General features: G+C 69.3%; 53 protein-coding genes and 1 tRNA gene (1 of these 54 running past the window's edge). 18 read left to right on the top strand and 36 right to left on the bottom strand.

Translation table 11 applies throughout. The features are described from left to right. A protein-coding gene (gene leuS, locus HNV26_RS08300; protein ID WP_171440908.1) for a leucine--tRNA ligase crosses the window boundary here: on the bottom strand, positions 1–1356 show its 5' portion. 1146 nt of this gene lie to the left of the window's left edge; only the first 1356 of its 2502 coding nucleotides appear in the window; its start codon is at positions 1354–1356; its stop codon lies beyond the left edge, outside the window. 509 nt (positions 1357–1865) lie between these two features. Here leuS and HNV26_RS08295 point away from each other — a divergent pair. Further along, a complete protein-coding gene (locus HNV26_RS08295; RefSeq protein WP_171440909.1) occupies positions 1866–4736 on the top strand; it encodes a SusC/RagA family TonB-linked outer membrane protein in 2871 nt (956 codons plus the stop codon). Positions 4737–4739: 3 nt separating this feature from the next. After that, positions 4740–6086: a RagB/SusD family nutrient uptake outer membrane protein gene (locus tag HNV26_RS08290; RefSeq protein WP_171440868.1), complete on the top strand. Its 1347-nt coding sequence runs from the start codon at positions 4740–4742 to the stop codon at positions 6084–6086. 66 nt (positions 6087–6152) lie between these two features. Here the strand turns inward: HNV26_RS08290 and HNV26_RS08285 are convergent, their stop codons facing one another. The 25 genes from HNV26_RS08285 to plsX all read right to left on the bottom strand — a co-directional run bounded on the left by HNV26_RS08285 (position 6153) and on the right by plsX (position 28727). Next, the gene (locus HNV26_RS08285) at positions 6153–7043 is read right to left on the bottom strand and encodes an NAD(P)-dependent oxidoreductase (RefSeq protein WP_171440869.1); all 891 of its coding nucleotides are present in this window, start codon (positions 7041–7043) and stop codon (positions 6153–6155) included. Between the two features lie 95 nt (positions 7044–7138). Beyond that, positions 7139–8869 carry a putative ABC exporter domain-containing protein gene (locus HNV26_RS08280; protein ID WP_171440870.1) on the bottom strand — a complete coding sequence of 577 codons (1731 nt, stop codon included), beginning with the start codon at positions 8867–8869 and terminating at the stop codon, positions 7139–7141. Continuing rightward, positions 8866–9615, bottom strand: coding sequence for an ABC transporter ATP-binding protein (locus HNV26_RS08275; RefSeq protein ID WP_090495508.1), 750 nt, complete (start codon positions 9613–9615; stop codon positions 8866–8868). Before HNV26_RS08275 ends, HNV26_RS08280 begins: the two co-directional genes overlap by 4 nt. 16 nt (positions 9616–9631) lie before the next feature. Beyond that, positions 9632–10012, bottom strand: a complete 381-nt coding sequence (locus HNV26_RS08270) for a response regulator (protein WP_171440871.1) — start codon at positions 10010–10012, stop codon at positions 9632–9634. Between the two features lie 41 nt (positions 10013–10053). Continuing rightward, positions 10054–11091: a protein-glutamate methylesterase/protein-glutamine glutaminase gene (locus tag HNV26_RS08265; protein WP_171440872.1), complete on the bottom strand. Its 1038-nt coding sequence runs from the start codon at positions 11089–11091 to the stop codon at positions 10054–10056. Then, positions 11088–11960 carry a CheR family methyltransferase gene (locus HNV26_RS08260; RefSeq protein WP_171440873.1) on the bottom strand — a complete coding sequence of 291 codons (873 nt, stop codon included), beginning with the start codon at positions 11958–11960 and terminating at the stop codon, positions 11088–11090. Before HNV26_RS08260 ends, HNV26_RS08265 begins: the two co-directional genes overlap by 4 nt. Before the next feature lie 9 nt (positions 11961–11969). Beyond that, on the bottom strand, positions 11970–13949 hold the full coding sequence (locus tag HNV26_RS08255; protein WP_171440874.1) for a HEAT repeat domain-containing protein: 1980 nt from the start codon (positions 13947–13949) through the stop codon (positions 11970–11972). After that, positions 13946–14323, bottom strand: a complete 378-nt coding sequence (locus tag HNV26_RS08250; protein ID WP_171440875.1) for a hypothetical protein — start codon at positions 14321–14323, stop codon at positions 13946–13948. The genes HNV26_RS08255 and HNV26_RS08250 overlap by 4 nt, the downstream gene beginning before the upstream one ends. Positions 14324–14344: 21 nt before the next feature. Next, positions 14345–14869 (bottom strand): chemotaxis protein CheW, encoded by a 525-nt coding sequence (locus HNV26_RS08245; protein WP_171440876.1) that lies wholly within the window; start codon positions 14867–14869, stop codon positions 14345–14347. Then, positions 14866–15432, bottom strand: a complete 567-nt coding sequence (locus tag HNV26_RS08240) for a chemotaxis protein CheW (RefSeq protein WP_171440877.1) — start codon at positions 15430–15432, stop codon at positions 14866–14868. Before HNV26_RS08240 ends, HNV26_RS08245 begins: the two co-directional genes overlap by 4 nt. A 43-nt stretch (positions 15433–15475) precedes the next feature. Further along, positions 15476–18064 carry a chemotaxis protein CheW gene (locus tag HNV26_RS08235; protein ID WP_171440878.1) on the bottom strand — a complete coding sequence of 863 codons (2589 nt, stop codon included), beginning with the start codon at positions 18062–18064 and terminating at the stop codon, positions 15476–15478. Beyond that, positions 18061–18435 (bottom strand): response regulator, encoded by a 375-nt coding sequence (locus HNV26_RS08230; protein WP_171440879.1) that lies wholly within the window; start codon positions 18433–18435, stop codon positions 18061–18063. Before HNV26_RS08230 ends, HNV26_RS08235 begins: the two co-directional genes overlap by 4 nt. A gap of 55 nt (positions 18436–18490) precedes the next feature. Beyond that, positions 18491–18982 carry a M17 family peptidase N-terminal domain-containing protein gene (locus HNV26_RS08225; RefSeq protein ID WP_171440880.1) on the bottom strand — a complete coding sequence of 164 codons (492 nt, stop codon included), beginning with the start codon at positions 18980–18982 and terminating at the stop codon, positions 18491–18493. Positions 18983–19012: 30 nt separating this feature from the next. Beyond that, entirely contained in the window at positions 19013–19435 is a 423-nt protein-coding gene (gene nusB / locus HNV26_RS08220) for a transcription antitermination factor NusB (RefSeq protein ID WP_011554748.1), read from the bottom strand. Positions 19436–19438: 3 nt separating this feature from the next. Beyond that, positions 19439–19942, bottom strand: a complete 504-nt coding sequence (gene ribH, locus HNV26_RS08215) for a 6,7-dimethyl-8-ribityllumazine synthase (RefSeq protein ID WP_020478482.1) — start codon at positions 19940–19942, stop codon at positions 19439–19441. A 40-nt stretch (positions 19943–19982) separates the two neighbouring features. Next, positions 19983–20645: a riboflavin synthase gene (locus HNV26_RS08210; RefSeq protein WP_171440881.1), complete on the bottom strand. Its 663-nt coding sequence runs from the start codon at positions 20643–20645 to the stop codon at positions 19983–19985. A 51-nt stretch (positions 20646–20696) separates the two neighbouring features. Beyond that, positions 20697–21860, bottom strand: coding sequence for a bifunctional diaminohydroxyphosphoribosylaminopyrimidine deaminase/5-amino-6-(5-phosphoribosylamino)uracil reductase RibD (ribD, locus tag HNV26_RS08205; RefSeq protein WP_171440882.1), 1164 nt, complete (start codon positions 21858–21860; stop codon positions 20697–20699). A gap of 9 nt (positions 21861–21869) precedes the next feature. After that, on the bottom strand, positions 21870–22376 hold the full coding sequence (nrdR, locus tag HNV26_RS08200; protein WP_171440883.1) for a transcriptional regulator NrdR: 507 nt from the start codon (positions 22374–22376) through the stop codon (positions 21870–21872). A 21-nt stretch (positions 22377–22397) separates the two neighbouring features. Then, positions 22398–23654, bottom strand: coding sequence for a serine hydroxymethyltransferase (glyA, locus tag HNV26_RS08195; RefSeq protein WP_171440884.1), 1257 nt, complete (start codon positions 23652–23654; stop codon positions 22398–22400). A 36-nt stretch (positions 23655–23690) separates the two neighbouring features. Further along, a complete protein-coding gene (rpiB, locus tag HNV26_RS08190) occupies positions 23691–24134 on the bottom strand; it encodes a ribose 5-phosphate isomerase B (RefSeq protein WP_090495521.1) in 444 nt (147 codons plus the stop codon). Positions 24135–24154: 20 nt separating this feature from the next. Beyond that, positions 24155–25408 (bottom strand): beta-ketoacyl-ACP synthase II, encoded by a 1254-nt coding sequence (fabF, locus tag HNV26_RS08185; protein ID WP_171440885.1) that lies wholly within the window; start codon positions 25406–25408, stop codon positions 24155–24157. A gap of 84 nt (positions 25409–25492) precedes the next feature. Continuing rightward, positions 25493–25735: an acyl carrier protein gene (gene acpP, locus HNV26_RS08180; RefSeq protein WP_011554756.1), complete on the bottom strand. Its 243-nt coding sequence runs from the start codon at positions 25733–25735 to the stop codon at positions 25493–25495. Between the two features lie 104 nt (positions 25736–25839). Further along, positions 25840–26589 (bottom strand): 3-oxoacyl-[acyl-carrier-protein] reductase, encoded by a 750-nt coding sequence (fabG, locus tag HNV26_RS08175; RefSeq protein ID WP_011554757.1) that lies wholly within the window; start codon positions 26587–26589, stop codon positions 25840–25842. Further along, entirely contained in the window at positions 26586–27527 is a 942-nt protein-coding gene (gene fabD / locus HNV26_RS08170) for an ACP S-malonyltransferase (protein WP_171440886.1), read from the bottom strand. The genes fabG and fabD overlap by 4 nt, the downstream gene beginning before the upstream one ends. 138 nt (positions 27528–27665) lie before the next feature. Continuing rightward, complete coding sequence (plsX, locus tag HNV26_RS08165; protein WP_171440887.1) at positions 27666–28727, bottom strand: phosphate acyltransferase PlsX; 1062 nt, start codon at positions 28725–28727, stop codon at positions 27666–27668. A gap of 436 nt (positions 28728–29163) precedes the next feature. Between plsX and rpmF the strand changes: the two genes are divergently transcribed. Then, positions 29164–29352, top strand: a complete 189-nt coding sequence (rpmF, locus tag HNV26_RS08160; RefSeq protein WP_090495526.1) for a 50S ribosomal protein L32 — start codon at positions 29164–29166, stop codon at positions 29350–29352. A gap of 132 nt (positions 29353–29484) precedes the next feature. Here the strand turns inward: rpmF and HNV26_RS08155 are convergent, their stop codons facing one another. Continuing rightward, positions 29485–30087 carry a YceD family protein gene (locus tag HNV26_RS08155; protein ID WP_171440888.1) on the bottom strand — a complete coding sequence of 201 codons (603 nt, stop codon included), beginning with the start codon at positions 30085–30087 and terminating at the stop codon, positions 29485–29487. A 163-nt stretch (positions 30088–30250) separates the two neighbouring features. Between HNV26_RS08155 and HNV26_RS08150 the strand changes: the two genes are divergently transcribed. From HNV26_RS08150 to HNV26_RS08125, 6 genes are read left to right on the top strand one after another with little or no spacing between them, the layout of a single operon-like run. After that, entirely contained in the window at positions 30251–31186 is a 936-nt protein-coding gene (locus HNV26_RS08150) for a tetratricopeptide repeat protein (RefSeq protein ID WP_171440889.1), read from the top strand. After that, positions 31183–31686, top strand: coding sequence for a hypothetical protein (locus HNV26_RS08145; RefSeq protein ID WP_171440890.1), 504 nt, complete (start codon positions 31183–31185; stop codon positions 31684–31686). Before HNV26_RS08150 ends, HNV26_RS08145 begins: the two co-directional genes overlap by 4 nt. A 25-nt stretch (positions 31687–31711) precedes the next feature. Further along, entirely contained in the window at positions 31712–32392 is a 681-nt protein-coding gene (locus HNV26_RS08140) for a response regulator (RefSeq protein ID WP_171440891.1), read from the top strand. Between the two features lie 13 nt (positions 32393–32405). Further along, positions 32406–33767, top strand: a complete 1362-nt coding sequence (locus HNV26_RS08135) for a sensor histidine kinase (protein ID WP_171440892.1) — start codon at positions 32406–32408, stop codon at positions 33765–33767. Positions 33768–33779: 12 nt separating this feature from the next. Continuing rightward, the gene (locus tag HNV26_RS08130; protein ID WP_140793614.1) at positions 33780–34724 is read left to right on the top strand and encodes a metallophosphoesterase family protein; all 945 of its coding nucleotides are present in this window, start codon (positions 33780–33782) and stop codon (positions 34722–34724) included. A gap of 59 nt (positions 34725–34783) precedes the next feature. Then, positions 34784–35278: a SixA phosphatase family protein gene (locus HNV26_RS08125; RefSeq protein ID WP_011554767.1), complete on the top strand. Its 495-nt coding sequence runs from the start codon at positions 34784–34786 to the stop codon at positions 35276–35278. Between the two features lie 6 nt (positions 35279–35284). On the opposite strand, the gene HNV26_RS08120 is transcribed toward HNV26_RS08125, so the two are convergent. From HNV26_RS08120 to HNV26_RS08095, 6 genes are all read right to left on the bottom strand, one after another. Next, positions 35285–35737 carry a DUF1634 domain-containing protein gene (locus HNV26_RS08120; protein ID WP_171440893.1) on the bottom strand — a complete coding sequence of 151 codons (453 nt, stop codon included), beginning with the start codon at positions 35735–35737 and terminating at the stop codon, positions 35285–35287. Continuing rightward, positions 35734–36576, bottom strand: a complete 843-nt coding sequence (locus HNV26_RS08115) for a sulfite exporter TauE/SafE family protein (RefSeq protein WP_171440894.1) — start codon at positions 36574–36576, stop codon at positions 35734–35736. Before HNV26_RS08115 ends, HNV26_RS08120 begins: the two co-directional genes overlap by 4 nt. A gap of 96 nt (positions 36577–36672) precedes the next feature. Continuing rightward, positions 36673–37413, bottom strand: coding sequence for a carbonic anhydrase (locus HNV26_RS08110; RefSeq protein ID WP_171440895.1), 741 nt, complete (start codon positions 37411–37413; stop codon positions 36673–36675). Continuing rightward, positions 37410–38957 (bottom strand): SulP family inorganic anion transporter, encoded by a 1548-nt coding sequence (locus HNV26_RS08105; RefSeq protein ID WP_171440896.1) that lies wholly within the window; start codon positions 38955–38957, stop codon positions 37410–37412. Before HNV26_RS08105 ends, HNV26_RS08110 begins: the two co-directional genes overlap by 4 nt. 205 nt (positions 38958–39162) lie before the next feature. Further along, positions 39163–40506 (bottom strand): sigma-54-dependent transcriptional regulator, encoded by a 1344-nt coding sequence (locus HNV26_RS08100; RefSeq protein ID WP_171440897.1) that lies wholly within the window; start codon positions 40504–40506, stop codon positions 39163–39165. Next, on the bottom strand, positions 40503–42152 hold the full coding sequence (locus tag HNV26_RS08095) for a sensor histidine kinase (RefSeq protein WP_171440898.1): 1650 nt from the start codon (positions 42150–42152) through the stop codon (positions 40503–40505). The genes HNV26_RS08100 and HNV26_RS08095 overlap by 4 nt, the downstream gene beginning before the upstream one ends. 195 nt (positions 42153–42347) lie before the next feature. Between HNV26_RS08095 and HNV26_RS08090 the strand changes: the two genes are divergently transcribed. From HNV26_RS08090 to HNV26_RS08050, 9 genes are all read left to right on the top strand, one after another. Further along, positions 42348–43037 carry a response regulator gene (locus HNV26_RS08090; protein ID WP_171440899.1) on the top strand — a complete coding sequence of 230 codons (690 nt, stop codon included), beginning with the start codon at positions 42348–42350 and terminating at the stop codon, positions 43035–43037. 132 nt (positions 43038–43169) lie between these two features. Then, entirely contained in the window at positions 43170–43991 is an 822-nt protein-coding gene (locus tag HNV26_RS08085; RefSeq protein WP_171440900.1) for a phosphate ABC transporter substrate-binding protein, read from the top strand. Positions 43992–44052: 61 nt separating this feature from the next. Then, the gene (pstC, locus tag HNV26_RS08080; RefSeq protein ID WP_253816346.1) at positions 44053–45033 is read left to right on the top strand and encodes a phosphate ABC transporter permease subunit PstC; all 981 of its coding nucleotides are present in this window, start codon (positions 44053–44055) and stop codon (positions 45031–45033) included. After that, complete coding sequence (gene pstA / locus HNV26_RS08075) at positions 45030–45941, top strand: phosphate ABC transporter permease PstA (RefSeq protein WP_140864480.1); 912 nt, start codon at positions 45030–45032, stop codon at positions 45939–45941. Before pstC ends, pstA begins: the two co-directional genes overlap by 4 nt. Positions 45942–45987: 46 nt before the next feature. After that, complete coding sequence (gene pstB / locus HNV26_RS08070; RefSeq protein ID WP_216611905.1) at positions 45988–46731, top strand: phosphate ABC transporter ATP-binding protein PstB; 744 nt, start codon at positions 45988–45990, stop codon at positions 46729–46731. A gap of 25 nt (positions 46732–46756) precedes the next feature. Then, positions 46757–47443, top strand: a complete 687-nt coding sequence (gene phoU, locus HNV26_RS08065) for a phosphate signaling complex protein PhoU (protein WP_090495544.1) — start codon at positions 46757–46759, stop codon at positions 47441–47443. Between the two features lie 143 nt (positions 47444–47586). Continuing rightward, complete coding sequence (locus HNV26_RS08060; RefSeq protein WP_171440903.1) at positions 47587–48795, top strand: ceramide glucosyltransferase; 1209 nt, start codon at positions 47587–47589, stop codon at positions 48793–48795. Between the two features lie 52 nt (positions 48796–48847). Next, positions 48848–49294: a response regulator gene (locus tag HNV26_RS08055; RefSeq protein WP_171440904.1), complete on the top strand. Its 447-nt coding sequence runs from the start codon at positions 48848–48850 to the stop codon at positions 49292–49294. Between the two features lie 78 nt (positions 49295–49372). Beyond that, positions 49373–50656 (top strand): hemolysin family protein, encoded by a 1284-nt coding sequence (locus HNV26_RS08050; RefSeq protein WP_171440905.1) that lies wholly within the window; start codon positions 49373–49375, stop codon positions 50654–50656. Between the two features lie 22 nt (positions 50657–50678). Here HNV26_RS08050 and HNV26_RS08045 read toward each other — a convergent pair whose 3' ends face one another. The 3 genes from HNV26_RS08045 to HNV26_RS39225 all read right to left on the bottom strand — a co-directional run bounded on the left by HNV26_RS08045 (position 50679) and on the right by HNV26_RS39225 (position 56557). Next, a complete protein-coding gene (locus tag HNV26_RS08045; protein WP_253816345.1) occupies positions 50679–51908 on the bottom strand; it encodes a fibronectin type III domain-containing protein in 1230 nt (409 codons plus the stop codon). A gap of 201 nt (positions 51909–52109) precedes the next feature. Further along, positions 52110–52183 (bottom strand) — tRNA-Arg (locus tag HNV26_RS08040). A gap of 123 nt (positions 52184–52306) precedes the next feature. Next, positions 52307–56557 (bottom strand): Ig-like domain-containing protein, encoded by a 4251-nt coding sequence (locus HNV26_RS39225; protein WP_171452783.1) that lies wholly within the window; start codon positions 56555–56557, stop codon positions 52307–52309. Positions 56558–56918: the final 361 nt, after the last annotated feature.

Here is a 56918-nt window from a genome sequence, read left to right as displayed (position 1 = left end):
GTTGCGCTCCGGGTCGCACTTCTCGCAGTAGACGATGGGGATGGGCGTGCCCCAGTAGCGCTGGCGGCTGAAGCCCCAGTCCTTCTGGCGGTACGTCACCGTCGCCTTGCCCTTGCCGTCCTTCTCCAGCGACGCGGCCATGGCCTGACGCGCCTGCTCGGACGTCTGGCCCGTGTAGGCGCCGGAGTCCTCCAGCACGCCGTACTCCGTATAGGCCGCCTCCAGCTTGTCACCCGGCGGGAGCTTGTCACCCGACGCGGGCTGGATGACGACCTTCACCGGCAGGCTGTACTTGCGCGCGAAGGCGAAGTCGCGCTCGTCATGCGCGGGCACGCTCATCACCGCGCCGGTGCCGTAGTCGCTCAGCACGAAGTTGGCGATCCAGATGGGGACCGCCTGGCCGGTGAAGGGATTCTCCGCGTAGGCGCCCGTAAAGACGCCTTCCTTCTCCGTGCCCTCGCCCAGGCGCTCCGTCTTGGACTGGGCGGCCATGCGCCTGGCGAAGGCGTCCACCTCCGCGCGGCGCTCCGGCGTTGTCACCTGGGCCACCAGCTTGTGGTCCGGCGCCAGCACCACGTAGGTGCAGCCGAAGATGGTGTCGATGCGGGTGGTGAACACGCGCAGCGCGGCGTCGTGCCCCTGCACGCGGAAGTCAGCCTCGGCACCGTCCGAACGGCCAATCCAGTTCCGCTGCGCGGCGGTGATGCGGTGGGGCCACTCCTTGAGCGTGTCCAGCGCGTCCAGCAGCTCCTGCGAGAACCGGGTGATGCGGAACGCCCACTCGGGCATCTCCTTGTCCACCACGGGGGAGTCGCAGCGCTCGCAGACGCCGTCCTTCACCTGCTCGTTGGCGATGACGGTGTGGCAGCCGGTACACCAGTTCACCTTGCTGAAGCGGCGATAGACGAGCCCACGCTCCAGCATCTGGATGAAGAACCACTGGTTCCAGCGGTAGTACTCGGGATCGCTGGTGTTGACCTCGCGCTCCCAGTCGTAGCAGTAGCCCAGGCTTTTGATTTCCTTCTTGAAGGACGCGATGTTCTCGGCCGTGCGCACCGCCGGGTGCACACCATCCTTGATGGCCGCGTTCTCGGCCGGCAGGCCGAGCGCATCCCAGCCCATGGGATGCAGCACGTCGAAGCCCTTCATCCGGAAGTAACGTGCGTACACGTCCCCGAGCAGGTAGTTGCGGACATGCCCCATGTGCATCTTCCCGCTGGGGTACGGCAGCATCTCGAGCACGTACTTCTTGGGTGCACCGGGGCGGCTGCCTGCCCGGAAGATGCCCGCGTCGTCCCAACGGGTCTGCCACTTACCTTCAATCGCCTGCGGCTCGTAACGCTCGTTCATCACCATACCCATCGAGTCTCTTAGAGGAGGGACGTGCCCCAGGCAACAGTCTCGCCCGGAGAAATCCGTCCCGAACGTACGGCGGCACCAGGAGCGGCTGACGGGGGGCCCCGGGGCCTGGCCGCGTCCCGGGTCGGAGTCGCGCAGCGCCCCCCTGAGGACAGACGCAAGCCCGGCGGGCTCCAGCAGCAGGCAAACATTCCCGCCAACTTGAATTCAAAGATTAACAATAAAAGTGAGGATATGCCGTTGACGGCCAATCGTTGACCCAGTGACGATTCGCTTCACCGGCATCCTGCCTTGGGGGGAGCCGTCCATCCGCAGCGAGTGAGGACCGAATGACGCTGAGAAGGGCGTTGATTCCGGGGTGCGTGTTTGCACTCTTCTCGTTGGAAACGTTGGCGCAGGACGAAAATATCGCGCCACCCGCAGCCGAAGCACAGACACCGGCGGCACCCGCGCCAGAGGTTGCGCCGCAGCCGGCGCCCACGGCCCCCGCGCCCGCGCCCGCGCCGGTGAGCGGGCGCACGGTGAAGGGCCGCGTCGCGGACCGGCTCACCAACGAGGGGCTGCCCCTGGTGCGCGTCATCATCAAGGGCACCACCCAGGGCGTGGAGACGGAGCTGGACGGCACCTTCACCCTGCCCAACGTCCCCGCCCGCGCGGTGACGCTGCTCTTCTCCAGCCAGGACTACGGCGAGCGGGAGGTGCAGATTGGCGCCAACCAGCGCACCGTGGAGGTCGCGCTGGAGAACATCTTCTCTGAGGAGATGGTGGTGGTGGGCCGCGCCAGTGAAGTGGCGCGAAAGAACCTGGCCAACTCGGTGGCCTCGGTGAACGCCGAGGAGATCAACCGCGCCCCCGCCCAGACGGTGGACCAGGCGCTCCAGGGCAAGGTCGCCGGCGCCAACATCCAGAGCAACGGCGGCGCGCCCGGCGGCGGCCTCCAGCTGCGGCTGCGCGGCGTGTCCACCATCAATGGCTCTACCGCTCCGCTCTACGTCATCGACGGCGTGCTCGTCAGCGACGTGGCCATCGCGTCCGGCATGTTCGCCGTCACCCGGTCCGTGACGGGCTCCAACCCCAATCCCACCCAGGACAACCAGGTCAACCGCATCGCGGACATCAACCCCAACGACATCGAGAGCATCGAGGTCCTCAAGGGTGCTTCCGCCGCCGCCATCTACGGCTCCAAGGCCGCCAACGGCGTGGTCATCATCAACACCAAGCGGGGCCGCTCCAGCGAGCCGGAGTTCGCGGTGACGCAGCGCCTGGGCATGTACACGGCGCTCAACAAGCTCGGCACCCGCCGCTTCAACAGCGTGGAGGAGGTCACCGAGACGTTCGGTGAGGATGCGGCCCAGTACTACGTGCCGGGCAGGCGGTTCGACCACGAGTCCGCGCTCACGGGCCGCCGCGACCTGTCCTCGGAGACACTCGCCAGCGTCAGCGGCGTGGCGGGGAACACGAAGTACTTCGCCTCGGCGCTCATCAAGAACGACGAAGGCATCATCGCCAACACCGGGTACGAGAAGCAGTCCTTCCGCCTCAACCTGGGACAGAAGTTCGGCGACGCGGTGGACGTCAACGTCGCCACCAACCTGGTCCACTCGCTGGGGCAGCGCGGTCTGACGAACAACGACAACGCGACCATCAGCAACTATATGGTGCTGCCCTACTCGCCGGAGTTCCTGCCGCTGGGGGCCAGCTCGGAGGGCATCTACCCGCTGAACCCCTTCCTCGGAAACCGCGCCAACCCGCTGCAGACGGCCGCGCTGGTGAAGAACGACGAGGACGTGTGGCGTTTCATCGGCTCCGGCGACCTGACGTGGCACCTGTGGAAGTCGGACGCGCACCACCTGCGCGTGCTGGCCAACGCGGGCGTGGACCGCTTCCAGCAGGAGAACTCGCTGTTCTTCCCGCCCGAGCTCAACTTCGAGCCGCTGGATGACGGCATGCCCGGCTCGTCACTCTTCGGAACCAGTCAGGTGCGCAACCTGAACTCCGGATTGAACCTGGTGCACACCTACAAGCCCGTGTCCGGCGGCCTGGTGGCGACCACGTCCGGTGGTGTCCAATTCGAAGAGCGCAACATCGACTCCGTCTACATCGTCAGCAGGAACCTGAACGCGGGCCAGCCGAACGTGGACAGCGGCACCGCGGTCAACCTCCGCCAGAACCGCTCGCTGGTGAGGGACCGGGGCTACTACGTCCAGGAGGAGCTGCTCCTGCTGGACGAGCGGCTCACGCTGGTGGGCGCCCTTCGCGGCGAACAGAGCAGCGCCAACGGCAACCCCAACGCCCTGTACCTGTACCCGAAGCTGGCCTCCGCCTACCGCGTCCCCTCGTTCCACCCCCAGGTGAACGAGTTCAAGGTCCGCGCGGCCTACGGCGAGACGGGCAACCTGCCGCTGTACGGCATGAAGTTCAACGGACTGCGAGCCACGGGCAACATCGCCGGAAACCCGGGTCTGGTGGGCAGCGGTATCGCGGGTGACCCGACCATCCAGCCGGAGCGCCAGCGCGAACTCGAGGCCGGCGTGGACGCCCTCCTGTTCGGGGGCGACGTGGTCGCGGAAGTGTCCATCTACCAGCGCAACATCAGCAACCTGCTGCTCCAGCGGGCCCTGGCGCCCTCCGGCGGATTCACCACGCAAATCTTCAACGGCGGCGCGCTGCGCAACCGTGGCGTCGAGGCCATGCTCCAGGTGACGCCCGTGCGAGGCAACTTCGAGTGGACCAGCGCCGCGACGTTCGCCCTCAACCGCAGCCGGGTGACCGACCTGCCCGTGCCCGCGTTCCTCTCGGGAGGCTTCGGGACCGCGCTGGGCGCCTTCCGCATCGAGGAGGGCGCGTCGGCGACGCAGATTGTCGGCAACGACGGCGTGGATGAGAACGGCAACCCGATTGTCCGGAAGATTGGCGACACCGAACCCACCTTCCGCATGTCCTTCACCAACAACCTGAAGTTCCAGGACTTCAGCCTGTCCTTCCTGTTCGACTGGCAGCAGGGCAGCGACATCATCAACCTGACCCGGTACATCTACGACGATGCCGGAACGTCACCGGACTACACGACGGGCGGACGCGAGCGCATTGCCCGAAGCCGCACGCATGCGAGCGCGTACCTGGAGGACGCCAGCTTCCTCAAGCTGCGCGAGGTGACCCTCATGTACAACCTGCCTCGCGACTGGGTGACCCTGGTGCCCGGCGTGAAGACGGCCCGGCTCAGCGTGAGCGGACGCAACCTCCTCATGTTCACCCGCTACTCCGGGCTGGACCCGGAGGTGAGCAACTTCGGCAACCAGGCCATCGCCCGCAACGTGGACGTGGCCCCCTTCCCTCCCAGCCGCAGCTTCTGGACGTCCATCGACGTCGGGTTCTGAGCCATGAACATCCACTTCACCAAGAAGGCATTCGTGGGGCTGTGCACCGTCCTGGGCCTGAGCGGCTGCGGGAGCATGGACGTCCCCGACTTGAACAACCCCAGCATGGACGACTTCCGTGAGCGCCCCTCACGCCAGGCCGTGCTCTCGGCGGCCACGGGTCTGCTCGTGGGTCATCGCGCCACCGTCGCGCCCGTCAACGGCTACGTGGCCCAACTGGGTATCATCGGCCGCGAGGCGTATGTCTTCGACCCCGCGGACCCGCGCGCCGTCAACGAACTGCTGGGTCCCACCCTGGACCCGGGTGGCCCGGCGTTCGGCGGCAATCACTGGACCTCACCTTATCTGAACATCCGCAACGCCCACTCCGTGCTGGATGCCTTGGACAAGGTTCCCAACACGTCCGATGCGGAGAAGGAGGGCATTCGCGGCTTCGTGAAGACGATGCAGGCCCTGGACTTCCTCATCGTCATCAACACGCGCGACACCCATGGGGCGCCCATCGACGTCAACCTCCCCATTGGGGAGCTGGCGCCCTTCGCGAGCAAAGAAGAGGTGTTCGAACGCATCGCCTTGCTGCTCGACGAGGGCGCCGCCCACATGGAGAACGCGGGCGACACCTTCGCCTTTCAGCTCAGCCCGGGCTTCGCGGGATTCAACACGCCCGCGACCTTCCGGCGGTTCAACCGCGGGCTCGCCGCGCGGGTGGCCGTGTACCGGGGCCTTTATCCCGAGGCGCTCACCGCCCTGGGTGAGTCCTTCCTCAACGCGACCGCGTCGCTGGACCTGGGCGTCTACCACGCCTTCGGGACGAACCCGGGCGACACCGCCAACGGCCTCTTCAACCGCAATATCTACACGCACCCGTCGATCGTCACCGACTCGGAATTCCAAGAGGATGGCACCACCTTGGATGACCGCGTCGTCCGAAAGCTCCAACGCCTCGACAAGACCGCGACCGCGGCGGGAGGACGGCTGGCGACGGATTGGAAGTTCCGCATCTACACCTCCAACAGCACGCCCCTGAGCATCATCCGCAACGAGGAGCTCATCCTCCTGCGCGCGGAGGCCAACATCGGTCTGCGGAACTTCGGGCCGGCCGCGGACGACCTCAACTTCATCCGCACCACGTCGGGCCGGCTGTCCCCCCGCCTGGACATCGATGAGACGAACGCCCTGGACGAGCTGCTGAAGCAGAAGCGGTACTCGCTCCTGTTCGAAGGCGGCCACCGGTGGATCGACCTGCGGCGCTATGGGCGGCTCGACACGCTGCCCCGCGAGTTGGATCCGGAGTTCGAGCCTCACGAGCGCTTCCCCGTCCCCGCGGCGGAGATGAACGCGCGGCAGTAGGCGCTGCTGGCAATCCCTGAAGCTCCAGGTGCACGGCAGTCAGGCGTGCACCTGGAGCGCGGGCGCTCAACCGCCCTGCTTCAGCCCGGCCCGTTCGGCGACGAGCGCCCCCAGCGCGGACCAGTCCCAATCGCCGTGGCCCTGCGCGACGCCTCCCAGGAACTGGTCCTTCACGAGGCTGGCCAGGGGCATGGGCACCTCGGCGGTGCGCGCGGCGCCCAGGACGAGCTCCACGTCCTTGAGGCCCAGCCGCATCTTGAAGCCCGCCGGGCTGTACTTCTCCTCGGCGATGAGCTGCGCGTACCCCTCGAAGATGGGTGAGCGCGCGAAGACGGACTGGAAGACCTCCAGGAACACCTTCGGCTCGATGCCACACTTGCGCGTCAGGGCGAAGGACTCGGCGAGCGCCTCCATCATCGACGCGATGAGGAAGTTGCCCGACAGCTTCACGACGTTGGCCGCCGGGGCACTTTCACTCAGCACGGTGAGGCCGCGCCCCAGCGCCTCCAGCAGCGGGCTGCAGCGGTCCACGTCCTGCTTTGGACCGGCGGCCACCACCCACAGTTGCTTCGACGCCGCGGCGGTAGGGCGGCCGAACACCGGCGCGGAGAGATACCGCTGGCCGGCGCTCGCATGCGCCTCCGCCAACCGTTCGGAAAGCGCCACGGAGAGCGTGCTCGACGAGACGTGCACCGCGCCCGGCGCCAGCCCCGCCAGGAGGCCGTCCTGGCCGAACACCGCGGAGGTCACTGCCGCATCGTCCGCCAGCATGCTGAAGACGACCTCCGCGCCGCGAGCCGCCTCCGCGGGGCTGCGGGCGACGCGCGCCCCCTTCTCCTTCAGCGGCGCGGCCTTGGACTCGGTGCGGTTCCACACCGTCAGCCCGTGCCCCGCGGCCGCCAGGCTCGCCGCCATGGGCAGTCCCATGTTGCCCAGGCCAATGAATCCCACCTTCATGCGCGTCTCCTCTCCGGAAACGGCCCGGATAATCCGCGCCCGGGAGCCCCACCACCGCAAAGCACGCGCACGTCCAGGAGCGAACGCGGGACGCCCTACTCTGGCCGGTCCTCGGAGACATCCAGGCGCTCGAAGGCGCGGCCCAGCGCCATGACGCCCAGCCACACCTCTCCCACCAACACCCCCGCCGCGACGAAGCCCGCCACGGGCAGGGCCCAGGGGCCCAACAGCGCCGACACAGGGAGGCCCACCACGAGCGCCACCAGCCCCGCGGGAATCAACCCCACCAGCATCACCACCAGCGTGCCCACGACAGCCAGCAGGCGCTGGCCCATCGCCTCGATGCCGCGCGCCCGCTCGCCTGTGTCCGCCGGCACCCACGAGGGAAAGAGGACCACCGCCGCGTTCTGCACGAAGAGGCCCGACAGCGACACGGCCGGAAGCAGGAACGCCAGCGCCAGCCCTCCTGGCCACCACCACCCGCCCAGGCGCGACGCCTCCACGCCGGGCCCCAGGACGAGCGCCACCGCCAACAACGCGAGCTGAAACGTGGCCAGGGCCAGCGAGGATGCCGCCAACTGCGCGCGCACCACCTGCCGTCCTGTCAGCGGCATGGCGCGCAGCAGGTCCAACTTGGGCAGGTCCATCCGCAGGTCCATGCGGAACGCGCTCGGCCCCACCACCGTCAGCATCACCGACAACGCCAGCGCCACCGGCCCGAGCACCCGCCGCGTGTCCGTGAACAGACGCGTGTCGCCCATCATCGCCGCGATGGCGCCGCCCAGGATGATGAAGGCGAGGAACACCGCGAACCCGCCCCCCATCCGCTTGCGCGCAATCAGGTTCTTCCAGATGAGCGCCACCTCCGGCCGGCCTCGAGGCAGCAGCCGGAATGGAGGGCGGCTCAACGTGAGCGAGCCCACCCGCGTCATCCGCCCCGAGGCCCGCAGCATGCGCTCCCGTGAGCGGGACTCCGCGCGCACCACCGCCGTCTCCTCGAACGGAACTTCGGCCCAGAGCACCCAGCCGTAGTGCGCCGCCATCAGCGCCAACGCCGGGGGCAGGGCCCACAGGAAGTCGCTCACGCTCTGCGCCAGCGCTGGCGCCACCAGCAGCCGGCCCGGCCACAACACGGCCGCCACGCCGGGAGACGCCATCAGTGCCTGCAACCACCCGCGAAGCGCGCGGCCTGACGACAGGTCCTCCGGCACCGGGTGCTCTCGCAGCGAGGTGAACACCGCCAGCGCCACGAGCGCCAGGACACCCCCCACCGCGCCCCAGCGGGCCACCTGGCCCCAGAGGCCCCATGCCGACAGCCGCGTGCGCACGAAGGACGCCGCCGTCGAGTGCAGATAGAGCGTGCCCAGGGCCAGACACGCGCCCACGAAGAAGAGGACGGGATGCGGGCTGATGGTCCTCCCGAGGAACAGCGTGGCGAACAGCGCGCCCAGCGACGTGCCCAGGAGCCCGCGCACCAGCTTGTATTGCAGCAGGGCCCTGCGAGGGACGGGCGCGGGGAAGAGCTGCACCACCTCCGTCTCCGAGAACGTCAGCGACGGCCGGTCCCGGCCCAGCGCCCACGCGGCGAACAATGTCCCCAGCGCGGAGCCAATCAGCGACAGCTCGGCGAACAACCGTACGCCTTCGGACACCGTGCCCACCGAGCCACGGAAGTCCAAACGCCGGAAGAAGACGGAATAGAGATACGCCGCGCCCACCAGCGCGCCCAGGAGGTAGCGCGGCTTGCGCAGCCGCTCCAACTGCCGCCGGATGCGATTGCGCCAGGTCGCGGCCCAGAGGAAGGCCACCGCGCGAGGGAAGCTCACGGCGCCTGCGTTCCCGCGCTGGTGATTCGGACGAAGAGCTCTTCCAGCGAGGCGTGCTCCCCTTCCGCGCCACTCAGCCGCGCGCGGATGTCTTCCAGGCTGCCCAGCGCCATGGCCTTGCCGCCCGCGATGACGAGCAGCCGGTGGCACAGCTCCTCCACCAGCGGCAGCAGATGCGAGGACAACACCAGGGCCGCGCCCTCCTCCGCCCGGCGCCGCAGCGACGCCTTCATCCGCCGGATGCCGATGGGGTCCAGGCCGGTGAGTGGCTCGTCCAGGAGGATGAGCTTGGGCGAATGCAGGAAGCCACAGGCGATGGACAGCTTCTGCTTCATGCCTCGCGACAGCTCGCCCGGCAGGGACTTCTCCTTGCCCGTCAGCTCCATCTCCTCCAGCAGCGCGCGGCCCCGCTCCTCCCAGTCCTCCACGCCGTAGAGCCGCGCCGTGAAGTTCAGGTGCTCCCACACCGTGAGGTACTCGAAGAAGCGCGGCTCATCCGGCAGGAAGGCCAGCGCGCGCTTCGCGTCCACCGGCGTCCGCGACAAGTCATATCCTGCGACCAGGATGCGGCCTGAACTGGGCGGCAGGATGCCCGCCAGGCACCGCAGCGTGGACGTCTTCCCCGCGCCGTTGGGCCCCACCAACCCGAGCACCTCGCCGGGCGCCACCTCGAAGGTGAGCCCCTGCACGGCCTTCACCTCGCCGTACGCCTTCTCCAGGCCCTCCACCCGCAGGACGGAATCCATTCGTGCGCGCTCGCCTTCAATCCAGCTTCAGCAGGTCCCGAACGGTATCCAGCACGACCTTCGCCTGCACGGGTTTCACCAGGTACGCGCTCGCGCCCAGCTTCATCGCGCGCTCCCGGTCCGCCGCCGCCCCCTCCGTGGTGACGACGATGATGGGGACGTTCCGGTGCTCGGTCGCCTGCCGGATGTGGCTGATGAGCTTCAGCCCGTCCATCAGCGGCATGTTGATGTCCGTGAGCACCAGGTCGAAGCGACCCTGCGTCAGCTTCTTCAAGCCCTCGGCGCCGTCCTGGGCCTCGGTACACACCACGCCGGACAGGCGCTGCAACGCGTACATGATGCTGCGCCGCATGGCCTGCGAGTCATCCACCACCAAGGCTCGGATCTGCTGCGTCATGGGCCGGGGACGTTAGCACCCGTGCGCCAGGGGCCGGAGTTTCAGCGCCGCCGCCGCGCCAGGGCCGCGAGCGCCGGGCCGATGTCGCCCAGTGGAATCACCCGCTTCACCGCCCCGGTGGCGATGGCCTCCCCCGGCATGCCGAACACCACCGAGGTCTCCTCCGACTGCGCCCAGACCTCGCCGCCAGCGCGCTGCACCGCGCGCGCGCCCTCTGCGCCGTCGGCGCCCATGCCCGTGAGCACCACCCCCAGGGCCTTGGCGCCGAGCACCTGCGCCATGCTGACGAAGAGGCGGTCCACGCTGGGCGCGTACTTGTCCACGGGCGTGGGCGGCGGCGTGTGCAGTTCCAACTTGGAGCCCCGCTCTGCCACCACCATGTGCCGCCCGCCTGGAGCGATGTACACGTGCCCGGGCTGTATCAGGTCCCCGTCACGGGCCTCCGTCACCGAGAAGGGACCGATGCGGTCCAACCGGTCCGCGAAGGCGCGGGTGAACTGCGGCGGCATGTGCTGGCAGACCAACACGCACGGCGTGGGCTCCGCGGCCAGTCCCTCCAGCACCCGCTGCACCGCGGGGGGCCCCCCCGTGGAGGCGCCCACGGCCACCACCAGCGGCGGCTCGCCCGCAACCGCCATGGCGCGAGCCCCTGGCGCCGCGTGCCGGTAGCCAGGGCGCACGTGCCGCGCCGCCCGGACCTTCTCCAGCAGCTCCACCCGAAGCGCCTCCATCGCCGCGAACGTCGCGTGCTGCGGCTTGGCGATGAAGTCGAACGCCCCCAACTCCAGCGCCTTGAAGACATCCGAGCGGTGCGAATAGCTGGAGATGACGATGACGGGCGTGGGCGCCGTGCGCATCAACAGGCGGAGGAACGTGTACCCCCCGAGCTTCGGCATCTCCAGGTCCAGCGTCACCACGTCGGGCTTCAGGTCCACGACCTTCTTCAGCCCCTCTTCGCCATCCGCGGCGCGGTCCACCACTCGCACGTCTGGCTCCGACTCCAACATCGTGGAGAGGGTGCGCCGGTTGTGGGCCGAGTCGTCGATGACCAGTACGGAGATGACGCCCTTGCTGCTCATCGACGCGCTCCTTCATCCAACTCCGGCCTCCGGTACACCAGGTCCCCGCGCAGGTGAACGAACTCGAAGTCCGAGCCCAGGTTCAGCAGGTTCTCTGAGTGTCCCAGCAGCAGGTACCCCCCTGGCACCAGCCGGTCCCGAACGATGCGCAGGAACTTCCGGCGTGCCGCCAGGTCGAAGTAGATGAGCACGTTGCGGCAGAACACCACGTCCATGCGTGGCACCAGTTGGCTACCCACCTCGTCCAGCAGGTTGTGGTGGCCAAACGACACCCAGGCGCGCACTTCGTCCCGGACGCGCACGCGGCTGTTGCCCAGCGAAACGAAGTGGCGCTCCAGCAATTCCGGCGAGGTGGCGCGCAGCGCGGAAGGCCCGTACTCCGCTCGCCGCGCCATGGCCAACACACGCCGGGAGATGTCGGTGCCCAGGACCTCCACGTCCCAGTCGTCGAAGCGGCGGCTGTCCTTGAGGAGCATCGCCAGCGTGTAGGCCTCCTCCCCGGACGAGCACCCCGCGGACCACACCCGCAGACGCCGCAGCCGCGCGTTGCGCTGCGCCACCACCGGGAGCAGTTCGTCCGTGAAGGCCTTGAGCTGCGTGGGCTCGCGGAAGAAGTACGTCTCGTGAGTGGTGAGGGACTCGACGGCCGCCTCCAGTTCGGCGTGCCGGTTGGCGTCGTAGCGCAGGTAGCGGTGGTACGCGCCGTAGTCCGGCAGCCCCAGCAACTCCAGCCGGGGCCACAGCCGGCGCTCCATCACGAACTTCATGTCCTCGTGAACCAGGATGCCGCAGTGCGAATAGACATGGTCCCGGAGGAGACGGAACTCCTCCGCTGACATCTCCGGACGTCCGTCGTCGAAGCGTGCCATGGAGCCCTCTCAGCGCCGGAGCAGGCGCTCCACGGCGTCGGAGAGGGCTCGCTGCGCCAGGGCGTCCGACTCCGCCTCCAGCGCCTCCCGGGCGGCGGACAGGCACTCCGGCCCCGCCGAATCTCCCAGCACCCGCGCCGCCGCCGCGCGGACATCCCAGCGCGCATGACGTAGCAGGGACAGCGCCATCGTCACCCCCGCCGAAGACTCCGCCCCCGCCACCAGCGCCGCCTTCACCACCTCCACGTCCGGGTGCCCCGCGGCCTCCCTCAACACCCCTGGGCCCGCCGCTCCCATCCGCGCCAGGGCCCGCACCGCGGCCACCGCCAGCGCGCCATCCGCGTCCCGCGTCAGGGCCACCAGGTCTGGCACCCGGTCCAACGCGCCGCAGTCCCCCGCCGCCTCCACCGCGGCCACCCGCACGGAGGGGTCCTCGTCCATCAGGACGGGTGACAGGAGCGCGCCCGCGTCAGGTCCGCCCAGTCGCGCCAGGGCCCGCGTGCCCGCGATGCGCACCGGCACGGACTCATCCGCGAGCGCCGCGCGCACCACCTCCCGGCCGACGTCGCCCTCCAGCTCGCACGCCGCCACCGCCGCCGCAGCGCGCCACCGAGGGTCCTCGTCTCGCGCCAGCCGCTTCAACGTGGGCAGGGCCGGCACGCCACCCACACGGGCCAGGGCGGCGACCGCCGCGGGCGTGGCCCTGCGCGCCACGGCGTCCTCCAACGCCTCCAGCACCTCCGGCCGGCACGACTTCGCCAGCCCGGCCAGGGAGCGCGTCGCCGCGCCCGCGAGGGATGGCTCTTCCAGCAGGGCGACGAGCGGAGACACCGCCGAGGCCGCGCCTGTCCGCCCCAAGGCACGCACCACCACCGCGCGAAGCTCGTCCTCCACCCACTCCAGCAACGCGCACAGCGGCGCCGCCGCCGAGGCGTCGACCAGGTCCACCAGCGCTTCGGCCGCGGCGGCCCGCGCCGGCAGGGACAGGTCCGGCAGGCGATGAAGCAAGGTGCGCCCGCCGTCAGGCCCCAACCTGCCCAGCGTGTGCAGCACCTCGCGCAGCAGCCGCGCTTGGCGCGCACACTCCGCCACGGGCACGGCCAGTGAAGCATCGCCCAGCGAGGCCACTGCCACCAACGTGCCCGCGCACACCATGACGTCCTCGGACGCCAGCGCCTCGGTCAGTCGTGGCGTCATACCGGGCAGGGGCAAGAGCGCCTTCCGCACCACCGCTTCGAGCTCCCCACGCCGCGCCCCCGCGGCACGCGCGGCCTGGGTTCCCAGCGCGGACAGCGCCGCCTCCCGCACCGAGCGCAACTCCGACGTGAGCCCCTGGCAGATGCGCACCGTCGCGTCCGCATCCGGAATGAGGCCCAGCATCCGGTAGGCGCTCCGTTGAAGCCGAGGGTCCTCCAGCAAGGCCTTCACCACCGGCAGGGGCGCCGCATGCCGCAGGAGCGTCAGTCCTTCCAGGGCGGACAGGCGAAGCAGCGGCTCCGGCTCGGCCAGCAGCGCCTCCAGCGCGGTGACGGCTTGCGCGCCGCCGATGCGTCCCAGCGCCTCCGCCGCGGACACACGCACGTTGAGGTCCGCGTCCGAGAGCGAACGCACCAGGGGGCCCTCCGCCTCGCGCTGCCCCAACTGCCCAAGGATGTCCGCGGCGAACTTGCGCTGGTCCGGGTCCGGATGGGCCAGCAGGTCCACCAACGGGCCCAGCGCGGCACTGCCCAACCCCGCGAGCACCTCCGCCGCCGCGTTCCGAGCCCCCGTCTCCCCTCGCTCCCCCAGCACGGAGATGAGCCGCGCCGCGAGCTCGCTCGAGGCGGGCATCCGCTTGAGGGCCTCCGCCGCGACGTGGCGCACGCGCCAGCTCTCGTCATGCAAGCCGACGACGAGAATCTCCAGAACGCCCGCGGCGCATGGGTCCAGCGACTGGAGTGCGAGGTAGCGCGCCTCTTCCTCGACCGGGGGCTCGGAGTGGGAGCTCACGTGTCGAAGACCTGGTCAGAGCCTGGCTGGAGGTAGAACCAGAGGGCGTAGGCCCCCAGGGCCGTGCCCAGGGGAACATTGGGAATGGCGAGGATGCCCAGCACCAGCGTCAGCGTCCTCGACCACGCTTTGCGGTTCAGCAACCCGAAGCCGGTGATGACACCCGGCAACCCCAGCAGCGCCAGACACCCGCCCGCGCCCATGCCCACGGCAACAATCAGCGCCCGTTCCTCGGGCTTCGCGCTTGGCAACATCCCGCCCATCACCCCGAAGGACAGCATCACTCCCACGGCGATGAGCACCGACAGCCCGTTGATGACGATGAAGAGGATGCCGAGGATTCTGCGGTGCTGCTCCAGTCCTTGATGGCCCATCTCAATCCCCCATGTGTGCGCCTACGTCGTGTTCCTTGATGACTCGCGCTCCAGCTCCACGCGCAGCAAGGCCTTGAGGTCCAGCAGCAGCCGGAGCCGGTCCGGTGGTCCACAGACACCGACGACAAAGGGCGTGTGTCCCGCCACCCTCAGCGCGGGCGCGGGCTTGATGTCGCCGCGCCGCACGCGCAGCACCTCCGCCACCCGGTCCACCTTCACCGCCACGCGCCGCGTGCCCAGCTTGCACACCAGCAGCCGCGTCTTCGGCGTCTCCGGCCCCGGCGCGCCCAGGAGCCGGCACCGCAGGTCCACCACCGGCAGGATGAGGCCGCGCAGGTGGAGCACACCCTCCACGAACGCCGGGGCATGAGGGATGGGGGTGATGCGCTGGAGCGGGAGGATTTCCTCCACCCGCATGATGTCCAGCACGTACTCCTCCGCGCCGATGAAGAAGGCACAGAGCTGCACCACCGTGTCCGCGGCCGAGGACACTTCATCCGTGACCGCGTGGGGACGCCGCGACAGCAGGTTGACGGAGTCCTTCATGGGGCGAGCGCCTGTTCCGCGTCCAAGAGGATGTAGAGCATGGGGCCACGCCGGCCCATGCCCACCACGCAATCCCTGTCACCCACGCGCATCCCCGGTGGCGGTGCCTCCAGCATGGACGGCTTGAGCTTCACCACGCCCACCACGCCATCCACCCACACCCCCGCGGGCCCCGTCTCCGTGCGCAGCACGAGGATGCGCGCACTCCGGGGAGGAGCCGGCGCGTCGGGCCCGGCGACCAGGGGCGCCCGCTCCGCCAGCCGCAGCCGCACCTTGACGTCGTACACGGGCAGCAGTTCGCCGCGCAGGTTCATCACCCCCAGGAGCTGAGGCTCGGCGCGGGGAATCTCCGTCAGCGGCGGAACCTTGGAGATTTCACGCACCCCTCGGATGGGGACCGCGTAGCACTCCCCTTCCAGGTGGAAGGCCAGGTACTCCTCGGGCACCTCCTCGGGGGCGGCGGGCAATCCGCCGTCGCTGCCCGCCGCGAAATCCTGGAGCCCGGAGACGTCCTCGTCAGGACGGTAGAAGAAGTCGTCGAGCAGTTCCGAGAACCGGGACACGGTGACGCAGGATAGCAGCCAGCGCGCCCGTCCGCAGCGAGGGTCAGGCGCGACGCCGCTCCACGGCCATGCCCTCTTCCAGGAGCGCCGCCACGTCCAGCACCAGGACGGTGCGCCGGTTGCCCAGGTCGGTGGCGCCGGAGATGCCCCGGACGGACTGGAGCCGGCCCCCCAAGGGCTTGGTGACGATGTCCTGCTGGCCGTGCAGTTCGTCCACGGCGATGCCCAGGCGCTCCTGGGCCAGGCCCACCACCACCACGAAGTGGCGGCCCACCGGGCGCTCCGGCAGGGCGAACATGCGAGACAGCCGCACGAAGGGCAACGTCTGTCCGCGCAGGTCCAGGACCTCGCGCCGCTCCACGGTGCGGATTTCCCTGGGCTGGACGGAGACGATCTCCAGCACGCTGTTGAGCGGCACCGCGTAGGTGCGGCCGCTGACGCCCACCAACAGCGCGCGAATGATGGCCAGCGTGACGGGGAGCGTGAGGTGAAAGGCGGTGCCCTTTCCGCGCTCGCTCCACACGTCGATGATGCCCGACAGGTTGCCCAGGTTGTTCTTCACCACGTCCAGGCCGACGCCCCGGCCGGAGAGCTCGGACACGCTGCGGGCGGTGGAGAAGCCGGGCTGGAAGATGAGGTTGAGCAGCTCCCTCCGGCTCATCTCCTGGGCCTGCGCGAAGGTGATGAGGCCGCGCGTGATGGCCACCTCGCGCACGCGCACCTCGTCGATGCCGGAGCCGTCGTCACTCACCTCGATGACGACGTGGTTGCCCTTCTGCTCGGCGCGCAGGCCCACCACCGCGCGCCGGGGTTTGCCCGCGGCCAGACGGGCGTCGGGGGATTCGACGCCGTGGTCGATGGCGTTGCGGATGAGGTGCATCAGCGGGTCGCTGAGCTCCTCCACGATGAGCTTGTCCAGCTCCACCTCGCCGCCGCTGATGGCGAGCTCGATTTCCTTGCCCGCCTCGCGGGTGATGCGGCGCACCAGCCGCGCCAGCTTGTCGAACACCTGGCCGACGGGGACCATCCGCGCTTCCAGGAGGCCTTCCTGGAGGGCTTCCAGCTTGCGCTCCAGGCCTCGCGTTTCGCGCGCCAGCTCCTGGCCGAACAGCTTGGAGAGCGCCACCGCGCCGTCCTGCCTCGCGGACTCCGCGAGCCGCTGGAGGTTGGCCTTGATGAGCAGCAGCTCGCCCACCATGTTGATGAGGCCATCCAGGCGACCGATGTCCACCCGCACGGTCTGCGTCAGGGAGCGCAGCGACGTGTCCGCCGTCAGCGCCGCAGGGGTGCCCACGGGGGCGCCGGACGGCGCCATCGGGGCCACCGAGAGCCCCTTGGGTGAGGCCTTGGCGGCGCCCTGGAGGTAGGCGACGACGGGCACGCTGGAGGGTGCGGGCGCGGGAGCCGGTGAAGGCGAGCCGCCGGCATTGGCGGGCACGTCGGCGTCCGACGTGGGCCACTCCAGGGGCCCGGGCTCCATGTCTTCCGGTACGTGCGAAAGGAGCGGCTGCTGCGCCTCGGGAAGCATCGCGGCGGCCGTCGCGCGCACAGCCTTCTTCTTGCCGCCGCTCTTGGGCGACGTCGAATGCCCGGCCGCGGGCGAAGCCTTGGCGTCCTCGGACGTGCCTCGGCTTGCGGCGCCTCGGGAGCCGCGCGCGGGCGTCGCGCCCCTCCGCGGCGCCTCTGGGGCAGCCCCCGTCACGCGGACGGGCACATCAGGTGCCGCGACGCCCCCTGACACTGCGTCCTGAGCAGCGCCTGCGGCCCCATCGTGCGTCGGCGCGTCTCCAGGCCGCGTCTCCGACTTCGCTCCCGCGGACGCGTGAATCGTCGCGGCGGGTTGCACGGCCTGGAGCAGCGCGCTCGTCGCCGCCGCCGCGGCCGGGCGCACCGTCAGCGCGGACAGCTCCGCGGGCGTCCCCTTCAGTCCCGTCTCCAGGGCCTCACGGTCGACCTGCGCACCGAAAATCAGGTCGAACGCGATGCCATGCGCGCCACCCGGCTGCGCGGACGGCAACGTGCTGATGACCTCGCCCAGCGGCTTGAGCCTCGTGTTGAGCTCCGCCAGTCCCTTGTCGAAGTCGGACAAATCAAAGGCGGCCCGCACGCGCCACAGCGACACACCCCGGCGCACGTTCTCCCGCAGCCGGTGTTCCTCGTACTCCGTGAAGACGGAGCGGACCTGCGCCTCCAGCTCCAACCGGTCCAGCGGGTCGTCCGCGGCAACCTCCACGGGAGCGCCCATCGACGCCATCCGCGCGGACATCGCCTCCACGCGGGCGGACAGGGTTTCGCTCTCCGTGCCGCGAGCGGCCTCGCCCAGCAGCGCCTGGAACGCATCCAGCGCTTCAATCAGCGAATCCAGGACCGCGCCGTCCAGCAGCAGCTTCCCCAGACGAAGCCTGTCGAGCAGGTCCTCCGTCCCATGCGCCAGCCGGGAGATGCGCTCCTGGCCGAACAGCCCGGACAACCCCTTGAGCGAATGCGCCGCGCGGAAGATGCCGTTGACCAGGTCCGGGTCCGCCTCGGAGCCCCGGCGCTCGTCGAGCACGAGCAGGTCCCTGGCCAGGGCGTCGAGAATCTCCGTCGCCTCGGCCACGAACTCGGCCAGCGCCTTGCTTCCCGGACTCACGGCAGCTTCAGGTAGCGCCGCAGGAGCGCTTCGAGGCTCCCGGGGAGGAAGGGCTTGACCAGATACTCCGCGGCGCCCAGCGCGAGCCCGCGCTCGCGGTCCTGATCGCGCCCCTCCGTGGTGATGATGAAGAGCGGCACTTCGCGGTAGTTGGGGTTCTTCTTGACGAAGTTGATGAGCTCCAGCCCGTTGATGTCCGGCATGTTGATGTCGGTGATGATGAGCTCGAAGCGGTGACGCGGCAGCAGCTTCAGGGCCTCGAAGCCGCTCGAGGTCACCACCACCTCGATGCCCTCCACGGCCTCGACCATCGCGGCGATGTACTCGCGCGATGCTTTCGAGTCCTCGACAATCAACACCTTGACACGCATGTGCGCTCGCCCCGGGCGAGGCATGCTAGCAGAAGGCCCGCCCGCCCGCCGAGCGTCAGCCCTTGCGTGCAGGCAGCGACTTGACGAGTCCCTTGTCCGCCAGGACGGCCACCCGTTCGCCCTTGAACGCGGGCAGGAAGCCCTTCTGGAAAGCCGCTGCCCGCGCGGCGTCCTCCACCTGGCCACCGGCGGGAACTTCCAGCGCCACGGACTCCACCCGGGCCTTGGACAGCACCCGTCCCGCCTCAGCCATCGCGTCGTTCAACGCGCCCGCGTCCAGTCGCTGACGCGCGCCCAGCCCCACGACGAAGATGCGGGGCACCGCCAGCTTCCCGTCCGAGGGCAGCAGCAGCCAGTCATCCTTCGCGCCCGTGAAGAAGCCGGCCTTGAGCACCCGCGAGAGCGAGCCACACAGCCGCCAGTCCACGAAGCCCGCGGAGGACGGCAGGGGCCGGTCATCCTCGGCGATGAAGAGGCAGAGCGCGTCCACCCCGCCGAGCGTGTCCAGGCCCTCCAATCCGATGTCGTGCGTCGTCGTCTGGCTCACGGCGCGTCCCTCGCGGCTGGCGTCAGCGGCTCACGGCTTGTTCAAGGCGACCGCGACGCGGTCCAGGAGCCCGTTGACGAACGCGCTCGATTCTTCATTGCCGAAGTTCTTGCCCAGCTCCACCGCCTCGTTGATGGACACCTTGCGGGGGATGTCCGGGCGGTACTTCAGCTCGAAGATGCCCAGGCGCAGCACGTTCCGGTCGATGCGCGACATGCGGTCCAGGCGCCAGTTGTGGCTGTGGCGCTCGATGAGCTGGTCGATTTCGTCCCGGTGGGACTGCACGCCTTCCACCAGCTCCCGGGCGAACTTCACCGCGTCCGGGTCCCGCTTGTTGCTCTCCTCGGCGGCCGACCAGGCCGACTCCAGCGCCTCCGCCGTCGTCGCGGTGGCCATCTCCAACTGGTAGAGCGCCTGCAGCGCACGCTCACGTCCCGTTCTTCGCGCGCCCATGGCCTACGCCTTCCTTCCGTCCGTCGCCGACATCTTCGCGTACAGATTGACCATCTCGATGCAGGCCAGTGTGGCCTCCGCTCCCTTGTTCCCTGCCTTCACGCCCGCCCGGTCGATGGCCTGCTCCACCGTGTCCGTCGTCAGCACGCCAAAAGTCACCGTCGTGGCCGGGGTGGCCGCCGCGGCCTCGAAGGCCACCGCGCCAATGCCCTTGGCGCACTCGCCGGCCACGTAGTCGAAGTGCGGCGTCCCGCCCCGGATGACGGCGCCCAGGGTGATGACGCCCACGTACTGCCGCGTCTCGGTCACGCGCCGGACCAGACCGGGCAGCTCATAGGTTCCGGGGCACCGGTACACGTCGATGTCCGCGTCGGCCACGCCGTGGCGCACCAGCGTGTCCACGGCGCCCTTGGCCAGCTCCTCGGTGATGAAGCCGTTGAAGCGGGCCACGCAGATGGCGAAGCGGCCCTTGGGGGGTAGAAAGTCACCGTCGAAGTAGCGAGGCATGCCGCGCTTCCTACACCACCCCGGGGCCCGGCGTCGCCTGCTACGGCGTGCCGAACCCCGCAGCCGCGATGGCCGCCGCCGTCAGCCCGCCACCACCCCCGGGAGCCCCCTGGCCCCGCTGGAGCGCGAACAGCCGCGCCACGTACTTCCCTATCTGGTCCGCCTCCAGGTTCACCTTCGCCCCCACGCCCCGCGCCTTCAAGGTGGTGCGCTCCTGCGTCTCCGGGATGAGCTGCACCCGGAACCGGTCCGCCTCCAGCGTGTTGACGGTGAGGCTGATGCCGTCGATGGCCACCGAGCCCTTTTCGATGAAGTACGGCGCCAGTTCCTCCGGCAGCCGGAACCCCATCACCCAGGAGCCACCCTCCTGGTACGTCTCCAGCACCTCGCTGACGGCGTCCACATGGCCTGAGACCAGGTGCCCGCCCAGCCGGTCCCCCAGCGCCAGGGCCCGCTCCAGGTTCACCCGGTCTCCAGGCTTCACGGAGCCCAGCGTCGTCCGGCGCAGCGTCTCCGGCGCGGCCTGCACGCGGAAGCTGTCGCCGGTGCGCTCCACCACCGTGAGGCAGGCCCCGTTGACGGCGATCGACTCGCCCAGCTCGAAGGCCGCCGCGCCCAGCGAGGTGTGAATCCACAGGTCGGTCATCCCGCCGGGAATGACGCGCTCCACCCTGCCAAGGTCCTGAATGAGGCCGGTAAACATGGGGCCGCTTATAACGGACCGGCCCCGCCCGCGCCCACGGCCGCTCGTGTCCTACAACAGCGCCTGGAGCAGGATGTCGTCGCCGTGGCGTTCGAAGGCGAGGTCCTTCACCGCCAGGGCCTGGGCCATCTCCTTCACCCCCAGGTCGCCGGCCCACGACAGGCCCGGGCTGCCAATCAGCTTGGGCGCCAGGAACAGCGCCAGCGAATCCGCCAGGTGCCCTCGCAGGAAGGAGCCGTACATCTCCGCGCCCCCCTCCACCATGACGTGGTTTTGGCCACCCTTCGCCAGCCGCCGCAGCAGGGCCTTGAGGTCCACCTGTCCCGCCTTCTCGCGGAGCTGCCAGACGTCCACGCCCTGGGCCAGGAAGCGCCGCGCCTTGCGGCCCTCCGGGTCCTCCAGCGTGGCCACCACGGTGCGCGCGGGGCTGCGCTGCGTGAAGATGGTGTAGCCCGGCGATAGGCGCAGGTGGCTGTCCACCACCACGCGCAGCGGGTCCTTCCCACCGCCTCCGGGCAGCCGCGTGGTCAACTTCGGGTCGTCCTTCCGGACGGTGTTGGCGCCCACCAGGATGACGTCCACCGAGTCCCGCAGGCGGTGGACCCAGGCGCGCGCCGGCGCCCCCGTCACCCAGCGCGAGTCACCGGTCGCGGTGGCCAGCTTCCCGTCCAGCGTCACCGCTGCCTTGAGCGTCACCCAGGGCAGGCCCGTGCGGATCATCTTGAAGAAGGGCCGGTTGAGGCGGTCCGCATCCTCCGCGAGCACGCCCGTGAGGACCTTGAGGCCGGCGCGCCGCATCCGCGCCACGCCCTTGCCACTCACCTTCGGGTTGGGGTCCGCCGACGCGCAGATGACGCGCCGGACGCCCGCCTCGATGATGGCCATGCTGCACGGCGGGGTACGCCCGTAGTGGTCACACGGCTCCAGCGTGGTGTAGAGGTCCGCGCCCTTCGCGCGCGCACCGGCGGCCTCCAGCGCGACGACTTCCGCGTGCGCGCTGCCCGCCTTCTTGTGGTAGCCGCGGGCGATGATGCGCCCGCCCTTCACCAGCACCGCGCCCACGACGGGGTTCGGGCTGGTGCGGCCCAGGCCCTTGGCGGCTTCCTCCAGCGCGATGCGCATGAAGAACTCAGCCACCGCCCGGTCGAAGTCCGCTGCTCGCTTCGCCCGGGGCGCCCGTGTCGCTTCCAACCTTGCCCGTGTCAACAGCCGCATGTGCTTTCTCTAACCGCCCTTGTCCACCGGTGCCGAGGGAGGCGACTGGCGCTGCTCGCGCGCCTCCGCCTCGCGCAGGGCCTTCAGCTCGTCCATGAACTCCGCGATGTCGCGGAAGCTGCGGTACACGGACGCGAAGCGGACATAGGCCACCTCGTCCAGTTGCCGCAGCCGGCGCATGATCTCCTCGCCGATGACGGACGAGGGCACTTCCCTCTCGCCCATGCCCTGCAGCTGCCGCTCGATGGCGACCACCGTCTCCTCGAGCTGATCCGCGGACACGGGCCGCTTCTCACACGCCTTCTTCAGCCCGTTGACGATCTTCTCCCGGTCGAACGCCTCGCGCCGCCCATCCTTCTTCACGATGAGCGGGTAGAGCTCCTCCACCCGCTCATACGTGGTGAAGCGGCGCTTGCAGGTCAGGCACTCGCGGCGCCGCCGGATGACGGAGCCCTCGTGCGACTCACGGGAGTCGATGACCTTGTTCTCGGCGTCCTGACAGAAGGGGCAGCGCATGGAAGGGTACAGCCCGCGAATCTACTTCAACCGCGAGGCGTAGAGCGGGAACCCCTGCGAAAGCTCCTTCACCTGCCCCTTGATGCGGGCCAGCGCGGCGTCGTCCTGCGCGGCGTCCAACGCCTCGCCGATGAGCCGCCCCACCGCCGCCATCTCCGCCTCGCGCATGCCGCGCGTGGTGATGGCCGGCGTGCCCACCCGGATGCCGGACGTGGTCATCGGCTTCTCCGGGTCGAACGGAATCATGTTCTTGTTCACGGTGATGCCGGCCTTGTCCAGCACCGCTTCGGCCACCTTGCCCGTGAGCTTCTTGGGGCGCAGGTCCACCAGCATCAGGTGGTTGTCCGTGCCACCGGACGTCAGTCGCAGGCCCGCGCGCTGGAGCGCCTCCGCCAGCGCCTTCGCGTTGGCGACAATCTGCCGCTGGTACGCCTTGAACTCCGGCGACAGCGCCTCCTTGAAGGCCACCGCCTTGCCGGCGATGACATGCATCAGCGGGCCGCCCTGGATGCCGGGGAAGATCTGGCTGTTGATGGCCTTGGCGTAGGGCTCGCGGCTCAGCACCAGGCCGCCACGCGGACCGCGCAGCGTCTTGTGCGTGGTGCTGGTGACGATGTCCGCCACCGGCACCGGCGAGGGGTGCACGCCCGCGGCCACCAGGCCGGCGATGTGCGCCATGTCCACCAGCATCGCCGCGCCCACCGCGTCGGCGATCTCACGGAACTTCGCGAAGTCCAGCGTGCGCGGGTACGCACTGGCGCCCACGACGATGACCTTCGGCTTGTGCTCCTTGGCCAGCGACTCCACCTGCGCGAAGTCGATGGTCTCCGTGTCACGCGTCAGGCCGTAGTGGACGACCTTGTAGAGCTTGCCGGAGAAGTTGAACGTGGCGCCGTGGGTGAGGTGGCCGCCGGAGTTGAGGTCCAGCGACAGCATGGTGTCGCCCGGCTTCATCAGCGCCATGAAGGCGCCCATGTTGGCCTGGCTGCCGGAGTGCGCCTGCACGTTGACCGCGTCCGCGCCGAACAGGTCCTTGGCGCGGGCGATGGCCAGGTTCTCCGCCACGTCCACCACCTCGCAGCCGCCGTAGTAGCGCTTGCCGGCGTAGCCTTCCGCGTACTTGTTGGTGAGCACCGAGCCCACCGCCTCCATCACCGCCGGAGAGACGAAGTTCTCCGAAGCGATGAGCTCCAGCCCTTCCTCCTGGCGCTGGGTCTCCTCGCGGAGGACGCGTGCAATCTCCGGGTCCACTTCGGCCAGCGTACGGATGTTCTCCATGGCGGACTCCCTCGAACGACGGGTACGGCGGGGCCGTTAGCCCTGGGACTCGGCCTCGCGAATCATCTGGACGCGCCGCTCGTGGCGGCCGCCTTCGAAAGCAGTGCTGAGGAACGCCTCCAGGATGGCGCGGCCCACGCCGGCCCCCACCACGCGCTGGCCCAGGCACAGCACGTTGGCGTCATTGTGGGCCCGGGCCATCCGGGCCTCGAACTCCGTGGTGCACAGGGCCGCCCGGATGCCCTTGTGCTTGTTGGCGACGATGCTCATGCCAATGCCGGTGCCACACACCAGCACGCCCAGGGTGGCCTCCCCGGACGCCACGGCGCGGGACACCCGCGCGGCGAAGTCCGGATAGTCCACCGAGTCCCGCGTGACGGGACCCACGTCTTCGTGGGCCACGCCCCGCGCGGTGAGCGCGGCCACCAGCTCCTGCCGGAGCTCCAGTCCCGCGTGGTCTGAAGCGAGGATGACTTTCACGCGGTTTTCTCCTGAGACGGCTAGAAGCGCTTGAACACCAGCACGGCGTTGGTGCCGCCGAAGCCAAACGAGTTGCTCATCACCGCGTCCACCCGGACCTCACGCGCCTGGTTGGGTACGTAGTCCAGGTCGCAGTCCGGATCAGGCGTCGTCTGGTTGATGGTGGGCGGCAGGATGTTGCGCGCCAGCGCCAGCGCGCTGACCACGCCCTCGAAGCCGCCCGCCGCGCCGAGCATGTGGCCCGTCATCGACTTGGTCGACGACACGGCGATCTTCCGCGCGTGGTCGCCGAACACCGTCTTGATGGCCTTGGTCTCGTTCGCGTCGTTGAACGGCGTCGAGGTGCCGTGAGCGTTGATGTAGCCCACGTCCTCCGGGTTCATCCCCGCGGACTGGAGCGCCAGCCGCATGCAGCGCGCCGCGCCCTCGCCTTCCGGCGCCGGCTGGGTGACGTGGTACGCGTCCGAGTTGGCGCCGTACCCCACCACCTCCGCCAGGATGTTGGCGCCGCGCTTCTTCGCGGCCTCCATCTCCTCCAGCACCAGGATGCCCGCGCCCTCGCCCATGACGAAGCCGTCACGGTCCTTGTCGAAGGGACGGCTGGCCCCGGCCGGATCATCATTGCGCGTGGACAGCGCCTTCATCACCGAGAAGCCACCCAGCCCCAGCGGGGTGATGGCCGCCTCGGCGCCGCCGGCGATGACCGCGTCCGTCTCACCCAGGCGGATGGACTTCCAGGCCTCACCAATAGCGTGGGCACTGGTGGCACACGCGGACACCGGCGCCCAGTTCGGCCCCTTGCAGTTGTACCGCATGGAGATGAGGCCCGGCGCCATGTTGATGATCATCTGGATGATGAAGAAGGGCGACAACCGGTCGAACCCCTTCTCCAACCCCTTGCGGTGCTGCTCTTCCAGCGAAGAGATACCGCCGATGCCCGAGCCGACGATGACGCCGACCTTCTCCGGGATGTAGCCGTGCGGCGCATCCGGGCCAATGGGAATGCCCGACTCCGTCACGGCCATCTGCGCGGCGGCCAACGCGAACTGCGCATACAAGTCCATCCGGCGCACTTCGCGCTTTTCGATGAACGCCTCGGGCTCGAAGTCCTTCACCTCGCCCGCGATGCGCGTGTCGATTTTGCCAACGTCAAAGCGCGTGACCTGGGCAATACCCGACTTGCCGGCGATCAACGCCTGCCAGTTCTTCTCGGTTCCGGTTCCCAGAGCCGAAACAAGCCCGGTTCCGGTGACGACGACTCGACGTTGTGACACGGTCCTCTCCGGTGGCGCCTGGGACACCGGGGACGCCGCGCATCACGCGGCGCCGCCCCGCACCCCGGCACGCCGTGGTGCTGCCTACTTCTTGTGGGTGTTGATGTAGCTGACGGCGTCGTTGACGGTCTTGATGTTCTCCGCCTCTTCGTCGGGAATCTCGACCTCGAACTCCTCTTCCATCGCCATGACGAGCTCCACGATGTCGAGGCTGTCCGCGCCCAGATCCTCGATGAAGGAGGACTCCGGCTTGATCTCATCCTCTCCGACACCGAGCTGGTCGGCGATGATGGACTTGACCTTGGCCTCAATGGTTGACGTCGACATAAGTGTAGAACCCTCCAGGAACCAGATGTGGCCCGGCTGGCTTCCCGGACCATGTCGAAAGCGGGCGCGGTATATCCCACGCCCGGCGGCAATCCAACCGTGGGTTACATGTACATTCCGCCGTTGACCTTCAGGACCTCGCCGGTGATGTAGGACGCGGCGTCCCCCGCCAGGAAGAGCACGGCACCGGCGACCTCCTCCGGATTGCCCAGCCGCCCCAGGGGGATGCCCTCCAGCATCTTCTGGCGCATCTCGTCATTAATCTGATGCGTCATGTCCGTCCCGATGAAGCCGGGGGACACGGCGTTGACGCGGATGTTGCGGCTGGACAGCTCGCGCGCCACGGACTTGGTCAGGCCGATGAGCCCCGCCTTGGACGCCGAGTAGGCCGCCTGACCGCCGTTGCCCATCTCCCCCACCACGGAGGTGATGTTGATGATGGCGCCGCCCTTCTGCTTCATCATGGGCCGGCTGACGGCGCGGATGAGCGAGAAGGCGCCCTTGAGGTTGGTGTCCAACTGCTTGTCCCAGTCCTCGTCCTTCACCCGCATCACCAGGCCGTCCACCGCGACGCCCGCGTTGTTGACGAGCACGTCCAGCCGGCCGTGGCCCTTGACGATGCCGTCCACGGCGCTGGCGCAGGCGGCGCTGTCGGACACGTCGAAGCGGATGGCCTCCGCCTTGGCGCCCTCCGCCTGGAGCAGGGCCACCGTCTCCTGGGCCGCCGCCTCGTTGCCCGCATAGCTGATGACCACGGTGGAGGCCCCCGCCTTGGCGAAGGCCACCGCGCACGCCCGGCCGATGCCACGCGAGCCACCCGTCACGAGCACGACCTTGTCCTTGAAGCCGCTCATGGTGCCACCCCCAGTGCCGCGAGCGCCTTGTCCAGGCTCGCGGAGTCCTCGACGTTGAACAGCTCGATGTCCTTGGTGATGCGCTTGACCAGGCCCACCAGCACCTTGCCCGGCCCCAGCTCGATGATGCGGGTGACGCCTTCGGCCTTCAGCGCCTCCACGCACTCAATCCAGCGCACCGGCGAGCTCACCTGCTCCAGGAGCAGCGGCACCACGCGGGACGCATCCGCGTTGGGACGGGCCTCCACGTTGGTCACCACCGGCACGGACGGCGCGGACACCTGGATGCGGCCCAGCACCTCCGCCAGCCGAGGCTGCACCGGCGCCATCAGCGCGCAGTGGAAGGGGGCGGACACCGGCAGGGGCATCACGCGCTTGGCGCCGGCCTCCTTGCACTTCACCCCGGCGCGCTCCACGGCCGCCGCGTCACCGGCGATGACCGTCTGCTCGGGCGAGTTGTAGTTCGCCGGCGACACCACCTGCCCCTCGGCCGCCGCGTCACAGGCCGCCTTCACCTTCTCCGGAACCAGCCCCAGCACCGCGGCCATGGCGCCCACGCCCGCGGGCACCGCCTCCTGCATGAAGGTGCCGCGCGCGCGCACCGCCCGGACCGCGTCGCCCAGGTCCATGGCGCCCGCCGCCACCAGCGCCGAGTACTCGCCCAGCGAGTGCCCCGCCACGAAGGACGGCGCCGGACCCCGCTTCGCGAACACCGCGTGCGCCGCCAGCGACACCGTGAGGATGGCCGGCTGGGTGTTGGCCGTGAGCTTCAGCGCCTCGTCCGGACCCTCGAAGCAGAGGGCGGAGAGCTTCTCCCCCAGGGCGGCGTCGACCGCGTCGAACACGGCCCGGGCCTCCGGGAACTTCTCATACAGGTCCTTGCCCATCCCCACGGCCTGGCTGCCTTGCCCGGGGAACACGAACGCGACCTTCGACATGCGGACTCTGCCTCCTCTTCAGCGGCCGGGGCCGCAAGCTGGACGCCCTGTTGCCGTACCTGACCAGGTTGGGCCAGCGATTTCCGCGAGGCGCCCCGCCACCAGCCCGAGGCGGCCTGCACGCTCCGGGCGAAGGCTCTAATCGGAAACGCCCGCGTCTGTCGCTCTTTTTCCCTTCGGATGGGCCGGAAGCCACGCCGCCGCGCGCCCGATGCAACGCGTCAACTCCGCCTGCACGCCCCCCTCCGCCATGGCCAGCGCCGCGCCCAGCGCGTTGAAGAGGGCCCGGGGCGTGGAGCGCCCATGCGCGACGATGCCCACCCCCTGGATGCCCAGCAGGGGCGCCCCGCCGTACTCGGCGTAGTCCACCACCCGGCGCAGCCCGGCCAGGGCGGGCTGGAGCAGCATCGCCCCCACCTTCTCCGCCAACCCGCCGCGCCGCTCGATGGCCTGACGCAGCATGCCAATGACGCCCATGCCCACGCCCTCGGATGTCTTCAGGACGACGTTTCCGGTGAACCCGTCCGTCACCACCACCTGCACCTCGCCGGAGAAGAGGTCCTTACCCTCCACGTAACCCACGAAGTCCAGATCCGAGCGCCGCAGCAGCCCACTGGCCTCCCGGGTGAGCGGCGTCCCCTTGGAGGACTCCTCTCCATTGGAGAGCACGGCCACCCGGGGCCGGGCCACGCCCATGCGCGCGCGCACGTAGGCCTCCCCCATGACGGCGAATTGGGCCAGGTGCGACGGCTTGCAGTCCACGTTGGCGCCCGCATCCAGGAGCAGGCACCGGCCGCCGCCCTTCAGCGCGGGGAAGAGCGCGGCGATGGCGGGACGCTCCACGCCCGGCAGCCGCCCCAACGTGAGCAGGCCCCCGGCCATGACGGCGCCGGAGTTGCCCGCCGAGACGAGCGCCTCCGCCCGGCCATCCCGCACCAGCTCGAAGCCCACGCGGAGGGAGGAGTCCCGCTTGCGGCGGAAGGCGGTCGAGGCGTGCTCGTCCATCTCCACGACTTCAGAGGCGTGGTGGACCTGGAGGTTGGACGGAGGCCGCAGCTTGCCCAGCAAGGGCGCCATCTTCGCCTCGTCCCCCACCAGGAGCACCTCATGGCCGGGGTGGGCCCGCGCGAAGAGCACCCCACCTTCCACGGGGGCGGCGGGCGCGTGATCGCCGCCCATGGCATCCAGCACCAGCCTCATCCCCACCCTCTCCTTGCCCGCCCGGCGTCCGGCCGGCTGTCCGTGTCCCACCCGCCGGGGGGCGGGCGGCGCGCAGCACAGCAGGAACCCTGCAGGCGGGCAACGACTGGCTGACACGCCCTGCGACACGGCCGGAAGAATGGCGCCCGCGCCATGGGCGTTGTCACCGGGCACCGTCCGGGATAGACGGTGCCCGGGAGATAACGGGCCCTCCCGCGTTGCCACATTGACTCGGGGGCTTCGAGCCGCTAGGGTCCGCCGCCTTCCGAAGCCGGACATGGAGTACGGGAGCCTTCGGCGACCGCCCCAGACCGGTTTCGAGCAGAGAGTGTTGCGCACGGAGCCGGGGACCCCGGCACAGCGCGAAAGACATTGGACTCAACCGGTCCGGACCGGCGCGAACGCTCCGGGTCGGCGTCGAATATAGAGGTGAGCCGTGGGTGTCCCCAAGAAGCGTACTTCGAAGATGCGTCGTGACCGCCGCCGTGCGGCCAACAACAACCTGCGGAGCGCCGTGCAGGTGACCAAGTGCCCGAACTGCAAGGAGCCGGTGATGCCTCACCGCGCCTGCACGTCCTGTGGCCAGTACAAGGGCCGTGAAGTGGTGGCTCAGGCCCAGGCCTGACCCACAGCCGCACACAGCGCCCTTCCCGGGTGCTGCGAAGCACGACGGGCCGCGTCTCCATCCAATGGAGGCCGCGGCCCTTGTCGTTTCAGGGCCCCCTCTCACGAGGCGGCCCTGCACTCCTGACTCACTTCAGTTGCTGAGCTTGATGTTCTTCAGCGGCGCCAGCCGCGGGTCCACGGGCCGGGGATCACAGGTGCAGGCGACGTCGTTGCGGTTCGCGCCGCACTGCGAGCACAGGCCCTTGCAGTCCTCCCGGCACACGGCGCTCATCGGCAGGGCCAGCAGGAGCTGCTCCCGGACGATGGGGTCCAGGTTGATGGTCTTCCCGTCGAAGAGCTCCTGATCCGCGTCGTCCAGTTCGAAGGAGCCGCCAGACTCACCCTGGCTGCGCTCCTTCTTCTCCATGGCCTTCTCGTCGTCGTCCTTGAAGTCGTCGCCCCGCGCCAGGGACTCCGGCACCAGGTTGAGCGTGAACTCCACGGGGACCTTCGTGGCCACGTCGGCGAGGCAGCGCTTGCAAGGGCTGGTGACGTCCACCGTGAAGCGCCCCTCCAGCAGCACACCGCCGCTCAGCTTGCGCAGCGACGCCTTCAGCGTCGCCGGGGCCGTGGCCCTGAATCCGGTATCCTCGCCGGAGGCAGCGCCTCCCAGCGTCTCACCGAGCAGCTCGAGATTGACGGGCTCCTCGAGCTTCAGCCCTGCGTCCTTGATTTGATCAACCTTTACGAGCATTTACGCTGCTTCCAGGCCAAAAGGGGCGCGCAACATAGAGGGTGGCCCCTCCAGCGTCAACACGCCCTCGTGCACCACCGCCACGAAGATGTCACCGCCCCGTCACCCCCGATGGGCCGGCCTTCGTGGATTCTCTCGATAACGTTTTGATAGGTTCGAATCGATGCACGCACATGGCTGGCGGTTGCGCGGGTGGGCCCTCATCCTGGTGCTGGGCCTGGGTGCCCGACCGGGCTGGAGCCGGCCCCTCTTCCCGGAGCCCGTTCTCTCGCAGCTCGGCCCGGCCAGCCCGGCCATCACCGAGGCCCGCGAGCAGTTCGACCAGGGCGAATTCGAAGACGCACGTCGCACCCTCCTGGAAGGCCTGGATGCGCCGGACCTCACGGATGATCAGCTGGTGGAGATGTACCGCCTGCTGGGCCTCACGGCCCTCTACCTGGGGGACGAGCCCCAGGCGCGCGACGCCTACGAGAAGCTGCTCCAGGCCCGGCCGGACTATGAGCTCCCCCGCAGCTCCCCGCCCAAGCTGCGCGCCCTCTACGCGCGCATCCGCGAGGACATCAAGAGCCGGCGCGTCCGCCCCGTCACCCTGGACGTGGACCCCATCCCTGATCCGCCGGGCGGCGAGCCCGTCGTCGTGGAGGCATCCATCCAGGACCTGGCGCTGGGCGCCCGCGCGCGCCTCTTCTACCGGCGCGCCGGTGACGAGGCCTACAACTCGGTGGACTTCGCGCGTGAGCGAGCCCCCGACGGCCGCCCCAGCGAACGCTACCGCGCGGTGTTGCCGGCCTACGAGGTGCCCACCGAGGCCGAGGCCTACGAGATGGAGTACTACTTCGAGGTCGCGGACGCGGCCCAGCGCCGGCTCGCGGGCCGGGGAGACTCCTTCCAGCCGCTCATCTTCCAGGTGGCGCCCCGGGCCGTGCGCGCCGGCGCCGCCGCCGACCCGTCCTCCCGTCCCTGGTACAAGAGCCCCTGGCTCTGGGTGGGCGTGGGCGCGGTGGCCATTGGCGCCACCGCCGGCATCGTGGCGCTGACCTCCGGCGAAGAGCGGGGCCGCGTTCCCATCACCATCCGCGTGGAGCCTCCCACCCCATGAGCCTGCGCCTCCTGTCCCCGCTATTGCTGCTCGGCCTTGGCGCGTGCGGCCCTGACGCCGAGCCCGCGGGCCGATTTCCGCTCGCCCTGACGATGGAGCGCGCGGTGGCCAACGACGTCCAGGCCCTGCAGGTGGCCGTGGTGTCGCGAGGCTCCAGCCGCAGTTGCACCGAGATTCAGCGCACGTGCCTGGGCACCCAGGTGCGGCGTGACGACCTGGTGGTGCTGAAGGACGCCCAGGGGCGCGAGGGCAGGGCCCTCCGCTTCCCCGTGGACCTGGCGACCCTCCAGTCGGGAGGAAGCCTGGAGCTGGCGGTGGACGTGCCGGTGGGCCGAGATTACGCGCTCGTCATCGAGGCGATCACCACGGGGACCCCGCCCGGCTTCCTGGGGAGTTCGTGCAACTACCTCCGTGAGGTCAACGCGGGCGACAACGCCCCGGTGATTGCCGCGCCCCTGACGCTGACCGGTGGAGATTGCAATCCGTCCATCGCGCACTGAGCGCGGAGGGACTCGAGAGGGCTTCATGTCGCGCATCCTGATTATCGAGGACGAGCAGGACCTGGCGGGCCTCGTCGACTACAACCTGCGGGCCGCGGGCTTCGAGACGGAGACGGCCAACACCGGCGCGAGCGGGCTCGCCAAGGCGCGCGCGCATCCGCCAGACCTGGTGCTGCTGGACCTGATGCTGCCGGACGTGGCGGGCAGCGAGGTGCTGCGCATGCTCAAGGCGGACACCGAGCTGCGCAAGGCGTCCGTCATCATCGTCAGCGCGAAGGGCCAGGAGTCCGACCGGGTGCAGGGCCTGGAGCTGGGCGCCGACGACTACGTGGTGAAGCCCTTCTCCGTCCGCGAGCTCCTCCTGCGCGTCAAGGCCGTGCTGCGCCGCGCGGACGCGGAGGACGGTCCCTCCACGGTGCTCGCCTCCGGCGACATCAGCCTGGACACCACCCGCCACCAGGTGCGCGTGAAGGGCGAGGAAGTGCTCCTCACCGCGCTGGAGTTCCGCCTGCTGCGCACGCTGCTGGAGCGCTCGGACCGGGTGCAGACGCGCGAGGTGTTGCTGTCGGACGTCTGGGGCATCCAGGCGGAGATCCACACCCGCACCGTGGACACGCACATCAAGCGGCTGCGCGAGAAGCTGGGCCCCGCCGGGGACATCATCGAGACGGTGCGCGGCGTGGGCTACAAGCTCAGCCCCCCGTGAGGCCGCCCCGCCCATGCCCCTGCGCGCCACACTCCTTCCGCTCCTGCTGCCCGCCGTCGTCGTCGCGACGCTCGTCGCCCTCCTCGACGGGCCGAAGGAGGTCTTCGCCGCGGCGCTCGTCGCGCTCGCCGGCTCCCTCATGTCCCTGGGCATGAGCCGCGGAACGCTGCAGCGGCAGCTCGACCTGCTGGCCCGCCACACCCGCGAGCGCGCCGAGGGCGGCCCCCCCGCCCCGCCTGGCGTCCCTGAGCGGCTGGACGAGGTGGCCGGGCTCGAGGGCGCCATCGACTCGCTGCACGCCCAGCTGTCCGCGCGCAACGTGGCGCTCACCCAGGAGGCGCGCACCCTCACCGCCGTGCTGGACGGCATGACGGAGGGCGTCTGGGTCACGGACGCAGAGGGCACGGTGGTGCGCCACAACGACGCGCTCCGGCCCCTGCTGGCGTCCACGAGCAGCGCGCTCACCGGCCAGCGCCCCCTGGCCCTCATCCGGAACGAGGCGCTGCACGACGCCGTGATGCGCGCCTGCCGGGAGGCCGCATCCAGCCACCTGGAGCTCACGCTGGACGGCCACTTCCCGCGCACGCTCTCCATCCGGGTGACGCCGCTGGCCAAGGATTTGCCAGGCAGCGCCGCCGTCTTCCACGACGTCACCGAGCTGCGCCGGCTGGAGAAGGTGCGCAAGGACTTCGTGGCCAACGTGTCGCACGAGCTGCGCACGCCCATCACCGCCATCCGCGGCTACGCGGAGACGCTCCAGGGCGGCGCCCTCAATGACCCCGTCATGGCGCCGAAGATGGTGGAAATCATCCACCGCCAGTCCGAACGCCTGTCCGAACTGGTGGAGGACCTGCTGGAGCTGTCCCGCCTGGAGTCGCGCGAGGTGAGCCTGAAGCTCGCCCGCGTCACCCTGGCCGACGCCGCCGCCCGCGCCGCCGACACCGTGCGCCCCAAGGCCGAGGGCAAGGGCCAGCTGATTTCACTCCACGTCCCTCCAGACCTACTCGCGGAGGGGGATCCCCGGGCCGTGGAGCAGGTGCTGCTCAATCTGCTGGACAACGCGGTGAAGTACACGCCCGCGGGGGGCCAGGTGGATGTTTACGGAGCGTGCGAGCAAGGCCGCTGCGTGGTGCGGGTGAAGGACACGGGGGTGGGCATCGAGGCCAGGCACCAGTCGCGCATCTTCGAGCGCTTCTACCGGGTGGACAAGGGCCGCAGCCGGGACATGGGCGGTACCGGACTGGGGCTCGCCATCGTCAAGCACCTGCTGCAGGCCATGGACGGCGAGGTCAAGGTGGAGAGCGAACCCAACGAGGGGAGCACCTTCACCATTTTTCTGCCCCTGGCGGCTTCATCGAGCGCGGCGACAGGGTAGGATGGAGTGACCATGCGGGTCGCCATCCTCGCGGACATCCACGGCAATCTTCCCGCCTGCGAGGCCGTCCTCGAGGACATCGCCCGCTCTGTGGCCCCCGACTACATCGTCGCGGCCGGAGACCTGGCGCTGCGTGGCGCCCATCCCCGGGAGACGGTGGACCTGCTCTTCGACCGGTGTGACTCCGTCCTGATGGGCAACACCGACTGCTACCTGGCGGGCAACTACCTGGGCGGCGCCTACCGGGAGAAGGACCACTGGAAGACGGAGCTGCTGCGCTGGACGCGGGACCAGCTGGGCGGCGCGCTGCTGGAGAAGCTGGGCGCCCTGCCCTTCTCCGTGCGCTACACGCCGCGCAAGGGACAGGACCTCTTCGTCTGCCACGCCAACCCGCGCAACCTCGAGGAGTCGCTGGACCCCACGCTGGATGACGTCGCGGTGCGCCGCTTCTTCAGCCACCTGGACGCGGCGGCCTGCGCCTTCGGGCACCTGCACTTCCCCTACCGCCGCCGCGTGGGCCGCATGCTCATCGCGGACGTGGCCAGCGCGGGCATCCCCCGGGATGGAGACCTGCGCCCCGCCTACGGCGTCTTCACCTTCACGCCCAAGGGGTGGCGGGTGCAGATTCGCCGGGTGCGCTACCCGGTGCGCAAGGCCACCCAGGCCCTCACCGCGCGCCGCGTCCCCGGCGGACCGCTCCTGGTGCACAAGCTGGTGGAGGCGCGCTACCGCCACCACAACGCGCTGATGGAGGCCGCGCGGCGCCACTCCGGCCTGCCACCGCCGGGCCCGGTGCTCCGCCCACCGCCAGGGGCCGCCTCGCGCGCCGCGGCCACGCCCATGGACAGTCGTCCCTCCCCGGAGGTCGACCCCGCCTCGTTGCCCACGGACCTGGACGGAACCGTGACGGGCGCGGCGCCGCTGCCCCTGGACGCGCTCAACGATTTCGAAGGGTAGACGTTGTCGCCAGTCCGTTGCTTGCGCGGGGACGCCCGGAGTGATTCACGGCGCTCACCATGTCTGCACGCGAGCTGCCGCTGCTGTTCATCCGCCACGCCGTCGCGGAGGACTCTCACGTCCTGGGCGATGAGGCGCGCGCCCTCACTCCGGAAGGTCGCGCGGCCTTCCGCCACCACGCACGCAAGCTGGCACGCCTCACGCCCCTGCGCGGCATCATCACCAGTCCGCTGGTGCGCGCCGTCCAGACGGCGGAGCTGCTCGCCGAGGCCTTCGGCGTGTCCGGCGTGGAGGTCCACCCCGCCCTGCTGCCCCAGCGCGGCGCGCACAAGCGCATCGTCGACCTGGGCCGCGAGCGCGGCGCGGGCTGGGCCCTGGTGGGCCACAACCCCTCGCTGGAGCGCGCGGCCATTCGCGCCCTGGAGCATGAGCTGCCGGACAAGCTGCGCAAGGGCGCGGCGCTGGCGCTCCATCCCCTGAAGAACGGCGGCTTCACGCTCGCGTGGTGGGCCACGCCGGGCAAGCCCGTGAAGCGCCCCGGCGACCTGCGCTGACGCGCCTCAGTGCGCCGCGCCCAGCAGGAAGGACAGGACGAGCATCGCCAGCACCGTGGCGGTGATTCCCACGTAGAGCCGGTCCTTCTGCTGGCGGAAGATGAGCAGCGACAGGGCCACCCGCATCACCGGCACGGCCATCATCACCAGCAGTCCCGCCATGACGAACGCCTGGCCCCGGGCGGCCAGCGCCCCCGCCACGACGTCCCCCAGGGTGTGCGGCACCGGGTGCGGCGAGGTGAGGCGCAGCAGCGCCTCGGACGAGACGAGGTAGTCCGGGTGGCGGAAGAAGGTCACCACGGTGCCCAGCGTCACCAACGCCAGGCTGGCGGCCACGCCGTACCGCAGCAAGTCACTGATGAGCTGCTCCGGATGGAGCAGCGAAGCGTCCTCGCCGTCCTGCACCACCGCGGCGGCGGCCTCGGGGCTTCGCGGCTCCGGCGTCGGTGCCTCGCTCATGACGCCCACCCCTTGCGCAGCATCTCCAAGGCCACCCACAGCAGCACGCCCACGAAGAGCGCGCGCAGCCACGTGCTGTTCACCCGGGCCATCAGGTGGCGCGAGCCCAGCCACGCGCCCAGCGTGACGCCCACGCACACCGGCCCCGCGATGAACGGGTCGATGTTGCCGCGCGCGAAGTAGACGCCCGCGCTGGCCGCCGCCGTCACGCCAATCATGAAGTTGCTGGTGGCCGTGGACACCTTCAGCGGCAGCCGCATGGCCAGGTCCATGGCCGGCACCTTGAGCGCGCCCGAGCCGATGCCCAGCATGCCGCTCACCGTGCCCGCCACGTACATCAGCCCCAATCCCGTCAGTGGCCGCGTGACGCGGTAGGACACCTCACGGCCCTGCGACTCATCCCAGTAGCTGCCGTGCAGCGCCAGCCGGTCCGCCAGCGCGTCCGCGGGCACCGGCGCCTCGGCGCTCGCCCGCATCCGCCGCAGCATCACCAGCGCCGACCACGCCATGACGCCGCCAAAGACGAGGTACACGCCGCGCCCACCCACCAGCCCGGACATGTACGCGCCGCTGAGCGCGCCCGCGGTGGTCGCCAGCTCCAGGAACATGGCCACGCGGGTGTTGGCCATCCGGTCGCGCACGTAGGCCGCCGCCGCGCCGCTGGACGTGGCGATGACGGAGACGATGGACGCCCCCACCGCGTACTGGATGTCCACTTTCAGGAGCAACGTGAGCACGGGAATCAGGATGAGCCCGCCGCCGATACCCAGCAACGAACCCAACAGTCCCGCACCCACGGAAAACCCCAGGACGACGAGCATGAAGAGGAAGGGAGTCATCGAAGCTGCTCCCCATCCTCTCCCCCTCACCGGCCTTTGGCCACCAGGAGAATGGCTCGATTCGAGCCGCTCCCCTGGTTGCCTGCTTCCACCGGGCTACTGCGCGCTGGCCACCACCGACATGCGCTGAGCACCGTTGCCGTTGGCGAGCGCGCCGGGGGCGTGGGTGTCCGCGCCCAGCTCGCGCAGCAGAATCTCGCCCACCAGTTCGTCCATGGGGACGAAGCGGCCCAGCAACGGGCGCCAGGCGTGGACCTGCGCGGTGGCGATGTCAAACCACCAGCCGTGCAGCCGCAGGGTGCCCGCGTCGAGACGCTCCTTCACCCACGGATAGGTGGAGATGTGCTCCATCTGCACCAGCACGTTGTTCTGGGACAGGCGATCGTAATCCGACCGGCCCTCCCCCAGCGTCGGGTTCGCATTCATCCGCTGGAGCGCGTCCTTGCCGTGCTCGAGCCAGCCCTTGAGGTTCGGGTTCTCAGGCCCCACGCCGCCAGCGAGGATGGCCTTCATCGCGCCGCAGTTCGAGTGGCCGCACACGACGATGTCCTCCACCGGCAGGTTGCGGAGCGAGAACTCCAGCGCGGCCGCCTCGGACTGGTCGCCCGTGGACTGCCCTTTCGAATCCGACGGCGCCACCATGTTGCCGACGTTGCGGACCACGAACAGGTCGCCCGGGTCCGTGGACACGAGCAGGTTGGGCACCACGCGGCTGTCCGCGCAGGCGATGAAGAGGCAATCCGGCTTCTGCTCCTGCGCCAGCAACGCGAACTTCTCCCGGTAGCTGGAACGGGCGTTGAGCTGAAAATCCAACAGACCGCGAATGAGCTTCCTCACTGCGCACCTCCAGAGACAAGCGAGTTGTGATTGGGACCGTCAACGACCACGGGGCTGCTCGGCTTCACCGTGCCCTTGCGGCTCCAGACGTCTTCGAGCGACTCGGCGAACACCGAGCCACCCGTCTTGCGATGCGTGTCACACCAGCTCTCCAGGGCTTCGTGCCCGGAGTGGTCCAGCGTCTGCACGGCCAGGTCCAGCTCCACCTTGGAGCCCGACGGCACCTGCGCCAGCGCGGTGGACAGCTTGGGGACGCCGACGAACGTCAGCGCGCCCGAGATTCGAACCAGATAGGACGCATGCGCCTGCTGGTGCACGTCCACCTTGACGGTGCCCAGGTGCCACAGCAGGCGCAGCACCGCGAACGCCAGGCCCATGCCGATACCGGCCAGCAGGTTGACGCCCACCACGCCGGCCACCGTCACCAGGTACACGGCCAGCTCCCCTCGCTTCTGGAGCTCACGGATGTGGTGCACGTTCACCAGCTTGGCGCCGACGAAGACGAGCAGACCCGCCAGCACGGTGAGGGGGACGAGCCCCGCCACCGAGCCCAGCAACGTGATGAACAGGAGCAGCCACACGCCGTGCAGCGTGCCCGACAGCCGCGTCTTCGCGCCGGCGGTGATGTTGGTGGCGCTGCGGACGATGACGCCGGTGATGGGCAGGCCGCCCGCCATGCCCGAAATCGTGTTCGCCAGGCCCTGACCGAAGAGCTCGCGGTCCAGGTTCGCGCGGGGGCCCGTGTGCATCTTGTCCGTGGCCACCGCGCTCAAGAGCGACTCCGCGCTCGCGACCAGCGCCAGCGACAGCACCGCCGTGCCAAAGGTGACCCAGTCGCCCTTCGGGAAGGTGGGCAACTGGATGCTGGAGAAGATGTTCTCCGGCAGCTCCACCCGGGCCACATCGGCGCCCATGAAGGTCGCCGCCGCGGTGGCGCTCACCACGGCCACGAGCGGACCTGGGACCTTCTTCAACTTCCCGGGAACGAACTGCCACGCCACCATCAGGCCAATGGTCAGCAGGCCCAGCAGCGTCGCGGCGCCATGAAGGTCCGCAATCTGCCCCGGCAGCTCCTTCACGTTCTGCCACGCGCTCGACTGCGGCGCGCCGCCCATCACGATGTGGACCTGCCCCAGGACGATGAGGATGCCGATGCCAGCCATCATCCCGTGGATGACGGCGGGAGAGATGGCCAGCGCGCCGCGCGCCACCTTCAACCCACCGAGAATCATCTGCACCACGCCCGCGACGGCCACCGCCGCGCACGTCATCGCCAGGCCCATCTGCTGGATGAAGCCAAACACCATGACCGCGAGGCCGGCCGCGGGACCGCTCACCTGGAGGGGCACGCCTCCAAAGAGCCCCACCACGATGCCGCCAATCACACCCGCGATGAGCCCGCTGACGATGGGCGCGCCTGAAGCCAGCGCGATTCCCATACACAACGGCAACGCCACCAGGAACACTACCAGGGAAGAAGGCAGGTCCGTGGCCAGCGCCTTCCAGGGGGAAGCAACGCCCTCAGGACTCTTCGAAGTCGACATCACACCTCCACACAAGTCGCCGCGACTGCCGCGTGCGCTGATTCACGTGGAGGCCCTCCGCAAAGCGCGTGCCGTCCGCCTTCCGACAGGCTCAGAGGGAACGCAAGATGATTGCGGTTGGGAATATGAAAACGATTTTAAGTCCCGAATCCAGACTTAAAAATCCTTGAGGCCGCTGACCTCAAGAATCTTGCAGCGCCCTCGCCTACTCCTCCTCGAGCCGGCGGAGGAAGGTGGGATAGGAGAGCCCCAGCACCCGGGCGGCCTCCATCCGGCGCCCATCCAAGCGGGCGAGGACGTGCCGGACGTACAACCGCTCCACGTCCTGCAAGGGGCGCGGAGGCCCGGAGACGACGAACGCGTCGGGGTCCACGTCAGGCGGGACGCTGGTGCCCTGCGGCTCCAGGGAGGAGAGCTCCAGTTCGGGGCCGGCCTCCAGCACCAGGGCCCGCTCGAGCACGTTGCGCAGCTCACGGACGTTGCCGGGGAACGGGTAGCGCTCCAGCCGGGCGCGCGCGGCGCTGGAGAAGCTCACGGGCCGGCGCCCCAGTTCGGCGCCCAGCTCCGCCACCAGGGACTGCGCCAGGGGCAACAGGTCCTCGCGGCGCTCGCGCAGCGGCGGAATGTCCACCCGGAAGACGCTCAGGCGGAAGTAGAGGTCCTCGCGGAAGCGGCCCTCGGCCACCTCCTTGGTCAGGTCGCGGTTGGTGGCCGTCACCACGCGCGCGCTGCTGCTCAGCTCGGCGGTGCCGCCCAGGCGGCGGAAGGCGCCCTTGTCCAGGAAGGTGAGCAGCTTGGCCTGGAGCTGCAGCGGCAACTCGCCCACCTCGTCCAGGAAGAGCACGCCGCCCGCGGCCACCTCCACCAGGCCGCGGCGGGCGGTTCGCGCGTCGGTGAAGGCGCCGCGCTCATGGCCGAAGAGTTCACTTTCCACCATGGTGGCGGGCAGCGCGGCGCAGTTGACGTGGACGAACGAGCCCTGCCCGCCTTGCAGCGCGTGCAGGTGGCGCGCAATCACCTCCTTGCCCACGCCCGTCTCGCCCAGCAGCAGCACCGGGCTGCGCGGCGCCTTGGCGATGCGCTCCAACATCTGAAGCGCGGCGAGCATCTTCGGCGAGTGCGGACGCGACAGGCGCCGCCGTCCGCCCAGTTCGCTCTCCGCCAGACGCAGCCGTTCCTGGAGCTGCAGGTCCGCGACGGCGCGGCGGGCGCGCAGCACCAGGTCATCCAGCTCCACCGGCTTGGACAGGTAGTCGCGCGCGCCCGCCTGGATGGCCACCACCGCGCTGGCGATGTCGCCGTGCGCCGTCACCATCAACACGGGCGTGTCCGGAAGCTGGGCGCGAAGCTCCGGCAGGAAGTCGATGCCGTCCCCGTCCGGCAGGCGCCGGTCCAGTACCACCAGGTCCGGCGCCTCGCGGGACATGGCCCCACGGGCGTCGTGGAGCGAATGGGCCAGCGTGACGCGGAAGCCCTCGTGGCGCAGCACCGAGGCCGCCAGCGAGGCGAAGGTCCGGTCGTCATCCACCAGCAACAGATAGGTGCTCATCGGGCCACCTCCAACGGAAGGCGCAGCGTGAAGCGGCTTCCCAGCGGACTCCGGACATAGTTCAGACTGCCACCATGGGCCTCCACGGAGGCACGCGCCATGGGCAGCCCCAGCCCCACGCCCTTCGCCCGCCCGGTGGCGAAAGGCTCCCACAACCTGGGCTCAAGACGCGGATCCACGCCGCCCGCATTGTCCTCCACCACGAGCACGGCGTCATGTTCCTCCCGCGTCAGACGCACGCTCACCCACGGTGCCGGCTGCATCCCTGTGTCCTTCGCCACCGCGCCCGCCTCCACCGCGTTGCGCAACACGTTGTCGATGGCGGACACCAGCAGCGCGGCATCCCCTTGGACCCACAGGGACTCCTCCAGGGACGTGGTCAGCGCCACGGCCTCGGACTCCGGCAGCAGCTTCACACCCTGGAGCGCGTCCTTCACCAGCAGGTGCACCTCGCAGCGGCGGCGCAGCGCGGCACGAGGCGCCCCGAAGGACAGCAGCGAGCGCGCCAGATGGCTCAGGCGCTCCACCTGCGAGCGCAGCGCGCCCACGGGCAGCTCGCTGCCCGCGGGGGTATGCCGGAGCACGGACAGCGCGGCCTGGATGCCGTTGAGGGCGTTCTTCACCTCATGCGCGATGAGCGAGGCCGCGGTCCCCAGCGCCGCCATGGTCTCCTGGCGTCGCAGCCGCTCCTCGGCCGCCAGCAGCGACCGGTAGGAGTGCCGCAGCAGGAGGATGAAGATGATGAGCGTGCTGCTCAGCAGGGCGATGTGGAACGCCAGCTGCCGCAGGAAGCGCGCCCGGAGGCCCGCGGTGGCCGTCTCCTCCTCCAGGACGACCAACAGCAGGTCGCTCTTCCCCACCCACGCGCCCGCGCCCATCATGTGCTTGTCATCCAGCGTCAGCGGCCCCGGCATGTTCGCCAGCGCGCGCAGCCGCCCCGTGATGTCCCCGGCGCCCAGCTTGAACCCCACCGGCATCAGGATTTGACCGTGGTCATCCATCAGCACCAGTGACGTCTGCGCGGTGGGCCGCGTGGGCAGCGCGCTGGCGCGGAGCTCCCCCAGCAGCACGCCCTTGAAGCGGCCGTCCTGGAACATGGGGACGGCGACCACGATGGGCCCCCCCTCCCCTTCCAGCAGGTCGATTTCCGGCTGGCGGCCCTCCACCATCCGGCGGAACCAGGGCCGCTGCGTCAGCGGCGAGCGCCCCAGCGGCATGTCCGGAGGGTCGCTCCAGACGCGCTCGCCCTCGGGCGTCAGCAGGGCCACGCCCTCGGAGAAGAGGGACGAATGGTAGAAGGCGCTCTCCAGCAGGGCCAGCTCCGCCGGGGAGGCGCCGTCCTCAGGGGACAGCGCGGGGTGCCCGGCCACGCGGGCCAGCTCCGCCTCCAACAGCCCCAGGTGGACGCCCAGCGCCTCCGACTGCACCTGCGCCTGGTTGAGCAGCCGGCTCAGCAGCTCCTCGCGCGCGTTGCGCACGTCCTCCACGTAGCCCAGCACGGGGCTCGTCAGCGCCACCAGCCCCACCAGCCCCAGACCGACGAGCGCGGAGCGCCCCCCGCGCCGCTGCGCGTGAGCCAGCTCGCCCGGCGTGGGGGTCAACGTCGGGAGTGGAGGTGGCGTCGGCGGCAGGTGGGCGGAGGTCATGACAGAGCTCCCTTGGGTTTACCCCGGCATGGCAGCACCTTCACGCGCAATCAGGCCACCCGGCTGGGGCCCGCCCGCTGGAGCGGCCGGCCATCTCCCCGGGTCGCCCGCTCCCGCGCGTTTTCCCGCCCTGACGAAGTTGTTGCACATGCGTCACACGTTCGGAAAAGCGGGCGCGCAGAGTGGCGGCCCGCCATGCCCCATGTCCTCATCATCGACGACGAACGCGACCTCGCGGAGCTCATTGATTTCAACCTGCGGGGTTCCGGCCTCACCACGCACGTGTCCCACACGGGCGAAGAAGCGCTGGTGGCCGCGCGGGAGCAGAACCCCGACCTCGTGCTGCTGGACCTGATGCTGCCGGACATGTCCGGCATCGATGTCTGCCGGCAGCTGCGGGCCAGCCCCCAGTCCCGGGGCGTCCTCATCGTCATGCTCACCGCCAAGGGCGAGGAGTCCGACCGCATCCGCGGCTTCGAGGTGGGCGCGGATGACTACGTGGTGAAGCCCTTCAGCGTGCGGGAGCTGGTGCTGCGGCTGAAGGCCATCCTCCGCCGCGGCGCGCCGTCGGCAGGGAGCACGGCGCCGCTGGCGCTGGGGCCCCTGCGCCTGGACGTGGCGTCCCACCGCTTCTTCGTGGAGGAGCGCGAGGTGGCCCTCACCGCGCTGGAGTTCCGGCTCCTGGAGCACCTGCTCGCCCGCCTGGGCAGGGTGCAGACACGTGAGCAGTTGCTGGAAGAGGTGTGGGGCCTGTCATCCACCCTGGAGACGCGCACCATCGACACCCACGTCATGCGCCTGCGCGACAAGCTGGGCCCGGCGCGCGCGCTGCTGGAGACGGTCCGCGGTGTCGGCTACCGGATGCTGGACCCGGCCGCGGGCTGAGCGTCGTGACGGCGATGTCACGTGGCGGACGCGAAACGGACACCCACGTCACGTAGAAGCGCGGCGTCTTCGCTCAAGCCTCACAGCGCGCCCAGATTCCGATTCACATCCTCCAGCCAGGAGAAGTCCCCCATGAAATCGCTCCTCAAGCCCCTGCTCGCGGTGTTCCTCCTGGTGCTCCCCGCCGCTGCCCAGGCGGGCACCGTCACCATCAAGGGCTCCGACACCATGGTCATCCTCGGCCAGCGCTGGGCCGAGGCGTTCATGAAGAAGAACCCCAACATCAAGGTCCAGGTCACCGGCGGCGGCTCCGGCGTGGGCCTGGCGGCGCTCCAGAACGGCACCACGGACATCGCCATGTCCAGCCGGGAGATGAAGAAGGCGGAGGCCGACAAGCTCCGCGCGCGCTACAAGGCGCCGCCCGCGCAGCGCTCGGTGGCCAAGGACGGCGTCACCTTCTACGTCCACCAGAGCAACCCCGTGAGCGCGCTCACCACCGAGCAGCTGATGAAGATCTACGTGGGCGACATCACCTCCTGGAAGCAGGTGGGCGGCGCGGACGCGCCCATCGTCGCGTACTCCCGGGAGAACTCCTCCGGCACCTACGTCTTCGTGAAGGACATGGTGCTGGACGGCGAGGACTTCGCGCCCACCATCCAGACGCTGCCCGGCACCGCCGCGGTGGTGAACGCCGTCTCCAAGGAGAAGAACAGCCTGGGCTACGGCGGCGCCGCGTACGCAGAGGGCATCAAGGAGCTGAAGGTGAAGAAGGGCAACGAGGAGATCGCCCCCAGCGCGGACAACATCAAGAGCGGCAAGTACCCGCTGGCGCGCGACCTCTTCTTCTACCTGCGCGCCGAGCCGACCGGCGACACCAAGGCCTTCATCGACTTCGCGCTCTCCCCCGAAGGTCAGGCCATCGTCACCCAGGTCGGCTACTTCCCCGTGAAGTAGCCGCGGAGCGTCACACGAATGTCACAAGAGGCGCTGAATCCCTATGGATAGACAGGCGACCATGGAGCAAGGTCTCACGCGGGTCGTGGCCGCGCCGCGCCTGTCCGCAGCGGCGCGGAGGCGTCAGCTGCGAGAGAAGGCCGTCGCGGGCTTCATCAGTCTGATGGCGTTCACGGGCATCGCCGCGCTCATCCTCATCATCGTCTTCGTGGCCAAGGAGGCGCTGACGCTCTTCACCGACGCGGACGCCCGCCACGAAGCCAGCCTCGCCAAGATGTTCCTGCCGCAGGAGGGCCGCTACCCGTTCCGGTGGCAGCCCGTGTCGGACACGCCCAAGGTCAGCATGATTCCGCTGTTCGTGGGCACGCTGAAGATCACCCTGGTCTCCATGCTGGTAGCGGTCCCCATGGGCATCTTCAGCGCGCTCTTCGTCGCGGAGTTCGCCCCGCGCCGCCTGCGCGAGCTGCTCAAGCCCATCATCGAACTGCTGGCCGGCATCCCCTCGGTGGTGCTGGGCTTCTTCGCGCTGATGGTGCTGTCCCCGGTGGTGAAGGACCTGTTCCACCTGGACCGGCCGCTCAACGGCACGCTGGCGGGGCTGGCGCTGGCGCTGGCCATCGTCCCGGTCATCTTCACCGTGTCCGAGGACGCGCTCACCGCGGTGCCCCGCAGCTACCGCGAGGCCTCGCTGGCGCTGGGCGCCACGCTCTGGGAGACGGCGTGGAAGGTGGTGCTGCCCGCGGCGGCCCCCGGCATCCTCGCCGCGTGCGTGCTGGGCTTCGGCCGGGCCATTGGCGAAACGATGATTGTCCTCATGGCGTCAGGCAACGCGGACATCGTGTCCTGGAACCTGGGGGACTCGGCGCGCTCGCTGTCGGCCACCATCGCGGCGGAGATGGGTGAAGTGGTGGTGGGCAGCCCTCACTACTCCCTGCTCTTCTTCATCGGCGTGGAGCTGTTCATCTTCACCTTCGTCCTCAACATGGTCGCCTCCACGTGGACGAAGAAGGTCCTCCAGCGGCTGACCGGGAGCGCCTCGTGAAGTACACCACGCGCCGGGCGGTGGGGCTGGGCCTCACCGGACTGACGGCCCTCGCGGCCTTCTTCATCGTGGGCATGCTGGCCCTCATCCTGCTGAACGTCGCGCGCAACGGCGCGCGTCACCTCTCCTGGACCTTCCTCACCCAGCCCCCCAGCGACGGCATGATGGGCGGCGGCATCTTCCCCGCCATCTTCGGCACCGCCGCGCTCACGCTCCTGATGACGCTGGCGGTGATGCCGGTGGGTGTGCTCACCGCCGTGTACCTCCACGAGTACGCGCCGCCGGAGTCACGCTTCGCCCGCTGGGTGCGCGTGGCGGTCGTCAACCTCGCGGGCGTGCCCTCCATCGTCTTCGGCCTCTTCGGGCTCGGCTTCTTCATCCTCTTCGTCGGCGGCAACCTGGACCGGATGCTGGGCTACGAAGAGATGCACTGGGCCCAGCCGGGCATCCTCTGGGCCTCGCTGACGCTGGCGGTGCTGACGCTGCCGGTGGTCATCGTCTCCACGGAGGAGGCGCTGCGCGCGGTGCCGCTGGAGCAGCGCACCGCCAGCCTGGCCCTGGGCGCCACCCAGTCGCAGACGCTGGCGCGGGTCGTGCTGCCCGGCGCCCTGCCCGGCATCCTCACCGGCGCGGTGCTGGCCATCTCCCGCGGCGCGGGCGAGGTCGCCCCCATCCTCTTCACCGGCGCCGCCTACTTCCTGCCGGACCTGCCCACGCACCTGGACTCCCAGTTCATGCACCTGGGCTACCACACGTATGTCATGGCCACCCAGTCACCGAACGTGACGGAGGCCAGTGGCCCCCTGTATGCGACGGTGCTGGTGCTGCTGGCGCTCACCTTCGCCCTCAACCTCGTCGCGGTCATCATCCGGACGCGCACGCGCCGCAAGGCCGCCAGCGCCCACTGACGGTACGCCTGCCATGTCCCTCCAACCCCAGAATCCCCGCGCGAAGATGGAAGCGCGGGAGCTCACCCTGCGCTACGGCCCCAAGACGGCCATCCACAAGGTCTCCCTGGCCATCCTCGACCGGCGGGTGACGGCGCTCATCGGCCCCTCGGGCTGCGGGAAGTCCACCTTCCTGCGCTCGCTCAACCGGATGAACGACCTCATCTCCGGCACCTCGCATTCGGGCACCATCCTGCTGGACGGCATGGACATCCATGACCGCGGCGTGGACGTGGTGGACCTGCGCCGGCGCGTGGGAATGGTCTTCCAGAAGTCCAACCCCTTCCCCAAGAGCATCTTCGAGAACGTGGCCTATGGCCTGCGCGTGGGCGGGATGAAGGACAAGGCGGAGCTGGCCGCGCGCGTGGAGAAATCACTGCGCGGCGCCGCGCTCTGGGACGAGGTGAAGGACCGGCTGGACGAAAGCGCCCTGGGCCTGTCCGGCGGCCAGCAGCAGCGTCTGTGCATCGCCCGGGCGATGGCGGTGGAGCCGGAGGTGCTGCTGATGGACGAGCCCGCCAGCGCGCTGGACCCCATCGCCACCGCGAAAATCGAGGAGCTCATCCACGAGCTCAAGTCGACGTACACCATCGCCATCGTCACCCACAACATGCAGCAGGCCGCGCGCGTCAGCGACCGCACCGCTTTCTTCTACATGGGCGAGCTGGTGGAATGCGGCCCCACCGAGCAGATCTTCACCAACCCGCGAGAGAAGCGCACCGAGGACTACGTCACCGGCAAGTTCGGGTGAGCGGAAGAAAAAGGGGACCGGACACATGCCGTCGACGCATACGGATAAGGCCTTCGAGGCGGACCTGAGGGATTTGCGGGAGAAGCTGCTCGCGATGGGCGCGAAGGTGGAGAACCTCATCGTCCAGAGCATGAAGGCGCTCACCGACCGCGACAGCACCCTGGCCGAGAAGGTCGTCGCCGCCGACAAGGACGTCAACCGGCTGGAGGTGGACATCGACGAGCTGTGCCGGAAGATTCTGGCGCTGCGCCAGCCCGCCGCCAGCGACTTGCGCCTCATCACCACGGCGCTGAAGATCGTCACCGACCTGGAGCGCATCGGCGACCTGGCGGTGAACATCGCCGAGCGCTCCATGGACCTGAACCAGGCCCCCCCGCTGGCGCCCTACGTGGACACGCCGCGGCTGGCGGAGCTGGCCCAGCGGCAGGTCCGCATGTCGCTGGACGCCTTCGTCTCCAGCGACGTCGCCAAGGCGGAGGAGGTGCTCCGGGGCGACGATTTGCTGGATGCCCTCTTCCTCAAAATCTTCAACGAGCTCCTCGCCTACATGATGGAGGATTCGCGCAACATCCGCCGCGCCACGGCGCTGATGTTCATCGCGAAGCACCTGGAGCGCATCGGCGACCACGCGATGAACGTGGCGGAGATGGTCGTCTACATGGTGCGCGGCAAGGACATCCGCCACCCACAGAGCCGCAATCTGGCGGAGTAGTCCGCGGGCGCGGGATTCACCGCCCCGTCACCGCGAATTGCCCGGCCCGCCCCGGGCGCTTCGCGGGGCTGACGTGGAAGGCCTCTAGCGTGGCAACCGTGGTCGCGCCATGACGGCGCACCGGCCCCGGGGATTGCCCGCGAATGTTGCTCGCCTCCACCGTCCTGCTGCTTGCCGCCTGCCTCGGTCTGTTCGTCCTCACCGTCCAGTTCGCGCTCGTGCTGCGCCACCGGCGTGAGCCGCCCCCCACCGCGCAACCGGGCACGCCTCGCCCGGGCATCTCCATCCTCAAGCCGCTGTGCGGCGTGGATGACGACCTGGAAGCCAACCTGGCGCAGTTCGCGGGGCTGGACTACGCGGGCGCGTACGAGGTGGTGCTCGGCGTCAAGGATGCCAGGGACCCGGCCTTCGCCGTGGCCCGCGCGGCGGTCGCCCGCTGGCCCCACGTCATGCGCCTGGAGGTTCAGGACGGCGAGCCGGGCCGCAACCCGAAGGTGAACCAGCTCATCACCCTGGCGGACCGGGCGCGCTACGACGTGCTGGTCATCAGCGACAGCAACACGCGGGTGGCACCCGGATACCTGGAGGAGATTGCCCAGGCCTTCGAGGACCCGGAGGTGGGCTGTGTCACCCACCCGGTGGCGGGCTTGGGCGAGCGCACCTTCGGCTCGCTCCTGGACAACCTGCACCTGGGCGCCAGCGCGGCGGCGGGGATGATCGCCGCCAAGCGGCTCGCGGGCCAGGACATCGTGGTGGGCAAGTCCATGGCGCTGCGCCGCGAGGACGTGGACGCGCTGGGGGGCTTCTTCTCCGTGAAGGACGTGCTGGCGGAGGACTACGTCATCGGCCAGTGGGTGACGCGGAAGCTGGGCCGGCGCGTGGTGATGGCGCACACGCCCGTGTTCAACGTGTCGCTGCGCAAGAGCGTCCTGTCCTTCTTCCAGCGCTATCTGCGCTGGAGCGTGATTCACCGGACCGCGGTGTCTCCGGGCACGTACCTGGCCCAGGCCCTGCTGAACCCCACCCCGCTGGCCCTGCTGGGCGCCATGCTGGCCCCCTCCTCCGACACCGCGGCGCTCTGCCTGGTGGTGGCCCTGGGCAAGGTCGCGGTGGACCTCTCCACCGTGCGCGCCCTGCGGCCGCAGGCCCTGTCGTGGGACGCGGTGCCCGCCGTCTTCGCCAAGGACGCCCTGCTCTTCGCGGCCTGGGGCTACGCGCTCTTCTCCCGCACCGTGAACTGGCGCGGCACCCGGCTGCGCGTGGGCCGGGGCACCCGGCTGATGCCCGTGCACACGGCAGGGCTGACGTCCGAGCCCGCGCTGCCCCAGGGTGACCGCGTCCTGGCGGGCTGACCCGGCGAAGCGCCCTTCCAGGGCCTGCCTGCCCGGATGCTGGGCGGGCACCATGTCACCGCTCGCGGAGAATGATAGCGCCCTTCAGCAGCGTTCATCTCAGGTCGGGGGAGGACGATTGGCGCGACTGGCAACGGATAACGGCGCAAGAAGGGTCTTGGTCGTCGATGACGACGCGGACTGGAGGGAATTCCTCCGGCTCAGCCTGGAGGACCTTGGCTACGAGACGACTGAGGCCTCGGATGGGCAGGAGGCCCTGGAGACACTGAGGCGTGGCGGACGCTACGGGGTGATGCTGCTCGACCTCAACATGCCGGGCATGTCCGGGCTGGAGGTCGTGGAGCATCTGCCACGCGGGCCGCACCCCCGCATCGTCTTCCTGACGTCCGCGGCGGCGCAGGATGTAGGCAGTGCCCTGCTCTCGGGGCCACACTACTACCTCCCAAAAGGTGCGAGCCGCGACCAATTGTCGCTCCTCTTGCAATCACTTGGTGAGTGAGCAGCCCGCCTCTGGCGTATAGGGTAGAGGGCCCCTGAGAGGAGGGCCATTATCGTCACCGAGCTTCTCATCATCCTGTTGCTGGTCCTGGCCAATGGTGTCTTCGCTGGCGCGGAGCTCGCCATCATCTCTGTCCGCCGGACACGGCTGCGGGAACTGATTGAAGAAGGCAGCACCTCCGCGAAAGCAGTGGAGGCCCTGCGCGGCAACCCTGAGCGCTTCCTGGCCACCGTGCAGATTGGCATCACCGTCATCGGCGCCACGGCGGCCGCGTTCGGTGGCGCGAGCATCGCCTCCCGCCTGGGCGGTGTGCTCACCGGCTTCGGCATCCCCGAACAGCAAGCGGACGAGGTGGCCCTCGCCGCGGTGGTGGTCTTCGTCTCCTACCTCTCGCTGGTGCTGGGCGAGCTGGTGCCCAAGTCGCTCGCGCTGCGCGCCGGAGAGCGCTACGCGTTGCTCATCGGCCGGCCCCTGAGCGGGCTGTCCTGGCTGATGCGGCCGGTGGTGTGGTTCCTCACCGCCAGCTCCAACGTGGTGCTGCGCCTGTTCGGCGACCGGACGAACTTCACGGAAGGACGCCTGTCCGCGGAGGAGCTCCAGCAGTTGGTGGAGGAGGCGGCGAAGCAGGGCACGTTGGATCCGCACGCCGGTGAGATTGCGTCGCGCGCCTTCGAGCTGGGCGACGTGACGGTGGGCGAGCTGTCAGTGGCGCGGGACGAGATGGTGGCCCTGCGTCGGCACTCCAGCCCGGAGGAGATTCGCCGCGTCCTGCTGGAGGGCGGCCACTCGCGCATGCCGGTGTACGAGGGCACGCTGGACAACATCGTCGGCTACGTCATCGCCAAGGACCTGCTGGGGGTGGCCTGGGAGGGCAACCTCATCATCCTGGAGGACGTGATGCGTCCGCCCTTCTTCGTCGTGGAGACGATGCGGGCCATTGACGCGCTCAAGGAGCTGCAGAAGCGGCGCATGCAGCTGGCGGTGGTGGTGGACGAGCGCGGCGGCGTGGTGGGACTCGTCACCGTGGAGGACCTCGTGGAGGAGCTGGTGGGCGACATCCTCAGCGAGTCCGAAGTGCCAGAGGAGTTCGTCAAGCGCGAGGGGCCGAACACCGCCCTGGTGCTCGGCACCGCGAGCATCCGCGACGTCAACCGGGAGCTGTCCCTGGACCTGGACGAGGACCAGGACTACGCCACGGTGGCCGGCCTGTGCATCGCCCTGTCGGGCGGCGCCATCCCCGAGCCGGGCACCAAGGTCCAGGCGGAGGGCAACCTCGTGATTGAGGTCGTCGCGTCCTCTCCCCGCCGCGTGGACTCCGTGCGCTTCCACCTGCCGCAGCACGAGGAGCCCGTGGAGGCGTGACAGCGAGACAGGGGCCGCCGCGCTACGGACGATCGGGCCACGTAGAGCACTGGAGGCGGGCGGCCTCCCCGAACCCAGCGGCACTCCCCGCGGCGATGAAGAAGGAGAAGGCCCTGCCGTCGTTGGGGATGGTCGTGAGGTGGTAGCCCGGGTCAGTGGTGTACCAGTCCGCGCTGTCCCCATCGATGACGGTGCTGAGGCGGTACCCCGTCACGGGGTGGCCGTAGTCGAACTCCGGCGGCTCCCACCCGAAGGAGATCCACCCATGGCCGCCCTGGCACGTCGCATTGCGGGGCTTGGAGGGGTACCGCGTGGGCATGGCGGCGATGCGCTCCGAAGCCTGGCCCCAGCCCGCCGCGTTCGCCGCCTCGACAGTGAACTGGTACGTCGTGGCGTTCACCAGCGACTCCACGGACGCGCGCGTCTCGAAGGTCTCCACGGTGCGAATCACCTCGCCCTCCAGGTACACCGTCACCCGGTAGGACGTGATGGGGTTGCCACCCGTGTCGTCGACGCGCCAAGTCAGAAAGACGCGCCCACCGCCGGCGTTGGGCTCGGCCGTGAGGACCGGCACTCCTGGAGTCGTGAAGGGCGTCGCCTCGATGGACGCCTCGGGCCCCCGCGCGTGCCCGTTGTAGGCGACGACGACGAACCTCACCGCCATCCCGTTGGTCATCGAGTGGAAGGTCTTCCCCAGTTCGGTCGCGGGCACCCGCACCGTCTCCCCTTCCCGAGCCTCGAAGAAGGGTGTGACGAAATAGCTGTCCAGCGGCATGCCCTTGTCATCCGCGGCATCCCAGCTCAGCGTCACAGTCTGGTCGCTCTCGACGGCCACCAGGTTCTGCACCGCACCAGGCGTCACATGGGGGACCACGCGGTCGGAGCGCTCCGAGGCAACACTCCTGCCACGGGCATTCCTGGCGACGACGCTGAAAGCGTAGGCGGTGCCATTCGCCAGCTCCGTGACGACCGCCCGGGGCTCCGACACGGGCACCGTCACCACACGGACCTCCCCCTCATCCGAATAGACATGCACAGCATAGTCGAGGAGGGCGCTCCCCCCGTCCCCAGGGACGTCCCACGTCACGGTGACCTGCCCGTCGCCCGGCACCGCGATCACGAGTGACGGAGCCCGTGGCAATGTCGCGTGGGGCCCCTGAACAGGCGGTTGTGCGTCGGAGCCACCACACCCCCATCCCAGAACCACGCCCAGCCACACCGCGGCCACCAGCCGAATTCGTCCGTTCAACATGACAGTCCTCCCCCCGGAATCCGGGAAATCGCTACGTACCGCAGGAGGAGCACAACCGGAAAGAGGCCGAGGAGACCCAGCCCGATGAGAGGGAGCCCCCTGCGCCTGGGAAAGACAATGGGTGGGTGGCACGCATCCAAGAAGGGGACAGCACCCGGGATTCGAGAGGAAAACCTCTTGAATCCCGGGCACTTCCACCAGCGCGCGATGCAGGATTCGAACCTGCGGCCTTTGGCTCCGGAGGCCAACGCTCTATCCAGCTGAGCTAATCGCGCAACCGACTTCCGGATGAAGCGGGGGCACAAGTAGCCGAACTCCCCCGCCGAAGCAAGCACGCAATCCGACGACGAACGCCACCCGACGTGTCTTTCCCTCGGAGCGGGAGAGTCCCCGTCCGCTCACACGCGCCGCCTCCGGGCAGCCATCAGCATCAGGCCCCCCCACCCCAGGAGCAACAGGGGCGCACTCCCCTGCCCTCCCGCAGCACAGCTCAAGCCACCACCACGAGAGCTGACCTCCCGGATAATGTTGATGGAGGGATCGACCTTGAAGGTGGTCTCCCCTGAGCGCTCGCCGACGTTCCCCGCGGCATCCCGGGCGCGGGCACTGACAGCGTGGTCTCCCTCGCTGATGGCCCGGGTCAGCGTCAGCCGCCACTGCCCGGAAGGCTCGACACGTACACTGCCGAAGTCGAGCCCATCGATGAAGAGCAGCACCTCGCTTCCCGGTTCGGCGCTCCCCTGGAACGTCGGCGTGAGCGCCCCCACCACCGCATCGGGCGCGGGCGAACTCACCACCGGCACGCCGGGAGGAGTCATATCCAGACGCCACAGATGCACCGCGGGCGTGGCGTCCACGTTGCCCGCCTCATCGCGAGCACGAACCTCGATTCGGTGCTCGCCTTCAGGCACGCCATCCCACGAATACACAGAGGGACAGTTGTCGAACATAGCGCCGTCGATGCTGCACTCGAAAGTGACGGGCGCCTCATCGGATTCGAATCGGAAGACCGCCTGTGGCACGTTCGTGTCCGCGTTGGGCATCTCGATGATGGTGGTAACCGGCGCAAGCGAATCCACACGCCAGATGTGCATTCCCTGCACGTCCGCGATGTTGCCCGCGCGGTCCTTCGCGCGAACGACGAACGTGTGAGTCGCATCCCCAACCGTGACTTCATGTGAGTTGGCGCCAGTACATGCCGCGAACATTCCGCCATTCAGACTGCACTCGAACGTCGAACCTTCTTCATTCGATTCGAACTGGAACACGGCGCGCGACTGATTCGTCAGGGTGGGAGGCATCACGGTCAGCCGCGTCTCCGGCTTCGTCGCGTCGAGCGTGAACGTCCGCAGAGTCTGCGCCCCCGCATTGCCCACTTCGTCGGTCAGCGAAACCGCCAGCTCATATGTCCCATCCGCCATGTCCACCGGACGGGTGAACGTCCACCCCACCGTCGACACGACCCCCTCCAGCGTCCCCACGATATCGCCGTTGATGCGGATGATGATGGTCCCGCTTTCGGGGGCTCTTCCCGCGAAGGTGGGCCGCCGGATGTTGACGTAGGCCCCGTTCATCGAGGGACTGGAGACGACCGGCGCCACTGGCCCCGTCAGGTCGATGGTCCAGTCGAAGATCTCGGGCGTCGGATCCTCTCGCGAGCCTTCTCGCGCCCACACCCTCAAGGTGTGTGCCCCCTCGGAGAGGTTCGGATACGTCTTGGTGGGGTCGGCGGACGTCGCGCAGTTCTCCTCCCGCGGCGCGCTGTCCAGTTGGCAGGCATAGTCCACATTGGACAGGTTGGAGGTGAACTCGAAAGCCGCGGTGGTCTGCCGCGTCACCGCCGTGGGCCCATCCACAATCTCGGTCTCCACTTCCGCCACCACCACGCGCCAGTTGTGGTTGGCGGGGGTCTCATCCCAGTTCCCAGCCTCGTCGACTGCCCGGATGAGCATGGTGTGATCTCCCTCCGTGATGATCGAAATCTCCGAGTTCGGAAGGATGTATGGACTTGCACACGACCTGAATTCGGTGCCGTCGTAACTGCACTGAAAAGCCACGGCGTCTACATCGGGCGAATTGAACTGGAACACCGCCGTCTGCTCACGCGTCAGCGCCACCGGCTTTTCCGTAATCACCGTATTGGGAGGCTCCAGATCCACCCTCCATTCATGCCGAGCGGGCGACGCATCCACATTCCCCGCGATGTCCACGGCTCGCACCCAGAGCGTATACGTGCGGGTTGTCAGTTCTGGCGTCTGATACGACACCGAGCAGGCCGCCCAGTTCGCATCGTCTTCTCCAGGGGCAGTGGTCGATGACGAGCCAACCAGGATGCACTGGAAGCCCACCGGAGCCGCGTCGGGCGAATCCAGATTGAACCGGGCACGGCGCTCGTTGCTCGGATCCTGGACCAGAGCCTCCACCACCGTGTCCGGAGGGAGCTTGTCGGTCCTCCACGAATAGGCGGCGGGCGTCGGGTCCACGTTGCCCGCCGTATCCCTGGCCCTCACCAGGAACCGGAACTGCGCATCCTCCCCCGGCGTCGCGAAGCTGCTTCCACTCGTGCAGCCAGTGAAGGGCCCATCGTTCAGGCTGCACTCGAAGGTCGCCTGGTTGTCAGTCGAGCTGAAGGTGAAGCTCACCGACCCCAGGTTGTTCACCGGCGCGGGCAGGGGCTCCGTGAGGGCCGTGTTCGGCGGCGTCAGGTCCACCGCCCACCCGTGGCTGTCCGGCGTGGCGTCCACGTTCCCCGCCGCATCCACCGCCCGTACCCACAGCCGGTAGGTGGTGTTGTCCGTCAACTCGGGCGTCTGGTACGACGCCGCGCAGGGCGCCCAGCGAGCGTCCCCTTCGATCGGCATCGGCGCCGTCATGGACGACGCCAGGATGCACTCAAAGCCCACCGCGTCACCGGCGGGCGAGTCGAAGTCGAAGCCCGCGCGCGACGCGTTGCTCAACGTACCTATCGTGGTGTGCACCACCGTGTCCGGAGGGAGCTTGTCGGTCCTCCACGAATAGGCGGCGGGCGTCGGGTCCACGTTGCCCACCGTATCCCTGGCCCTCACCAGGAACCGGAACTGCGCATCCTCCCCCGGCGTCGCGAAGCTGCTTCCACTCGTGCAGCCAGTGAAGGGCCCATCGTTCAGGCTGCACTCGAAGGTCGCCTGGTTGTCAGTCGAGCTGAAGGTGAAGTTCACCGACCCCAGGTTGTTCACCGGCGCGGGCAGGGGCTCCGTGAGGGCCGTGTTCGGCGGCGTCAGGTCCACCGCCCACCCGTGGCTGTCCGGCGTGGCGTCCACGTTCCCCGCCGCATCCACCGCCCGTACCCACAGCCGATAGGTGGTGTTGTCCGTCAACTCGGGCGTCTGGTACGACGCCGCGCAGGGCGCCCAGCGAGCGTCCTCTTCGATCGGCATCGGCGCCGTCATGGGCGACGCCAGGATGCACTCAAAGCCCACCGCGTCACCGGCGGGCGAGTCGAAGTCGAAGCCCGCGCGCGACGCGTTGCTCAACGTACCTATCGTGGTGTGCACCACCGTATCCGGAGGGAGCTTGTCGGTCCTCCACGAGAATCGGTCGGGCGTCTTGTCCACGTTGCCTGCCCGGTCCCTGGCCCTCACTAGCAGCGTGAATGAAGCTTCAAGCTCCGGCGTCGCGAATTCGCTGCCACTCGTGCAGCCGGTGAAGCCCCCCCCGTTCAAACTGCATTCGAAGAAGACGTTCGACTCGTTCGCGCTGAAGGTGAAGCTGACCGACGTCAGGTTGTTCACCGCGTCGGGCAGTGGCGCCATGATGGTCGCGTCTGGGTCCACCAGATCCACCGTCCAGGGGAATCTTGCGGGTGTGTCGTCCACATTGCCCGCCAGGTCCTTCGCCCGGACCCAAAGCGTGTTCGAGGTGTCATGCGTCCGCGTCGGAGACAAATAGGGATTCGTACACGCGGCCCACCGGCCATCCGTCTCCTCGGGCTCTGGCGCCGAACCAAGAGAGACCAGAATGCACTCGAACCTGGCATCCGCCTCGGATGTGAAGATGAACACCGGGTTGACAAGGTTTGAATACGCCCCAGGAGTTCCTCCCGAGGCGAAGCCGGTTTCGGGCCGCGTCCGGTCCACGAGCCATGTATACCGGGCGGGTGTCGGATCCTCGTTCTCCGCCGCGTCCACGGCCTTGACCCAAATCGTATGGGTGGAGCCATCCGCGAGCGTCTCCGTCGTCGTGTAGGGATTGCTACAGGCCGCCCAACCGAGCGAAGGCGCCGTCGTACCGCTCCCAGAAACGACCTGGCATTGGTAGGTGATGCCCGTCGCCTCATTTGACTCGAAGGTGAACGTCACTGCGGTTTCTTTTGAAGGAGTCGCCGGAACGCCCCCCTCGGCGAAGAACGTATCAGGGGCGCTCGTATCGACAGTCAAGACACGCGGATTGCTCGGCAGTCCTTGCAGCCCCTGTGTTTCAGTCACGGCCACGAGCGTCGTGGCCCCTGTCGGCAGCGGCCGGGAGAGCGTGACGGAGAAAGACGCACTGGCCCCCACGACGCCGCGTCCATATTCCACCCCCGACACGACACTACCCGCGAGCGAATAGATGACCACTTCCGAGTTCGCCGTTCCGGTGCCACTGAGCGTCGGAAGAGGGTTCTTCGTCACGATGGAGCTCGAAGGGCTGGTGATTTCCGGTGGCGCAGGGGCGACGAACTCCGTGCCCATGAGAGTCACAGCGCCTGTATGGGGAAATGAACTGCTGGCAGGCTCCGCGCCATGATGGCTCCCAGTTGCAGCGAGGCCAGCATTGCCACTTGAGATGTTGACCCCGCACGTCGCCGTGTTCTGGGATTGGAAGAGCACCCGCCCGCCGCCGCCGCCACCGCCCGGTCCTCGCAACAGCGCCCCATCACTGTGCGTCGTGGCCCCACCAGCGCCGCCCCGGACGTCGAGGAAGTCGCTCGCTTCCTTCAAGCCACGGCGTGCAATGCGAGCGACTTCCTCGACGTCCGGGGCGGCGCTGGTG

It is taken from the genome of Myxococcus xanthus (assembly GCF_013116825.1).
Classification (GTDB): Bacteria; Myxococcota; Myxococcia; order Myxococcales; family Myxococcaceae; genus Myxococcus; species Myxococcus xanthus_B.
This window is presented reverse-complemented; position numbering and strand designations above follow the sequence as displayed.

Bases quoted from the DNA above. Each gene is read 5' to 3' on its own strand.
- HNV26_RS08115 (WP_171440894.1), bottom strand. From the start codon at position 36,576: ATGACTCCCTTCCTCTTCATGCTCGTCGTCCTGGGGTTTTCCGTGGGT.
- HNV26_RS08090 (WP_171440899.1), top strand. From the start codon at position 42,348: ATGCCCCATGTCCTCATCATCGACGACGAACGCGACCTCGCGGAGCTC.
- HNV26_RS08130 (WP_140793614.1), top strand. From the start codon at position 33,780: ATGCGGGTCGCCATCCTCGCGGACATCCACGGCAATCTTCCCGCCTGC.
- nrdR (WP_171440883.1), bottom strand. From the start codon at position 22,376: ATGCGCTGCCCCTTCTGTCAGGACGCCGAGAACAAGGTCATCGACTCC.
- HNV26_RS08095 (WP_171440898.1), bottom strand. From the start codon at position 42,152: ATGACCTCCGCCCACCTGCCGCCGACGCCACCTCCACTCCCGACGTTG.
- HNV26_RS08125 (WP_011554767.1), top strand. From the start codon at position 34,784: ATGTCTGCACGCGAGCTGCCGCTGCTGTTCATCCGCCACGCCGTCGCG.
- HNV26_RS08265 (WP_171440872.1), bottom strand. From the start codon at position 11,091: ATGAGCAGCAAGGGCGTCATCTCCGTACTGGTCATCGACGACTCGGCC.
- HNV26_RS08135 (WP_171440892.1), top strand. From the start codon at position 32,406: ATGCCCCTGCGCGCCACACTCCTTCCGCTCCTGCTGCCCGCCGTCGTC.
- acpP (WP_011554756.1), bottom strand. From the start codon at position 25,735: ATGTCGACGTCAACCATTGAGGCCAAGGTCAAGTCCATCATCGCCGAC.
- HNV26_RS08210 (WP_171440881.1), bottom strand. From the start codon at position 20,645: ATGTTTACCGGCCTCATTCAGGACCTTGGCAGGGTGGAGCGCGTCATT.
- HNV26_RS08085 (WP_171440900.1), top strand. From the start codon at position 43,170: ATGAAATCGCTCCTCAAGCCCCTGCTCGCGGTGTTCCTCCTGGTGCTC.
- HNV26_RS08140 (WP_171440891.1), top strand. From the start codon at position 31,712: ATGTCGCGCATCCTGATTATCGAGGACGAGCAGGACCTGGCGGGCCTC.
- HNV26_RS08250 (WP_171440875.1), bottom strand. From the start codon at position 14,323: ATGGGCCATCAAGGACTGGAGCAGCACCGCAGAATCCTCGGCATCCTC.
- HNV26_RS08275 (WP_090495508.1), bottom strand. From the start codon at position 9,615: ATGGATTCCGTCCTGCGGGTGGAGGGCCTGGAGAAGGCGTACGGCGAG.
- HNV26_RS08270 (WP_171440871.1), bottom strand. From the start codon at position 10,012: ATGACGCAGCAGATCCGAGCCTTGGTGGTGGATGACTCGCAGGCCATG.
- fabD (WP_171440886.1), bottom strand. From the start codon at position 27,527: ATGTCGAAGGTCGCGTTCGTGTTCCCCGGGCAAGGCAGCCAGGCCGTG.
- HNV26_RS08060 (WP_171440903.1), top strand. From the start codon at position 47,587: ATGTTGCTCGCCTCCACCGTCCTGCTGCTTGCCGCCTGCCTCGGTCTG.
- HNV26_RS08145 (WP_171440890.1), top strand. From the start codon at position 31,183: ATGAGCCTGCGCCTCCTGTCCCCGCTATTGCTGCTCGGCCTTGGCGCG.
- HNV26_RS08285 (WP_171440869.1), bottom strand. From the start codon at position 7,043: ATGAAGGTGGGATTCATTGGCCTGGGCAACATGGGACTGCCCATGGCG.
- HNV26_RS08055 (WP_171440904.1), top strand. From the start codon at position 48,848: ATGTCACCGCTCGCGGAGAATGATAGCGCCCTTCAGCAGCGTTCATCT.
- HNV26_RS08260 (WP_171440873.1), bottom strand. From the start codon at position 11,960: ATGGCACGCTTCGACGACGGACGTCCGGAGATGTCAGCGGAGGAGTTC.
- pstC (WP_253816346.1), top strand. From the start codon at position 44,053: ATGGAGCAAGGTCTCACGCGGGTCGTGGCCGCGCCGCGCCTGTCCGCA.
- HNV26_RS08245 (WP_171440876.1), bottom strand. From the start codon at position 14,869: ATGAAGGACTCCGTCAACCTGCTGTCGCGGCGTCCCCACGCGGTCACG.
- HNV26_RS08105 (WP_171440896.1), bottom strand. From the start codon at position 38,957: ATGTCGACTTCGAAGAGTCCTGAGGGCGTTGCTTCCCCCTGGAAGGCG.
- plsX (WP_171440887.1), bottom strand. From the start codon at position 28,727: ATGAGGCTGGTGCTGGATGCCATGGGCGGCGATCACGCGCCCGCCGCC.
- HNV26_RS08155 (WP_171440888.1), bottom strand. From the start codon at position 30,087: ATGCTCGTAAAGGTTGATCAAATCAAGGACGCAGGGCTGAAGCTCGAG.
- HNV26_RS08120 (WP_171440893.1), bottom strand. From the start codon at position 35,737: ATGAGCGAGGCACCGACGCCGGAGCCGCGAAGCCCCGAGGCCGCCGCC.
- HNV26_RS08045 (WP_253816345.1), bottom strand. From the start codon at position 51,908: ATGTTGAACGGACGAATTCGGCTGGTGGCCGCGGTGTGGCTGGGCGTG.
- HNV26_RS08290 (WP_171440868.1), top strand. From the start codon at position 4,740: ATGAACATCCACTTCACCAAGAAGGCATTCGTGGGGCTGTGCACCGTC.
- HNV26_RS08100 (WP_171440897.1), bottom strand. From the start codon at position 40,506: ATGAGCACCTATCTGTTGCTGGTGGATGACGACCGGACCTTCGCCTCG.
- nusB (WP_011554748.1), bottom strand. From the start codon at position 19,435: ATGGGCGCGCGAAGAACGGGACGTGAGCGTGCGCTGCAGGCGCTCTAC.
- ribH (WP_020478482.1), bottom strand. From the start codon at position 19,942: ATGCCTCGCTACTTCGACGGTGACTTTCTACCCCCCAAGGGCCGCTTC.
- fabG (WP_011554757.1), bottom strand. From the start codon at position 26,589: ATGAGCGGCTTCAAGGACAAGGTCGTGCTCGTGACGGGTGGCTCGCGT.
- ribD (WP_171440882.1), bottom strand. From the start codon at position 21,860: ATGCGGCTGTTGACACGGGCAAGGTTGGAAGCGACACGGGCGCCCCGG.
- pstB (WP_216611905.1), top strand. From the start codon at position 45,988: ATGGAAGCGCGGGAGCTCACCCTGCGCTACGGCCCCAAGACGGCCATC.
- HNV26_RS08230 (WP_171440879.1), bottom strand. From the start codon at position 18,435: ATGCGTGTCAAGGTGTTGATTGTCGAGGACTCGAAAGCATCGCGCGAG.
- HNV26_RS08150 (WP_171440889.1), top strand. From the start codon at position 30,251: ATGCACGCACATGGCTGGCGGTTGCGCGGGTGGGCCCTCATCCTGGTG.
- phoU (WP_090495544.1), top strand. From the start codon at position 46,757: ATGCCGTCGACGCATACGGATAAGGCCTTCGAGGCGGACCTGAGGGAT.
- glyA (WP_171440884.1), bottom strand. From the start codon at position 23,654: ATGGAGAACATCCGTACGCTGGCCGAAGTGGACCCGGAGATTGCACGC.